At 54.0% G+C, this 57,671-nt stretch carries 47 protein-coding genes and 1 other RNA gene (2 of these 48 cut by a window edge); 35 read left to right on the top strand and 13 right to left on the bottom strand.

What is annotated here, in order from left to right:
* The 5 genes from pgk to BL249_RS09115 all read left to right on the top strand — a co-directional run.
* Positions 1 to 594: the 3' portion of a phosphoglycerate kinase gene (pgk, locus tag BL249_RS09135; protein ID WP_099707220.1), read on the top strand. 567 nt of this gene lie to the left of the window's left edge; the window shows 594 of its 1,161 coding nt (coding positions 568-1,161); its start codon lies off the left edge, out of view; its stop codon occupies positions 592 to 594.
* Between the two features lie 127 nt (positions 595 to 721).
* The gene (gene fbaA, locus BL249_RS09130) at positions 722 to 1,801 is read left to right on the top strand and encodes a class II fructose-bisphosphate aldolase (RefSeq protein WP_099707221.1); all 1,080 of its coding nucleotides are present in this window, start codon (positions 722 to 724) and stop codon (positions 1,799 to 1,801) included.
* 211 nt (positions 1,802 to 2,012) lie between these two features.
* Complete coding sequence (gene mscS, locus BL249_RS09125) at positions 2,013 to 2,894, top strand: small-conductance mechanosensitive channel MscS (RefSeq protein WP_099707222.1); 882 nt, start codon at positions 2,013 to 2,015, stop codon at positions 2,892 to 2,894.
* Positions 2,895 to 3,039: 145 nt separating this feature from the next.
* Entirely contained in the window at positions 3,040 to 3,660 is a 621-nt protein-coding gene (gene argO / locus BL249_RS09120; RefSeq protein WP_099707223.1) for an arginine exporter ArgO, read from the top strand.
* A gap of 132 nt (positions 3,661 to 3,792) precedes the next feature.
* Positions 3,793 to 4,515 carry an oxidative stress defense protein gene (locus BL249_RS09115; RefSeq protein WP_099707224.1) on the top strand — a complete coding sequence of 241 codons (723 nt, stop codon included), beginning with the start codon at positions 3,793 to 3,795 and terminating at the stop codon, positions 4,513 to 4,515.
* Between the two features lie 77 nt (positions 4,516 to 4,592).
* Here the strand turns inward: BL249_RS09115 and BL249_RS09110 are convergent, their stop codons facing one another.
* Positions 4,593 to 5,495 (bottom strand): LysR family transcriptional regulator ArgP, encoded by a 903-nt coding sequence (locus BL249_RS09110; protein ID WP_099707225.1) that lies wholly within the window; start codon positions 5,493 to 5,495, stop codon positions 4,593 to 4,595.
* Positions 5,496 to 5,697: 202 nt separating this feature from the next.
* Here BL249_RS09110 and rpiA point away from each other — a divergent pair, with 202 nt between their 5' ends.
* On the top strand, positions 5,698 to 6,357 hold the full coding sequence (rpiA, locus tag BL249_RS09105) for a ribose-5-phosphate isomerase RpiA (RefSeq protein WP_099707317.1): 660 nt from the start codon (positions 5,698 to 5,700) through the stop codon (positions 6,355 to 6,357).
* Positions 6,358 to 6,704: 347 nt separating this feature from the next.
* Positions 6,705 to 7,943 (top strand): phosphoglycerate dehydrogenase, encoded by a 1,239-nt coding sequence (gene serA / locus BL249_RS09100; protein ID WP_099707226.1) that lies wholly within the window; start codon positions 6,705 to 6,707, stop codon positions 7,941 to 7,943.
* Between the two features lie 19 nt (positions 7,944 to 7,962).
* Here the strand turns inward: serA and BL249_RS09095 are convergent, their stop codons facing one another.
* The 3 genes from BL249_RS09095 to zapA all read right to left on the bottom strand — a co-directional run bounded on the left by BL249_RS09095 (position 7,963) and on the right by zapA (position 9,238).
* Complete coding sequence (locus BL249_RS09095; RefSeq protein ID WP_099707227.1) at positions 7,963 to 8,589, bottom strand: 5-formyltetrahydrofolate cyclo-ligase; 627 nt, start codon at positions 8,587 to 8,589, stop codon at positions 7,963 to 7,965.
* Positions 8,590 to 8,684: 95 nt separating this feature from the next.
* A non-coding RNA gene (ssrS, locus tag BL249_RS09090) (6S RNA) lies at positions 8,685 to 8,868 on the bottom strand.
* Positions 8,869 to 8,908: 40 nt separating this feature from the next.
* A complete protein-coding gene (zapA, locus tag BL249_RS09085) occupies positions 8,909 to 9,238 on the bottom strand; it encodes a cell division protein ZapA (protein ID WP_099707228.1) in 330 nt (109 codons plus the stop codon).
* Between the two features lie 172 nt (positions 9,239 to 9,410).
* Between zapA and BL249_RS09080 the strand changes: the two genes are divergently transcribed.
* The 8 genes from BL249_RS09080 to trhA all read left to right on the top strand — a co-directional run bounded on the left by BL249_RS09080 (position 9,411) and on the right by trhA (position 19,449).
* Positions 9,411 to 9,989: a YecA/YgfB family protein gene (locus BL249_RS09080; RefSeq protein WP_099707229.1), complete on the top strand. Its 579-nt coding sequence runs from the start codon at positions 9,411 to 9,413 to the stop codon at positions 9,987 to 9,989.
* Between the two features lie 42 nt (positions 9,990 to 10,031).
* Positions 10,032 to 11,342, top strand: coding sequence for a Xaa-Pro aminopeptidase (gene pepP, locus BL249_RS09075; protein WP_099707318.1), 1,311 nt, complete (start codon positions 10,032 to 10,034; stop codon positions 11,340 to 11,342).
* 1 nt (position 11,343) lies between these two features.
* Positions 11,344 to 12,522: a 2-octaprenyl-6-methoxyphenyl hydroxylase gene (ubiH, locus tag BL249_RS09070; protein ID WP_099707230.1), complete on the top strand. Its 1,179-nt coding sequence runs from the start codon at positions 11,344 to 11,346 to the stop codon at positions 12,520 to 12,522.
* 9 nt (positions 12,523 to 12,531) lie between these two features.
* Positions 12,532 to 13,731 carry an FAD-dependent 2-octaprenylphenol hydroxylase gene (gene ubiI, locus BL249_RS09065; RefSeq protein WP_099707231.1) on the top strand — a complete coding sequence of 400 codons (1,200 nt, stop codon included), beginning with the start codon at positions 12,532 to 12,534 and terminating at the stop codon, positions 13,729 to 13,731.
* Positions 13,732 to 14,110: 379 nt separating this feature from the next.
* Positions 14,111 to 15,208, top strand: coding sequence for a glycine cleavage system aminomethyltransferase GcvT (gene gcvT, locus BL249_RS09060; protein WP_099707232.1), 1,098 nt, complete (start codon positions 14,111 to 14,113; stop codon positions 15,206 to 15,208).
* Positions 15,209 to 15,232: 24 nt separating this feature from the next.
* Complete coding sequence (gcvH, locus tag BL249_RS09055; protein ID WP_099707233.1) at positions 15,233 to 15,619, top strand: glycine cleavage system protein GcvH; 387 nt, start codon at positions 15,233 to 15,235, stop codon at positions 15,617 to 15,619.
* A 78-nt stretch (positions 15,620 to 15,697) separates the two neighbouring features.
* On the top strand, positions 15,698 to 18,568 hold the full coding sequence (gcvP, locus tag BL249_RS09050; RefSeq protein ID WP_099707234.1) for an aminomethyl-transferring glycine dehydrogenase: 2,871 nt from the start codon (positions 15,698 to 15,700) through the stop codon (positions 18,566 to 18,568).
* 206 nt (positions 18,569 to 18,774) lie between these two features.
* Complete coding sequence (trhA, locus tag BL249_RS09045) at positions 18,775 to 19,449, top strand: PAQR family membrane homeostasis protein TrhA (protein ID WP_446717732.1); 675 nt, start codon at positions 18,775 to 18,777, stop codon at positions 19,447 to 19,449.
* 24 nt (positions 19,450 to 19,473) lie between these two features.
* On the opposite strand, the gene ygfZ is transcribed toward trhA, so the two are convergent.
* Positions 19,474 to 20,463, bottom strand: a complete 990-nt coding sequence (gene ygfZ, locus BL249_RS09040; protein ID WP_099707320.1) for a tRNA-modifying protein YgfZ — start codon at positions 20,461 to 20,463, stop codon at positions 19,474 to 19,476.
* 223 nt (positions 20,464 to 20,686) lie between these two features.
* On the opposite strand from ygfZ, the gene sdhE reads away from it, so the two are divergent.
* Complete coding sequence (gene sdhE / locus BL249_RS09035; RefSeq protein ID WP_099707235.1) at positions 20,687 to 20,953, top strand: FAD assembly factor SdhE; 267 nt, start codon at positions 20,687 to 20,689, stop codon at positions 20,951 to 20,953.
* Positions 20,934 to 21,368 carry a protein YgfX gene (locus tag BL249_RS09030; protein WP_099707236.1) on the top strand — a complete coding sequence of 145 codons (435 nt, stop codon included), beginning with the start codon at positions 20,934 to 20,936 and terminating at the stop codon, positions 21,366 to 21,368. The genes sdhE and BL249_RS09030 overlap by 20 nt, the downstream gene beginning before the upstream one ends.
* Here the strand turns inward: BL249_RS09030 and fldB are convergent.
* A complete protein-coding gene (gene fldB / locus BL249_RS09025; RefSeq protein WP_099707321.1) occupies positions 21,343 to 21,861 on the bottom strand; it encodes a flavodoxin FldB in 519 nt (172 codons plus the stop codon). The genes BL249_RS09030 and fldB overlap by 26 nt on opposite strands.
* A 123-nt stretch (positions 21,862 to 21,984) precedes the next feature.
* Between fldB and xerD the strand changes: the two genes are divergently transcribed.
* The 5 genes from xerD to lysS all read left to right on the top strand — a co-directional run bounded on the left by xerD (position 21,985) and on the right by lysS (position 28,196).
* Complete coding sequence (gene xerD, locus BL249_RS09020; RefSeq protein ID WP_099707237.1) at positions 21,985 to 22,878, top strand: site-specific tyrosine recombinase XerD; 894 nt, start codon at positions 21,985 to 21,987, stop codon at positions 22,876 to 22,878.
* A 52-nt stretch (positions 22,879 to 22,930) separates the two neighbouring features.
* Positions 22,931 to 23,638 (top strand): bifunctional protein-disulfide isomerase/oxidoreductase DsbC, encoded by a 708-nt coding sequence (gene dsbC, locus BL249_RS09015; RefSeq protein ID WP_099707238.1) that lies wholly within the window; start codon positions 22,931 to 22,933, stop codon positions 23,636 to 23,638.
* Positions 23,635 to 25,359, top strand: coding sequence for a single-stranded-DNA-specific exonuclease RecJ (gene recJ, locus BL249_RS09010; protein ID WP_099707239.1), 1,725 nt, complete (start codon positions 23,635 to 23,637; stop codon positions 25,357 to 25,359). The genes dsbC and recJ overlap by 4 nt, the downstream gene beginning before the upstream one ends.
* A 208-nt stretch (positions 25,360 to 25,567) precedes the next feature.
* A protein-coding gene (gene prfB, locus BL249_RS09005; protein ID WP_099707240.1) for a peptide chain release factor 2 occupies positions 25,568 to 26,666 on the top strand; the annotation gives its coding sequence in 2 pieces (ribosomal slippage) (positions 25,568 to 25,642 and positions 25,644 to 26,666; 1,098 coding nt in all).
* Between the two features lie 9 nt (positions 26,667 to 26,675).
* Positions 26,676 to 28,196 carry a lysine--tRNA ligase gene (lysS, locus tag BL249_RS09000; RefSeq protein WP_099707241.1) on the top strand — a complete coding sequence of 507 codons (1,521 nt, stop codon included), beginning with the start codon at positions 26,676 to 26,678 and terminating at the stop codon, positions 28,194 to 28,196.
* 83 nt (positions 28,197 to 28,279) lie between these two features.
* Here lysS and BL249_RS08995 read toward each other — a convergent pair whose 3' ends face one another.
* Positions 28,280 to 29,140, bottom strand: coding sequence for an arylamine N-acetyltransferase (locus BL249_RS08995; protein WP_099707242.1), 861 nt, complete (start codon positions 29,138 to 29,140; stop codon positions 28,280 to 28,282).
* A gap of 427 nt (positions 29,141 to 29,567) precedes the next feature.
* Here BL249_RS08995 and BL249_RS08990 point away from each other — a divergent pair, with 427 nt between their 5' ends.
* Positions 29,568 to 30,737, top strand: coding sequence for an MFS transporter (locus BL249_RS08990; protein WP_099707243.1), 1,170 nt, complete (start codon positions 29,568 to 29,570; stop codon positions 30,735 to 30,737).
* Here the strand turns inward: BL249_RS08990 and BL249_RS08985 are convergent.
* Positions 30,718 to 31,650 (bottom strand): LysR family transcriptional regulator, encoded by a 933-nt coding sequence (locus BL249_RS08985; RefSeq protein WP_099707322.1) that lies wholly within the window; start codon positions 31,648 to 31,650, stop codon positions 30,718 to 30,720. The two genes, BL249_RS08990 and BL249_RS08985, sit on opposite strands and share 20 nt — an antisense overlap.
* Positions 31,651 to 31,759: 109 nt before the next feature.
* Here BL249_RS08985 and lysA point away from each other — a divergent pair, with 109 nt between their 5' ends.
* Together lysA and BL249_RS08975 are read left to right on the top strand one after the other, a co-directional pair.
* Positions 31,760 to 33,019, top strand: a complete 1,260-nt coding sequence (gene lysA, locus BL249_RS08980) for a diaminopimelate decarboxylase (RefSeq protein ID WP_099707244.1) — start codon at positions 31,760 to 31,762, stop codon at positions 33,017 to 33,019.
* A gap of 68 nt (positions 33,020 to 33,087) precedes the next feature.
* The gene (locus BL249_RS08975) at positions 33,088 to 33,552 is read left to right on the top strand and encodes a GNAT family N-acetyltransferase (protein WP_099707245.1); all 465 of its coding nucleotides are present in this window, start codon (positions 33,088 to 33,090) and stop codon (positions 33,550 to 33,552) included.
* Here BL249_RS08975 and galR read toward each other — a convergent pair whose 3' ends face one another.
* On the bottom strand, positions 33,553 to 34,554 hold the full coding sequence (galR, locus tag BL249_RS08970; protein WP_099707246.1) for an HTH-type transcriptional regulator GalR: 1,002 nt from the start codon (positions 34,552 to 34,554) through the stop codon (positions 33,553 to 33,555). It abuts the gene before it with no gap.
* Positions 34,555 to 34,750: 196 nt separating this feature from the next.
* Between galR and BL249_RS08965 the strand changes: the two genes are divergently transcribed.
* The 8 genes from BL249_RS08965 to lplT all read left to right on the top strand — a co-directional run bounded on the left by BL249_RS08965 (position 34,751) and on the right by lplT (position 51,566).
* Complete coding sequence (locus tag BL249_RS08965; RefSeq protein WP_099707247.1) at positions 34,751 to 37,027, top strand: molybdopterin guanine dinucleotide-containing S/N-oxide reductase; 2,277 nt, start codon at positions 34,751 to 34,753, stop codon at positions 37,025 to 37,027.
* 247 nt (positions 37,028 to 37,274) lie between these two features.
* A complete protein-coding gene (locus tag BL249_RS08960) occupies positions 37,275 to 38,978 on the top strand; it encodes a penicillin-binding transpeptidase domain-containing protein (RefSeq protein ID WP_099707248.1) in 1,704 nt (567 codons plus the stop codon).
* A gap of 227 nt (positions 38,979 to 39,205) precedes the next feature.
* Entirely contained in the window at positions 39,206 to 40,429 is a 1,224-nt protein-coding gene (locus tag BL249_RS08955) for an MdtA/MuxA family multidrug efflux RND transporter periplasmic adaptor subunit (RefSeq protein WP_099707249.1), read from the top strand.
* Positions 40,426 to 43,611, top strand: coding sequence for an efflux RND transporter permease subunit (locus BL249_RS08950; protein ID WP_099707250.1), 3,186 nt, complete (start codon positions 40,426 to 40,428; stop codon positions 43,609 to 43,611). Before BL249_RS08955 ends, BL249_RS08950 begins: the two co-directional genes overlap by 4 nt.
* Positions 43,608 to 46,706, top strand: a complete 3,099-nt coding sequence (locus BL249_RS08945) for a multidrug efflux RND transporter permease subunit (RefSeq protein WP_099707251.1) — start codon at positions 43,608 to 43,610, stop codon at positions 46,704 to 46,706. Before BL249_RS08950 ends, BL249_RS08945 begins: the two co-directional genes overlap by 4 nt.
* A 12-nt stretch (positions 46,707 to 46,718) precedes the next feature.
* Positions 46,719 to 48,131, top strand: coding sequence for an efflux transporter outer membrane subunit (locus BL249_RS08940; RefSeq protein ID WP_099707252.1), 1,413 nt, complete (start codon positions 46,719 to 46,721; stop codon positions 48,129 to 48,131).
* 68 nt (positions 48,132 to 48,199) lie between these two features.
* Positions 48,200 to 50,359 carry a bifunctional acyl-ACP--phospholipid O-acyltransferase/long-chain-fatty-acid--ACP ligase gene (aas, locus tag BL249_RS08935; protein WP_099707253.1) on the top strand — a complete coding sequence of 720 codons (2,160 nt, stop codon included), beginning with the start codon at positions 48,200 to 48,202 and terminating at the stop codon, positions 50,357 to 50,359.
* Positions 50,352 to 51,566 (top strand): lysophospholipid transporter LplT, encoded by a 1,215-nt coding sequence (gene lplT, locus BL249_RS08930; RefSeq protein ID WP_099707254.1) that lies wholly within the window; start codon positions 50,352 to 50,354, stop codon positions 51,564 to 51,566. Before aas ends, lplT begins: the two co-directional genes overlap by 8 nt.
* Before the next feature lie 85 nt (positions 51,567 to 51,651).
* On the opposite strand, the gene BL249_RS08925 is transcribed toward lplT, so the two are convergent.
* The 4 genes from BL249_RS08925 to mutH all read right to left on the bottom strand — a co-directional run bounded on the left by BL249_RS08925 (position 51,652) and on the right by mutH (position 54,643).
* Positions 51,652 to 52,692 carry an NADP(H)-dependent aldo-keto reductase gene (locus BL249_RS08925; protein WP_099707255.1) on the bottom strand — a complete coding sequence of 347 codons (1,041 nt, stop codon included), beginning with the start codon at positions 52,690 to 52,692 and terminating at the stop codon, positions 51,652 to 51,654.
* Positions 52,693 to 52,844: 152 nt separating this feature from the next.
* Positions 52,845 to 53,060, bottom strand: coding sequence for a YgdI/YgdR family lipoprotein (locus BL249_RS08920; protein WP_099707256.1), 216 nt, complete (start codon positions 53,058 to 53,060; stop codon positions 52,845 to 52,847).
* Between the two features lie 123 nt (positions 53,061 to 53,183).
* A complete protein-coding gene (locus BL249_RS08915; RefSeq protein WP_099707257.1) occupies positions 53,184 to 53,897 on the bottom strand; it encodes a TerC family protein in 714 nt (237 codons plus the stop codon).
* A gap of 62 nt (positions 53,898 to 53,959) precedes the next feature.
* Complete coding sequence (mutH, locus tag BL249_RS08910) at positions 53,960 to 54,643, bottom strand: DNA mismatch repair endonuclease MutH (RefSeq protein WP_168174303.1); 684 nt, start codon at positions 54,641 to 54,643, stop codon at positions 53,960 to 53,962.
* 686 nt (positions 54,644 to 55,329) lie between these two features.
* Here mutH and rppH point away from each other — a divergent pair.
* On the top strand, positions 55,330 to 55,854 hold the full coding sequence (gene rppH, locus BL249_RS08900; protein ID WP_099707260.1) for an RNA pyrophosphohydrolase: 525 nt from the start codon (positions 55,330 to 55,332) through the stop codon (positions 55,852 to 55,854).
* A gap of 12 nt (positions 55,855 to 55,866) precedes the next feature.
* Positions 55,867 to 57,671: the 5' portion of a phosphoenolpyruvate--protein phosphotransferase gene (gene ptsP / locus BL249_RS08895; RefSeq protein ID WP_099707261.1), read on the top strand. 442 nt of this gene lie beyond the right edge of the window; the window shows 1,805 of its 2,247 coding nt (coding positions 1-1,805); the start codon lies at positions 55,867 to 55,869; the stop codon falls past the right edge of the window.

Raw genomic sequence — 57,671 nt, 5'->3', positions numbered from 1 at the left:
GGTGGCTCAAAAGTGTCCACAAAATTCGATGTCCTTAATTCGCTGGTGAAGATTGCTGATACGGTGATCGTTGGCGGAGGGATTGCCAACACGTTCGTCGCCATTGACAACAATGTCGGCAAATCACTTTATGAGCCAGATTTCGTTGAGGCAGCGAAAAAACTGCGTGATGAGTTTGGTATTCCGGTACCAACGGATTCCCGTGTAGGCACGGAATTCTCTGAAACTGCCCCGGCGACGGTGAAAAAAGTCAGTGAGGTTGCGGATAACGAAGAGATCATGGACTTTGGCGATGAAACCGCCCTGGCGATGGCTAAGTTACTGAAAGAAGCTAAAACCATCCTGTGGAATGGCCCGGTCGGCGTATTTGAATTTCCTAATTTCCGTAAAGGGACAGAGATTGTGGCAAGAGCCATTGCCGACAGTGATGCTTTCTCAATTGCCGGAGGGGGTGATACCCTGGCTGCCATCGATCTATTTGGCATTGAAGATAAAATTTCTTATATCTCCACTGGTGGCGGTGCTTTCCTTGAGTTTGTTGAAGGGAAAAAACTGCCGGCGGTTGCCATGCTTGAAGAGCCTGCGAAGCAGTAACCGGTTTTAAGGAGGGGCTAGCGCCCGTCCTTGCCCGCCCCACGGGCGAAACTTTAAGACCCGGTAACTTTCAGGCATTGCTGAAAGCGGAAGGGGATTCACGGCCGACGAAACAGGACACAAGAACATGTCTAAAATTTTTGATTTCGTAAAACCAGGCGTTGTCACCGGTGATGACGTACAGAAAATTTTTCAGGTAGCAAAAGAAAATAAATTTGCTTTGCCCGCAGTTAACTGTGTCGGCACCGACTCCATTAATGCCGTGCTGGAAGCGGCGGCGAAAGTGAAAGCACCGGTGATTGTCCAGTTCTCCAACGGCGGCGCGGCGTTTATTGCCGGAAAGGGCTTTAAGTCAGACAAACCGCAGGCGGCAGCGATCCTCGGGGCGATTTCCGGGGCGAAACATGTTCACCTGATGGCAGAACAATACGGCGTGTCGGTTATTCTGCACACTGACCACTGTGCTAAAAAACTGTTGCCGTGGATCGATGGACTGCTGGACGCGGGTGAAGCGCACTTTAAAGCCACCGGTAAGCCGCTGTTCTCTTCTCATATGATTGACCTGTCAGAAGAGTCTCTGGAAGAGAATATCGAACTCTGTGGTAAATACCTGGCGCGCATGGCCAAACTCAATATGACCCTGGAAATTGAGCTGGGCGTCACCGGTGGCGAAGAGGATGGCGTGGATAATTCACACGTTGACAGTTCTGCGCTCTATTCACAGCCGGAAGACGTTGATTATGCTTACACCAGACTGAACGCTATCAGCCCGCGTTTCACTATTGCGGCCTCTTTTGGTAACGTTCATGGTGTGTATAAGCCCGGTAACGTTAAGCTGACGCCGACGATTCTGCGTGATTCGCAGGAATATGTGTGTAAGAAACATAATCTGCCGCACAATGCGCTGAACTTTGTTTTCCACGGCGGTTCCGGTTCTTCAGCGGCGGAAATCAAAGAATCCATTAGCTACGGTGTGATTAAAATGAATATCGATACCGATACCCAGTGGGCGACATGGGACGGTATTCTGCAGTATTACAAGCAGAAAGAAGGCTATCTGCAGGCACAGCTGGGTAACCCGGAAGGACCGGACAGCCCGAATAAAAAATATTACGACCCGCGCGTCTGGCTGCGTCACGCTCAGGCCTCAATGGTGACCCGTCTGGAGCAGGCTTTTAAAGAGCTGAATGCGGTGGACGTACTGTAATCTGTCTGATATCCACCTTAGAAAGCCCGCCTCTGGCGGGCTTTTTTGTCGGCTGAAGACGATGCTGGTTGAATAATCGTCAACTGTCAGGCCGCAGCGATACTAACGCTGGCAGAATGCTCATTTTGTGCTTAGTCTTAAACAGGCTTGACGCTAAGCATTTCATTAACTGGCACATTATTCCCGCGCGGATAACAACCTGGGTAGAAAAATGGATGATTTAAACGTTGTTAACAGTATTAATAATGCCGGAGGCTGGCTGCTGCGCAATCAGGCATTACTGCTGAGCTACGCTGTCAACATTCTTGCGGCATTTGCCATTCTTATTATCGGGATGATTGTCGCCCGTATTGTCTCGAACGGTATCAATAAATTGCTGATCAGTCGCAATATTGATAAAACCGTTGCCGATTTTCTCTCTGCGCTGGTGCGCTATGGCATTATTGCCTTTACGCTGATTGCGGCGCTGGGCCGGATTGGGGTGCAGACTGCTTCGGTGATTGCGGTACTGGGCGCCGCGGGTCTGGCGGTGGGTCTGGCATTACAAGGTTCGCTGTCTAACCTTGCGGCTGGCGTTCTGCTGGTGACCTTCCGTCCGTTTCGCACCGGCGAGTTTGTCGATCTGGGCGGGGTTAGCGGTACGGTTGTCAGCGTACAGATTTTTTCCACCACGCTGAAAACCGCCGATGGCAAAATTGTGGTGGTGCCTAACGGTAAAATTATCGCGGGTAATATTATTAACTACTCCCGCGAACCAGCCCGGCGTAACGAATTTATCATTGGTGTAGCCTATGATGCCGATGTCGATGAGGTCATTGCTCTGCTGCGTGGCGTGGTTGAAGCCGACGCGCGGGTACTGCAGGAGATGGGTATCCAGATAGGGCTTAACGAACTGGCTGCTTCATCACTGAATTTTGTGGTGCGTTGCTGGAGTAAAAGTAGCGATTTGCAGAGTGTCTACTGGGATCTGCTGAAGAACTTTAAGTACGCGCTGGATGCGAAAAATATTGGCATTCCGTACCCGCAAATGGACGTTCATCTGCATCACAACCCGGACAACAATCCGCAGAAAAGTCCGGCCGGTGGCGCATAACTGATCTTGCAGACGGACGCAGTGGCGTCCGTTTTTCAGTCTTATATTATTAGTGTTTCTTATCAGGCATTATATTTTTCAATTTTACCTTATATTGTTATCCGGCTAGACTGCCTCACCGAATAAATCAGGGTGGGGATGCAGGATGTTATCGGTTTATTTTCAGGGGATTGCGTTAGGTGCTGCCTTGATTCTGCCGCTTGGCCCGCAGAATGCGTTTGTGATGAATCAGGGCATTAATCGCCAGTATCATTTCATGACCGCAGGCCTGTGCACACTGAGTGATATCGTGCTGATTTGTGCCGGTGTGTTTGGTGGCAGCGCCTTACTCAACCGTTCACCGCTGTTGCTGGCTCTGATTAGCTGGGGTGGGGTAGCCTTTTTGTTGTGGTATGGCTGGGGGGCATTGCGCACTGGGTTTCACCCCCAGCACGTGGCCATGCCGCAACAGGCTGATCGCTCCGGTCGCTGGCGTATTGTGCTGACGGTGCTGGCTGTTACCTGGCTCAATCCCCACGTCTATCTTGATACTTTTGTGGTGCTGGGTAGTCTCGGTGGGCAGCTGCCTGCGTCAGAACGCATCTGGTTTGCCTGTGGCACCATCAGTGCTTCGTTGCTGTGGTTTTTTGGCGTGGCGCTGCTGGCGTCATGGCTGGCACCCCGTCTGGTTTCCCGGCGTGCCCAGCAACGAATAAACCTGCTGGTGGGTGCAATTATGTGGTTTGTGGCCCTGCGTCTGGCACAGCAAAGCATTGCAATGTTGTAAAATTGGATAAAGCGACAATAATATCAGAACCTTTTGTACTTTCATGACTCAGAGCAGCATCTGTGTTGCCTGACCGGCTGCCTTACCTGCAGCTGTCCTTGCCAATGACAACTCTCTTCAAGGAGGACTGAAGTGAAAATAAAAACCCTGGCGTGTGCCTCTCTGTTAGGGCTGAGCGTTCTGCCCATGATCGGTCAGACGGGCGAGCTGCCCAATGGACCCCACGTCATCACCTCCGGTCAGGCGAGCGTCGATGCTAAGCCGGATATTGCGATCCTGACCATTGAAGTGAATGTCACGGCGAAAGAGGCGGCGCAGGCGAAAAAGCAAGCCGATACCCGGGTACAGCAGTATTTTGATTTCCTTAAACAGCAAGGAATTGAAAAGAAAGATATTAATGCTGCCAATCTGCGCACGCAGCCAGAATATGATTACCTGAAAGATGGTAAATCGCAGCTTAAAGGCTATCGCGCAGTGCGTCAGGTACAGGTGACCTTGCGTAAGCTGGATAAGCTAAACGATTTGCTGGATGGTGCACTGAAATCCGGTCTTAATGAAATTCGCTCCGTAGAGCTGGGGGTAGCCGATCCGCAGCAGTATCGTGATAAGGCGCGTGAAGAGGCGATTAAAAACGCCACCCGGCAGGCCGATCAGCTGGCGAAAGGTTTCCATGCCAGCCTTGGGCCGGTTTACAGCATTCGCTATCATGTGGCTAACTATCAGCCGGTTCCGATGACGCGCATGTTCAAAATGGCGGATGCCGCACCGGCAACTTCTGCAGAGCAAACCTATGAGCAGCAGAGTATTCACTTTGATGATCAGGTTGACGTGGTCTTTGAGCTGAGTAATCAGTAGCAGGATGCTGATTACCGGTGTGCCAGCGCAGCCGGGACAAAACCGCATAAAGGCGCCATTAAGGCGCCTTTTTTCTGTCAGTTGGTGTCCTGGCGCAGGACGCGATGGCCATGCTCAATCAGCGCATCGGTGACCCGGCGCATCAGGCGGCTCTCCGGTGCAAAACGGTGCCAGTACAGCATCCGGCGCTGATAAAGTCCGGGTGTCAGGTCAATCAGCTCCCCCGACGCCAGTTCTTTTTCTATCTGCAAATGCGGGATCATACAGCAGGTTGTCCCCTGGCGGGCCAGCTGAACAAAGGCTTCCGAAGAATTGACGATATGGCAGGGCACGCTACCCGGCGATAAATCGAAATTTTGTTGCAAAAAGGCCTGGTGCATATCATCAAGATGATCGAAAGCCACCACGGGCGCCTTCAGCAGTGCCGGCCGGGTGACGCCGTTGGGAAAATAGCGGGCAGCAAATTCCGGAGAACCGACGAACAGATAATCCAGTGCGCCAAGCTGGCTGACCAGACAGCTTGGCAGCGGCTGTGGCTGAATACTGACTGCGCCGACAACTTCACCACGGCGCAGGCGCTCCTGGGTACGGCTCTCATCTTCAACCTGCAGATTGAGCCTGACCGGGGAGTCGCTCAGCACGTTTTTCAGCGCAGGTAGCAACCAGGTTGCCAGGCTGTCAGCATTGACCGCCAGCGACAGCAGCAGCGGGGTAGTACCACTGCCATTTTCGTCTCCCAGCCACTCTTCTTCCAGTAATTCAACCTGATGCAGCAATGCCAGTAACTTCTGCCCTTGTTCGGTTGGCCGCGGTGGCACGGTGCGTACCAGCAGGGGCTGGCCAAACATATTCTCCAGCTGCTTAATACGCTGCGACACCGCAGATTGCGTGATACACAGTTTTTGTGCCGCACGCTCAAATCCGCGTTCACGAATCACCGCATCCAGTGCCTGAAGCGTTCGATAATCCGGGCGTTTCATGAGGTAATAGGCTCTCCTTCGGCTGCAACGGGGCGTAACGATTTATCACTATGCCATAGTTTTTTCTTTATTCCTGAATAAAGGGCAGTTTATTTGTTATGGCGCAACAGCATATTGCGCTTTTGTCGTTACCGATCGGGTAATTTATCTCTGGCTTCTTTATACTGAAAGCCATTTTTCGGGTAGCACAGGCAAACTGATGATGACACAGGATGAACTAAAAAAAGCCGTAGGCTGGGCGGCGCTGGATTATGTTATTCCCGGTACCATTGTTGGCGTCGGCACGGGCAGTACGGCGGCATATTTTATTCAGGCGCTGGGGTCGATAAAAGACCAGATTACCGGTGCCGTTTCAAGCTCTGAAGCTTCAACTGTACAGCTGAAAAGCCTGGGGATCCCGGTGTTTGATCTCAATACCGTTGAACGTCTGGCGGTGTATGTTGATGGCGCCGACGAAATTAATCCGCAGATGCAGATGATTAAAGGCGGCGGTGCCGCTCTGACGCGTGAAAAAATTGTGGCCGCCGTTGCAGAGAAATATATCTGTATTGCAGACAGGTCAAAACAGGTAGCGGTACTGGGTAAATTTCCGCTGCCGGTTGAGGTGGTGCCAATGGCCCGTAATTACGTGGCGCGCCAGCTGGAAAAGCTCGGCGGAAGACCGGTTTATCGTCAGAATGTGGTGACGGATAATGGCAATATCATCCTCGATGTCCATGACCTGAGCATTACTGACCCCTGCGCGCTGGAGATTGCCATTAATGCCTTGCCAGGGGTGGTGACCGTTGGCTTGTTTGCTGCCCGCGGGGCTGATGTTGCGCTGATCGGTGGTCCTGATGGGGTGAAAACCATCAGCAAATGATCTGATAAGCGGCTGGTGAAAACGGTCTGCATGTGCAGCGCGCGCCTGTGCCGACTTTTTTTGGCAAAATAACGATTTTATACAGATAGCCTGATTTGGTGACTTATATCACAAAATGACATTTTCCAGCCGGATATTTCTGTTTGTGGCAATGAAACTGCCATTATCTGTCGTTAGCCGGCTTGTGCCGGGCTCAGTGTGCTGCTCCTCTGGTAGCGTCTTGTATTGCTGACAGCGAAAATTTTGTTATTTTGAAAGAAGGCGGGCTTATTACTTTGGTAACTTAAGGTCGTCATCAGGCGGGATCAGACCAGCATTTTTTTGTAGTCAGCGTATAGGGTTGGGAAATGGCGAAAGTATCACTGGAAAAAGACAAGATTAAATTTCTGCTGGTGGAAGGGGTGCATCAGAGTGCGCTGGAAAGCCTGCACGCAGCTGGATACCACAATATTGAGTATCATAAAGGGGCGCTTGATAGCGACGCGCTGAAAGTGGCCGCGCGTGATGCCCATTTTATTGGCATTCGTTCCCGTACTCAGCTGAGTGAAGAGATATTTGCTGCGGCGGAAAAGCTGGTGGCGGTTGGCTGCTTTTGCATCGGAACCAATCAGGTGGACCTGACTGCAGCGGCTAAGCGTGGTATTCCGGTGTTTAATGCACCGTTTTCCAATACCCGCTCAGTGGCAGAACTGGTGATCGGCGAGCTGCTGTTAATGCTGCGTGGCATTCCGGAAGCCAATGCTAAGGCACACCGTGGTATCTGGAACAAACAGGCGGTGGGTTCTTTTGAGGCACGCGGTAAAAAACTCGGTATCATTGGTTACGGCCACATTGGCATGCAGCTGGGGGTACTGGCGGAATCGCTGGGGATGCACGTTTTCTTTTACGATATTGAAAACAAACTGCCGTTAGGTAATGCCACCCAGGTCCAGCATCTGTCTGATTTATTGAACATGAGTGACGTCGTGAGCCTGCACGTGCCGGAAACGGTGTCAACGCAAAATATGATTAGCGCCAGAGAGCTGGCGATGATTAAACCGGGCGCACTGCTGATTAACGCTTCACGCGGCACGGTGGTGGATATTCCCGCTTTATGCAAATCCCTGGCAGACAAGCATCTTGCCGGTGCGGCAATCGATGTTTTTCCCGTGGAGCCGGCGACCAACAGCGAGCCGTTTAATTCCCCGCTGTGCGAATTCGATAACGTTCTGCTGACGCCGCATATCGGTGGTTCTACCCAGGAAGCGCAGGAAAACATTGGCCTGGAAGTGGCCGGCAAGTTGTCAAAATATTCTGATAACGGTTCAACGCTGTCGGCGGTGAACTTCCCGGAAGTGTCTTTGCCTACTCATGCGGCTTCCGCCAGTCGTCTGTTGCATATTCATGAAAACCGCCCCGGGGTGTTAACTGCCATCAACCAGATTTTTGCTGAGCAGGGCATCAACATCGCGGCGCAGTATCTGCAGACCAGTCCGCTGATGGGGTATGTGGTCATCGATATTGATGCCGAGGAAGAGGTGGCAGAGAAGGCGCTGCAGCTGATGAAAGCCATTCCTGGTACCATCAGAGCGCGTTTGCTTTACTGAACCTCACCGCCAGATGCCGTTACGGGCATTCTGGCGGTGTTTCCCCCTCTGCGTTCTGTTGCCATTGCCAGAGTTTCGCCGGCGTAATCACCGCCGGCAGGGGAATATCCCAGCTGGCGCTGGGCAAACGTTTGACATGCTGACAGTCATGGGCAAGCCCGACCGGGAAGAAACCATGCTGCTGCCAGTTTTGCAGCGTTCTGTCATAAAACCCGCCCCCCATACCCAGACGCTGGCCGCGGCTGTCAAAGGCGACCAGGGGTACAAACAAAACATCCAGCTTATCCAGCGGTAACAGATGGCGAACGTCCAGCGGTGGTTCCGGGATGCGCAGTCGGTTAAGCTGCAGCGGGGTGGCCAGTTCATAGTGGATAAACAGCAGCTGTCCCGGTGAAAAAGGATGGAGTACTGGCAGGTAGACCTGCTTTTTTTGATGCCACAGTCGGGCAATCAGCGGGCGGGTATTAAGTTCGCCATCTACCGGTAAAAAAACCGCAACGTGTCTGGCCTGCTGGACCTGCGGTAACGCCATCGCGTGTTCTGCTGTGCGCTCAGCGGCTTTCTGCTGTTGTTCATCACCTAATGCACGCCGCAGATGGCGGATATGGGTACGCATAGCCTGTCGGTCATGCAGGGAAACTGACATGCCCGTTCTCCTGTTCAGCGTGGACAGGATTCAGCATACGATCGGAAAAGGCGTCAGGACAACGTTAATGACCGGGGATAGGGAAAATAAACAGGAAGATCTCCGAGATGCCGCCGCAGGCTGTAACCCTTGAACCCTGGGTTCAAGGTGAATGCGTCGTCGTGGCTATCAGGCTTCCCGGACGAACCGGGCATGCGCACAAACCGCGTAGCGCCGCATTCTGTGCTATTGAAATATCGGCTCAGGGGACTGGCCCGCTTGCAAACATCTCAGAGAAAGTTGACAACACTGTCAGTGTAACACATCAGACAATGTCGTGTTATTCGAACTTCGCACCCTGGCGATTGGTAATGTGACCTTGCTCAACCAGCGCTTGTTCAATGGTCTGTTGCAACATACGGATACGTTGCTCCATGTTCGCGGCATAATCACGCGTTTTACCCTGCTCCTGCGCCAGCTCGTAGCACAGGTTCAGCGCGGCAATAAACACCAGTTGCTCAGTATTGGAGACTCTAGTGCGAACTTTTAAATCTTGCAACCGCTGATTAAGGTCTTCCGCCGCTGCGTTTAACGCATCCTGCTGTTCAGGCGGACAATTTACCCTTAAAGAACGGCCAAAAATTTGTATATCTACTGGTTGTGCGGACATGCCACCTTCCTGACTGATTACTGCGCCCGCTACGCCCTTTCCACTCAATGGGTTGCGAGGAGCGCCACTATATATATCCCTGAGGGAATAAACAACCCCCCCTTTCTGGAATCCGTAAGGCACCTGGTGGTAGCATAGCACGAACTCTAACCCTCAACGATGATGATTACCTATGTCCCATTCCACTATGGTCCCGGGTTATGCCACCCTCGCTTCTGCCTTAAATCAGCAGGGTGTGGGGATGACGCCGGCGGAGATGCATGGCCTGCTAAGCGGCATTGTCTGCGGGGGCAACCGTGATAACAGCTGGAAAACCTTGGTTTATGATTTGACCAACGAAGGCAATGCGTTTTCGCAAACGCTGAAACAGCCGGTTGAGCAGCTTCAGCACGCCATTTGTGCCACGCTGGAAGATGATCATTTTGAATTTCAGCTGTTGTTACCTGATGACGATGACGCCACGGTATTTGAACGAGCCGATGCGCTGGCCGGTTGGGTGAACCATTTTTTACTCGGCCTTGGCGTAACGCAACCCGGTCTGGATAAAGTTACCGGTGAGACCGGTGAAGCCGTCGATGATCTGCGCACTATCGCCCAGCTCGGCTATGATGAGGAAGAAGATCAGCAGGAACTGGCGGCGTCGCTGGAAGAGGTAATTGAATACGTCCGGGTTGCCGCTTTGCTCTGTCATGAAACCTTCTGCCGCCCGCAGCCAGCGGCGGTGGAAATGAAAAAGCCTACCCTGCACTGAAGATGCGTTTGCGCGTCAGGGAAATATTCAGGAGTTGCGATGATTCAACCACAAGAGTTTGTCCACCGCCGTCAGCAGCTGGTTGAGCAGATGGTGCCGGCCAGCGTAGCGCTGTTTTTTGCCGCCCCCGAGGCGACCCGGAGTGCTGACAGTGAATACCCGTTTCGACAGAACAGTGATTTCTGGTATTTCACCGGCTTCAATGAGCCACAGGCGCTACTGGTAATCATTAAAAGTGCTGAAAATCATAGTCATACCGTATTGTTTAACCGGGTGCGTGATGTCACCGCCGAAGTCTGGTTCGGCCGTCGGTTGGGCCAGGAAGCTGCCCCGGCGCGTCTTAACATTGACCGGGCGCTGCCATGGGATGAGCTGACAGAACAGCTGCCTTTGCTGCTGAATGGCCTCGATGTGGTTTATCACGCTCAGGGGCTGTATCAGTTTGCCGATCGGGCGCTGTTTGCGGCGCTTGAGCAATTGCGTCAGGGGGGACGGAAAAATCTTTCGGCACCGGCGACCCTGATTGACTGGCGGCCAATGGTGCATGAAATGCGTCTGTTCAAATCACCGGCTGAACTGGCGGTGTTACGTGAGGCCGGACGTATCAGCGCTCAGGCCCATACCCGGGCGATGCTGGCATGTCGTCCCGGTGACTTTGAGTATCAGCTTGAAGCTGAAATTTTGCATGAATTTGCCCGCCATGGCGCGCGCTTTGCCGCTTATAACACCATTGTTGGCGCGGGAGAAAACGGTTGTATTCTTCATTACACTGAAAATGAAAGCAAAATGCAGGCCGGGCAGCTGGTTCTGATTGATGCTGGCTGTGAATATCAGGGTTATGCCGGCGATATTACGCGCACTTTCCCGGCGAGCGGAAAATTCAGCCCTGCCCAGCGGGAAATTTATGACATCGTTCTGGCTTCCCTTGAGCATGCGCTAAGCCTGTTTGCACCAGGCACCAGTATCCAGTATGTGACTCAGCAAGTGGTGCACATAATGGTTAGTGGCCTGGTCAGACTGGGTATTCTGCAGGGCGACGTGGATAGCCTGATAGCGGAACAGGCCCATCGCCGCTTCTTTATGCATGGTTTGTCGCACTGGCTGGGACTGGATGTTCACGATGTTGGCGATTACGGCATTGACCGTGACCGTCCGCTGGAAGCAGGCATGGTGCTCACCGTTGAGCCTGGTCTGTATATTGCCCCGGATGCCGATGTGCCTGAGTGCTACCGTGGAATAGGCATTCGTATTGAAGATGATATTGTGATCACTGCCGCAGGAAACGAGAACCTGACGGATCGGGTGGTTAAAAAACCGGATGACATTGAGGCGCTGATGGCGGCGGCAAAATAATATGGCGGTCATCATTACCGGCGGCGGGATGACCGGCGCTACCCTGGCGCTGGCGCTTTCTCAGCTTTCCGCCGGCAGGTTACCGGTCACGCTGATTGAGGCTATCGCCCTCGATTCACAGCAGCATCCTGGCTATGACAGCCGGGCTATTGCGCTGGCGGAAGGCACCTGTCAGCAGCTGGAAGCACTGAATATCTGGCCATATCTGCAGAGTGCGGCCACGGCAATCGGTGAAGTACAGGTCAGCGATCGCGGCCACGCCGGTTTCGTAACCCTGAGTGCACAAGAATATGGCATCCGTGCGCTGGGACACGTGGTGGAACTGCATGAAGTTGGCCAGCGCTTATTTCGTCTGTTAGCCCGCGCCCCTGGGGTATCGCTTTGTTGCCCCGATCGGGTGGCCGGGGTTGAACGTGATGCCGGCCAGGTTACGGTAACGCTGAAAAGCGGTAAGGTTATCCGTGGCGCGTTACTGATTGCCGCCGACGGTAGCGGCTCTGGCGTCGCGGCGGCCTGTGGCGTGCAGTGGCAGCAGCAGCCATACCAGCAGGTGGCCGTGATTGCAAATGTGACCAGCGCCAGTCCGCATTGTGCAAGAGCATTTGAACGATTTACCGAACATGGCCCGCTGGCATTGTTACCGATGTCACAAGGGCGTTGTTCGCTGGTCTGGTGTCATCCACTGGCGCATCGCGAACGGGTTGATGGCTGGAGTGATGCACAGTTTCTGCATCAGTTACAACAGGCTTTTGGCTGGCGACTGGGTGCTTTTACCACCGTCGGCCAGCGTGCCAGCTATCCGCTGACGCTACAGCGCGCTTCACAGCGTATCTCACACCGGCTGGCACTGGTTGGTAACGCGGCGCAGACGTTGCATCCTATTGCCGGCCAGGGGTTTAATCTTGGGCTGCGTGATGTCATGTCGCTGGCCGAAACGATTGCGGCAGCCTGGCGTAATGCTGAGGACCCGGGCGATTACTTTGTACTGCAACGCTATCAGCAGCGGCGGCAAGCCGATGCGGATGCGACGGTCGGCCTGACGGATGGCCTGGTGCGTTTTTTTGCTAATCATCATCTGCCGCTGGTGGCTGGCCGTAATCTGGGCTTACTGGCGTTGGATCATGTTCCCCTGCTACGTCGTCGCCTTGCGGAACGGACGCTAGGTTGGGTTCTGCGTTAAGGAGAGAATATGCAATCTTATGATGTTGTCATTGCCGGCGGGGGAATGGTCGGTCTGGCTGTTGCCTGCGGCTTGCAGGGCTGTGGGCTGCGAATTGCGCTACTGGAGCGTGATGAAGCGCCGCACGCGCTGAGCGATGCCACTCCGCAGCTGCGTGTATCAGCAATTAATGCGGCAAGTGAGCGCTTGCTTCAGCATCTGGGTGTCTGGGAGACCATTTTACAGCGTGCGGCACCGTATCACGGTATGGCGGTCTGGGACAAAGACAGCTTTGGTCATATTATTTTTGATGATGATAATCAGGGCATCAGCCATCTTGGTCATATTATTGAAAATCAGGTGATTCATCATGCGCTGTGGCAGCGTGCCAGCCAGCTCAGTGATATTACGCTGTTTGCCGGTGCCCACATGGAGCAGGTTGCTTTTGGTGACAACGAAGCCTTTGTCACGCTGCAGGATGGCAGCATGATGAGCGCGCGTCTGACTATCGCCGCTGACGGTGCCCACTCCTGGCTGCGCGATAAGGCTGATATACCGCTGTCGTTTCGCGACTACGAACATCACGCGCTGGTGGCAACCATTCGCAGCGATGAGCCGCACCAGTCAGTTGCCCGTCAGGTTTTTCATGGTGACGGTATTCTGGCTTTTTTGCCCCTGAGCGATCCGCAGCTCTGCTCCATTGTCTGGTCGCTGCCACCACAGGAAGCCGCACGATTTCAGGCTATGTCTGCCGCGCTGTTTAATCAGCAGCTGACGGTGACCCTGGACAGCCGTCTTGGCTTGTGTAGCCTGCAAAGCGACCGTCAGGTGTTTCCTTTAGTCGGGCGTTTTGCCCGCAGTTTTGCCGCACACCGACTGGCGCTGGTGGGGGATGCTGCCCATACCATCCATCCCCTTGCGGGTCAGGGCGTTAACCTCGGATTGATGGATGCCGCCGCGCTGATTGGCGAGTTACGCCGTTTACAACATGCCGGTAAAGATATTGGACAGCATCTTTATTTGCGGCGTTATGAACGCAGTCGCAAGCACAGCGCAGTGCTGATGCTGGCGGCTATGCAGGGATTTCGCGAACTGTTTGCCGGTGAAAATCCGGCGAAGAAATTGCTGCGTGATCTTGGCCTGACGCTGGCAGACAAACTGCCCGGCGTGAAACCACAATTGGTGAAGCAGGCGAGGGGATTACACGACCTGCCTGACTGGTTGCGCTGATTCAGCGTATTGTTAAAAAGGCCTGCAAAGCAGGCCTTTTTTATCCCGGCTCTCATTTGAAATAATCTAATTTCACTCATTACTTTGCATTATTTTTTTTTATGCGAAGCGCAATTTTATAAAGTTAATTTTTTCTGTTAAAGCGCGTAATTTTAAATAATATCCTGCATTAATTATAATCAGGCAGGTTATATTTTAATTAATTAGCAGTAAACCAGTTAAAAAAACTGATGGCAGCGTCCGGCAGAATCGCCGGGGTCAGTCATTTCGCCTTCATATAGCTTATGGTTATCCGCCGGTAACGGTGGTAACGTCGGGAAAAGGTAACGTTTGCGTTGTGCAAACCGGCTGAAAAAATCTTGGCTAACGGATAATCAGAATGACTCAGCAGACCCCGTTGTTCGAACAACATCAGGCATGCGGTGCGCGCATGGTGGATTTTCATGGCTGGATGATGCCATTGCATTACGGCTCGCAGATGGATGAACACCATGCGGTGCGCAACGATGCCGGCATGTTTGATGTTTCACATATGACCATCGTTGACTTGCACGGCGCGCGTACCCGTGAATTTCTGCGTTATCTGCTGGCAAATGATGTCGCGAAGCTGACCCAGCCGGGCAAGGCGCTCTACACCGCGATGCTTAACGCCTCAGGGGGCGTCATTGACGATCTGATCGTTTACTTCCTGGCTGAAGACTATTTCCGTCTGGTGGTGAATTCTGCTACGCGGGAAAAAGATCTCGCCTGGATACGCAGCCAGGCCGTCGCCTATAGCGTGACGCTGACTGAACGTGACGATCTGGCGCTGATTGCGGTCCAGGGGCCGCATGCCTGCGAGAAAGTCCAGCAAATATTTGCCCCGGCCCGGCGGGCCATCCTCGCAGAAATGAAACCTTTTTTTGGCCTGCAGTCAGACGATATGTTTATTGCCACCACCGGTTATACCGGTGAGGCCGGTTATGAAATTGCTCTGCCGCAGGGGCAGGCGGCAGCGCTCTGGCAGCAGTTGCTCGCCGTCGGCGTGAAGCCAGCTGGCCTTGGCGCCCGCGATACGCTGCGGCTGGAAGCAGGAATGAATCTGTATGGTCAGGAAATGGATGAACGGGTGTCTCCGCTGGCAGCCAATATGGGCTGGACTATTGCCTGGCAGCCGGAATCCCGCGATTTTATTGGTCGCGCGGCGCTGGAGGCCCAGAGTGAACGGGGAACCGAGCAGCTGGTTGGGTTAATCATGACGGAGAAAGGCGTACTGCGTAATGCTTTACCGGTACGGTTTACCACCGGCGACGGTCATGCCGCTGAAGGGGTGATTACCAGCGGTTCCTTTTCCCCCACTCTGGGTTGCAGTATTGCTCTGGCTCGGGTACCGGCTGGCATCGGCGAACAGGCTATTGTCCAGATCCGTAACCGTGAAATGCCGGTGCGCGTCACCAGACCCGTTTTTGTTCGTGCCGGCAAGCCGGTCACCCAATGATTTAATTTTAGGAGAAGCGCGTCAATGAGCCATGTGCCAGATGAACTGAAATACCGCGAGAGTCACGAATGGGTGCGTAAAGAAGCCGATGGTTCTTTTACCGTCGGCATCACTGAACACGCACAGGCGCTGCTGGGGGATATGGTATTTATCGATTTGCCTGAACCTGGCAGCGTTTTCAGCGCCGGTGATGACTGCGCGGTAGCGGAATCGGTCAAAGCGGCTTCGGATATCTATGCGCCGATCGCTGGTGAAATTATTGCCGTCAATAGCGCGCTGGAAAGCGAGCCTGAGCTGGTTAACAGCGCCCCGTACGGTGCTGGCTGGTTGTTCAGAATGAAAGCCAGCGATGAAAGCGAACTGGCGCTGTTACTGGACGCGGATGACTATAAAGCGGCCATCGACGCTTAATATTATTGCTGTGCCGGGCGCCAGTATCCAGCTGTCAGGCGCCCTCCTGGCCCATAAACGTATCAGGATTGACCGCCCATGACTCAGACACTCAGCCAGCTTGAACATCACGGTGCTTTTATTGCGCGCCATATTGGTCCTTCTGTCGCAGAACAGCAGGCGATGTTGCAGATTGCTGGCGTGGATTCCCTGGATGAACTGACCGCCCGCGTTGTGCCGGCCGACATTCAGCTGCCGGCCCCCCCCGCTATCGGCGACGCGCTTCCCGAGCATCTGGCGCTGGCTGAACTGAAAGCTATTGCCAGCCAGAATCAGTGTTATAAATCCTTCATCGGTATGGGGTATTGCGCGGTGCTGACGCCGCCGGTGATCCTGCGCAATATGCTGGAAAATCCCGGCTGGTATACGGCTTATACTCCTTATCAGCCTGAAGTATCGCAGGGCCGGCTTGAAGCATTACTGAATTTTCAGCAGGTGACTATCGATCTGACCGGGCTGGAGGTAGCTTCGGCTTCGCTGCTGGATGAAGCCACTGCAGCGGCGGAAGCGATGGCGATGGCCAGACGCATCAGCAAGCTGAAAGGGGCCAGTAAATTTTTTGTCGCGGATGATGTACACCCGCAAACGCTGGATGTCATTCGCACCCGGGCAGAAACCTTTGGTTTTGAACTGCTGGTGGATCAGGCCGATAAAGCGCGCGATCATGCCGATCTGTTTGGCGTGCTGCTTCAGCAGACAGGCACCACCGGTAAGGTGCATGATTATCGTTCACTGATAGACGAGATGAAAGCGCGTAACGTGGTGGTCAGCGTAGCCGCCGATTTTATGGCTTTGGTCATGCTTGATGCCCCAGGTAAACAGGGTGCCGATATTGTGTTTGGTTCTGCTCAGCGCTTTGGTGTCCCCATGGGATACGGCGGGCCTCACGCCGCGTTCTTTGCCGTGCGGGATGAACACAAACGCGCAATGCCGGGACGTATTATCGGGGTTTCCCGTGATGCTGCTGGCAATACCGCACTGCGCATGGCAATGCAGACCCGTGAACAGCATATTCGCCGGGAAAAAGCCAATTCTAATATTTGCACATCGCAGGTCCTGCTGGCCAATATTGCCGGATTGTATGCGGTATATCATGGTCCGGACGGCTTGCGGCGTATTGCCACACGTATTCATCGGCTGACGGATATTCTGGCCGCGGGCCTGCGGCAAGCCGGGCTGACGCTGCGTCACAGTAGCTGGTTTGACACTCTGACCGTTGAGGTGGCAGACAAAGCCGCAGTATTAAATCGTGCGCTCAGTTTTGGGGTCAATTTACGCAGCGACGTGCTGAATGCGGTTGGCATTACCCTGGATGAAACCACCTGCCGTGAAGACGTGGCTACGTTGTTTGCGATTCTGCTCGGTGACCACCACGGTTTGAGTATTGATAAACTTGATGCCGCAGTGGCGCAAGGTCCGGCGTCGATCCCGGCGGCCTTGCTGCGCCAGGATACAATCCTGACTCATGCGGTTTTTAACCGCTATCATAGCGAAACTGAGATGATGCGCTATATGCACCGCCTTGAAAAAAAGGATCTGGCCCTTAATCAGGCGATGATCCCGCTTGGCTCCTGCACCATGAAGCTCAATGCGGCGGCAGAAATGATCCCGGTGACCTGGCCGGAATTCGCCGGGCTGCATCCCTTCTGTCCGGCCAGCCAGGCGGCGGGTTATCTGCAGATGATAGCGCAGCTGTCGCAATGGTTACTGCAATTAACCGGTTACGACGCGCTCTGTATGCAACCAAATTCCGGTGCCCAGGGCGAATATGCTGGCTTGCTGGCGATTCGTCGTTACCATGAAAGCCGCCAGCAGCAGCGCCATATCTGTCTGATTCCGGCCTCGGCTCATGGCACTAACCCTGCTTCAGCGCAAATGGCGGGGATGAGCGTGGTGGTGGTCGCCTGCGATAAACAAGGCAATATTGATCTGCACGACCTGCGGTTGCAAGCGGAAGCGGCGGGCGATGCGCTCTCCTGCATTATGGTGACCTATCCCTCGACCCACGGCGTGTATGAAGAGACAATCCGTGAAGTGTGCCAGATTGTCCACCAGTATGGCGGTCAGGTGTATCTTGACGGCGCAAATATGAACGCTCAGGTTGGGATTACCACGCCGGGTTATATCGGTGCCGATGTATCACATCTGAATCTGCATAAAACGTTCTGTATCCCTCATGGCGGTGGTGGCCCTGGTATGGGGCCGATTGGCGTAAAAGCGCACCTGGCGCCTTTTGTGCCTGGTCACAGCGTGGTACAAATTGACGGTATGCTGACGCAGCAGGGCGCCGTTTCTGCGGCGCCGTTTGGCAGTGCCTCAATCCTGCCAATCAGCTGGATGTATATTCGCATGATGGGGGCAGCGGGGCTGCGTCAGGCCAGCCAGGTTGCGATACTTAACGCAAACTACATTGCGGCACGTCTCAGTGACGCCTACCCGATACTTTACAGCGGACGCGATGGCTGTGTCGCCCATGAATGTATTCTTGATATCCGTCCGTTGAAGGAGCGCACCGGTATCAGCGAACTGGACATCGCCAAGCGGCTTATCGATTACGGTTTCCATGCGCCGACCATGTCATTCCCGGTAGCGGGGACGCTAATGGTGGAACCCACCGAGTCGGAAAGTAAAAGCGAACTGGACCGTTTCATTCACGCGATGCTGGCGATTCGTGCGGAAATCGATCGGGTGGCGGCAGGCGAGTGGCCGCTGCAGGATAATCCGCTGGTTAATGCCCCCCATACTCAGCGGGAAATTGCCGGTGAGTGGTCACATCCATACAGCCGCGAGCTGGCTGTTTTTCCGGCCGCTAGTGAGAATAAATACTGGCCGGCGGTCAAACGCCTTGATGATGTGTTTGGTGACCGCAATCTGTTTTGTGCCTGCGTGCCCGTTGCCGATTATCAGTAATGGCAGCCAGCGCCTGAAGCCCGGTTTATCCGGGCTTTGTTACGGCTGAGTTTTGTCTGTAATGATTATTGTTGCGACGCGCTGTTAACCGATGTTAACCACGCCGGAGGGACTGTTTTGGCATGTTGCCGGCTATTTCTTTCGCGCACACTTGTCGTCTGAAATCGTACTCAGGTAAGCTGAAAGCAATACGACACAGAAATGACATGAGCGTGGAGTACAGTCAGATGGCCGATGATTCACTACTGGGGAAGGGGTATTCGCTGGCTGAAGAGATTGCTAATAGTATCAGTCACGGTATCGGCTGCATTCTCGGTATTGTCGGACTGGTGTTGTTGATCGACCAGGCGGTGGAACTGAAAGCCGGTACCACGGCAATTGTCAGCTATTCGCTGTATGGCGGCAGTATTATTTTGCTGTTTCTTGCTTCAACCCTCTATCATGCCATTCCCCATGCAACAGCAAAACGCTGGCTGAAAAAATTCGATCACTGTGCGATTTATCTGCTGATAGCCGGCACTTATACGCCGTTTTTACTGGTTGGTTTGCGGTCGCGTCTGGCCCATATTCTGCTGGTGGTGGTCTGGTTACTGGCCCTGCTGGGGGTTATTTTTAAGCTGGTGTTTGCCCATCGCTTTAAAGCATTGTCGTTAATAACCTATCTGGTGATGGGCTGGCTGTCGCTGATTATGGTTTATCAGCTGGCGATGAAGCTGTCGCCGTGGAGCGTGGCGTTACTGGCTATTGGTGGCGTGGTGTATTCGTTAGGGGTGATTTTCTATGCCAATGAGCGCATCCCCTATAACCACGCGATCTGGCATGGATTTGTGCTGGCTGCCAGCGCCTGCCATTTTTTTGCCATTTACCTCTATGTTAAATAAGCCGGGGAGCTGGCCCCGGCAATCTCAGTCTTCTTCTGTCAGGCGGTATGGCAGTGGTTGAATATGCAGCAGGCCCTGTTCATCACCCTGGACACGTAACACGGTTTCCGGCTGCAAATCGTTGTTCAGAACGGCCTGAAGCCAGAGCTGTCCATCGTCGAGCTGCACTGCGCTGAGGATAGTGCCGGTGCGACGCCAGTTTTCTCCCAGCTGCATCTCCAGCGCATCACCACTTTGTGGTATCCGGCCCGCCTGGCCAGCCAGCCAGTACAGTGCGCGCTTATTGGCTCCGCGATATTTTGCCCGCGCCACCATTTCCTGTCCGGTGTAGCATCCCTTTCTGAAACTGATGGCATCAAGTGCCTGCAGGTTGACCGCCTGGGGAATAAACTGCTCGCTGTTGGCGATGTCGATAATCGGCAGCCCGGCTTCAATATCCAGCGCCAGCCACTGCTGGCTGTTATTCAGGCACACGTCCTGGCCAAGGGCTTGCTGCAGCGCGCCGGCTTTTTCTGCCGATAACACCAGCAGGAAGCGCGCTTCAGGCTGACTGAAGAACAACAGGGTGGTGTCATCTTCCGTGACCACCTGATTTTCCGCATCTGGCAGGGTGGTAAAGAGTTGACTTAAGGCCGCTTTGGCGCCGAAGCCTGCCACGCCAAGCAGGACAACATCTTCTGCCGGGCTGAGGGTTAATTTGGCAAAAATGGCATATTTTTTCAGCTCAGCCAGCTGTTTTTCTTCAACGCTACGCCGCACCAGATAGGCCAGCTGCTCACCCCGCCAGAACAGGCGCAGGTTGCTCCACATTTTTCCCTTTGCATCGCAGTGAGCAACCGGGCGATGCTGATGTTTTTGCAGCGCCGCAACGTCCAGCGTCAGTTGTCCTTGCAGATAACTGACAGCATCCGGTCCACTCACGTTCACCAGTGCCCACTCTTCCAGAGAAATAAGCGTAAGAGGCAAACGGGTGGAGGCTGCAGGCTGACGGGGTGGAAAAGCGAAACGGGTCATGGTGTTATCCTGAATCAGTCGGAAACGAATAAAATCTGTTTCAATGGTAAAAGAGCTGGCTGTCTTTGCAACCCGTTTCCCCGCTTTTGGCACAAATCGCCTGATGCCCGCCAGGTTTTTGTGGCTTTGCGGCCGGCGCCGCAAAGTGGGGATTTGTCCTTCATGAGGCGCTAAAAAAAGCGCTACACTAGGCCATCATTTTAGACAGCAGGAGCAACCCGGTTTGGATATTCATGATAAAGCACGTATTCACTGGGCATGTCGTCGCGGCATGCTGGAGCTTGATATATCCATCATGCCTTTCTTTCGTTATGAGTATGACACCCTCAATGACAGCGATAAACAGCTGTTTATTCGTCTGCTGGAGCAACCGGATCCGGACCTGTTTAACTGGCTGATGAACCATGGTGAACCCGACGATAGCGGGCTTAAACATATTGTTTCTCTGATTCAGCAGCGTAATCAGCAACGTGGTCCGCTGGCAATCTGAACTGCGGGTTTCCCGCTGGGCTCAGTGGCTGACTTTGCTGTGGCACGGCGTTGCGTCGCTGGCACTGCTACTGGCCCCCTGGCCTGCGCATTTGCGGCAGGTTTGCGTGGTGCTGCTGCTTGCAGTTGTCGCTGAAAGTGGCTTCAGCCTGTGGCGTATTCACCGGCGCTGCGGTGGTATTAGCCTGCTGGCGGGGGACCAGCTGTGCTGGCACAATCAGCGCTGGGATTGTGTCGGACGGCCCTGGATGGGTCAGCAGCTGATTTTGCTCAGGCTGCGCACGGCGTCTGGTAAACGGGAGAACCTCTGGCTGATGCGGGACAGCCTTTCCACTCGCCACTGGCGGCGCCTGCGGCTACAGTTGCTCAATCCGCCGGCGGGCGAGCGGGCTACAGCCGATCGGCCAGTTCAGTAAGAATCTGTTCACACCAGGATGCCAGTCTGCTATCGCTCAGGTCATACTGATTGACATCATCGAGAGCCAGGCCGACGAACTGCCTGCCGTCGGCGGTCAGAGGTTTGCTGCTGGTAAATTCATAACCTTCGTTAGGCCAGTAGCCAATAAACCGGACGCCCATCGGTAACAACAAGTCATGCAGCATGCCGAGGGCGTCAAGAAACCACTCGCCGTAACCCAACTGGTCACCCATGCCATACAGCGCCACCAGTTTGTCGCGCAGGTCGAGCTGAGGAATACGGTGCCAGATGGCTTCCCAGTCTTCCTGCAGTTCACCAAAATCCCAGGTTGGAATACCCAGAATCAGAAAATCATAGCGGGTCATCAGCGCCGGATCGTCATCTTTCAGGTTGTGCAGGGTAACCAGTTCTTCGCCAATAATATCGCGGATTTTTTCCGCCGCCATTTCGGTATAGCAGGTACTTGACCCGTAAAACAGACCGATTTTCATGGTAAAAAAACTCTGTAACGCATTCGCCTGTGCCGATTGTATCAGAATTGCTTGCTTCTGAGGCATAATGCGTAGCAGAGTCGCCATGATCATGACGGCGAGTTACCTGGCAAAGGAAACCAAATGGACGACCGCGCGTTAACCGAACAGTTTCTTGACGCGATGTGGATCGAGCGTAATCTGGCGCACAATACCCTGGCCGCTTATCGTCAGGATCTGCAAACGCTGACTGACTGGCTGGCGCACCACGATGCGACGCTGATCAGCGTTGACAGTCTGACGCTGCAACAGTTTCTTGCTGAACGTCTGGAGGGGGGCTACAAAGCGAGCAGCTCTGCCCGTCTGCTGAGCGCAATGCGGCGTTTATTTCAGTACCTCTGGCGGGAAAAAATGCGCGACGATGACCCCTGCGCGCTGTTGTCATCACCGAAACTTCCGCAGCGTTTACCCAAAGATCTTAGCGAGGCGCAGGTTGAACGTTTATTGCAGGCCCCCGGCCTTGATGACCCGGTTGAACAACGGGATAAGGCTATGCTCGAGTTACTGTATGCCACCGGGCTGCGGGTCAGCGAACTGGTGAGTCTTACCCTGAGCGATGTCAGCTTACGTCAGGGGGTCGTACGTATTATTGGTAAAGGTAACAAAGAGCGGCTGGTACCGCTGGGCGAAGAAGCCGTGTACTGGATCGAACAGTTTATGACATACGGGCGACCCTTGTTACTTAACGGTCAGACGATTGATGTGTTGTTTCCCAGTAAGCGGGCACAGCAAATGACACGACAAACTTTCTGGCATCGAATTAAATATTACGCCACACTGGCAGGCATTGACGGTGATAAGCTTTCACCGCACGTGCTGCGTCATGCTTTTGCGACACATTTGCTTAATCATGGCGCGGATTTGCGCGTGGTACAGATGTTATTAGGTCACAGTGACTTATCAACCACGCAAATTTATACGCATGTTGCCACCGAGCGGCTGCGTCAGTTACATCAACAGCATCATCCCCGGGCGTAGCGCGCCCGTATGTGCCGCAAGAGACGACACGGATGTGAATAAAGGAACCATCATGAAAAAAACCTATTTGCTGCTTTCTCTTCTGCTGGCGATGGCCGGCGGAATCGCCCATGCCGATGACGCAGCGATTCAGCAATCGTTGCGTAAACTGGGGTTGCAGCAAACAGAGATTCAGCCTTCACCGTTGCCGGGTATGAAAACGGTGTTATCGGAAAGTGGCGTACTCTATGTGTCTGAAGACGGTAAACACTTCATTCAGGGGCCACTGTATGATGTCAGCGGCAACCATCCGGTGAATGTCATCAATCAGCTCCTCGATAAAAAAGTGGAAGCGCTGAAGTCGGATATGATCGTGTATAAAGCGCCAAAAGAGCAGCATGTCATTACCGTGTTTACTGATATAACCTGTGGTTACTGTCGTAAACTGCATTCACAGATCGCCGACTATAACGCGTTGGGGATTACCGTGCGTTATCTGGCTTTCCCGCGCGAAGGGCTGACTGGTGAAGTGGAAAAACAGATGAAATCTATCTGGTGTGCGGCCGATCGTAATAAAGCTTTTGACGCCGCGATGAAAGGCAGCGCCCCGCAGCCGGTGGCCTGCGATCTTGACCTCAGCCGGCAATATAAGCTGGGTATCCTCTACGGTATTCAGGGGACGCCGGCTATCCTGCTGCAAAATGGTACCCTGATCCCAGGCTATCAGGGACCTCAGGAACTGAAAACCTTTCTTGATAGCCAGAAAAGTGGCAGTGAATGACAAACGGTTTTACTACCCGGCTCCGTCGCCGTCAGGCGGCGGCGGTTAGCTGGCAGAATGACTCTCTTTCCCCGCTACTTTATCGTTTGTATGCTCAGCGTGGTGTTGCCGATCTGCGCGAGCTGGAACGCGGCGTAAAATATCTTCATCCTTATCACAGCCTTCACGGTATTGATGCGGCCTGTGCCATGTTGCAGCAGGCGCTGGCGGATAATCAGCGCATTATGGTGGTGGGGGATTTTGATGCTGACGGCGCCACCAGTACCGCGTTAACCGTGCTGGCGCTACGCAGTATGGGGGGGCGCAATGTTGAATTTCTGGTTCCGAATCGCTTTGAGGATGGCTATGGCCTGAGTCCGGAAGTGGTGGGGCAGGCTGCGGCCCGCGGTGCACAACTGATTGTCACCGTTGACAATGGCATTTCATCGCATGCCGGCGTGGCCTGCGCGAATCAGAAAGGCATTCCGGTGCTGATAACCGACCACCATCTGCCAGGGGACACGCTGCCGGCAGCGGCGGCGATTGTTAATCCGAACCTGGCGGCATGTGAATTTCCTTCACCTGCGCTGGCGGGGGTGGGCGTGGCGTTTTACCTGATGCTGGCTCTGCGTGCACGTCTGCGTGACAGTGGCGTCACTACGCTGCCTAATCTTGCTGCACTGCTTGACTTGGTGGCACTGGGAACCGTGGCCGATGTGGTGCCACTGGATGCCAATAACCGTATTCTGGTCTGGCAGGGGCTGAGCCGTATACGCGCCGGGCAGTGCCGTCCGGGCATCCGGGCATTGCTTGAAATTGCCCGCCGCGATCTGCGATCGCTGGTGGCCAGCGATCTCGGTTTTGCCCTCGGACCACGCCTGAATGCGGCCGGACGGCTTGACGATATGTCGGTGGGTGTATCATTGCTGCTGACCGAAGATCTTGCCGAAGCGCGCATGCTGGCTGCAGAGCTGGATGCCTTAAACCAGACGCGCAAAGAGATAGAACAGGGAATGCAATCTGAAGCGCTGGCGCTGTGCGATAACATTGAAGACAGCAGCGAAGCGTTACCTTACGGCCTGGCTATTTATCATCCGCAGTGGCATCAGGGGGTGATAGGTATTCTCGCCTCACGTCTTAAAGATCGCTTTCATCGTCCGGTGATTGCGTTTGCACCCGCAGGTGAGGGCATTCTCAAAGGTTCGGGGCGCTCAATTCAGGGGCTGCATATGCGCGATGCGCTTGAGCGGCTTGACACGCTCAACCCCGGCCTGATCCTGAAATTTGGCGGTCATGCTATGGCTGCAGGATTGTCACTGGAGGCGGCAAAGTTTGATGATTTTCGTCAGCAGTTTTCGGCGTTAATGCACCAGCAGCTTGATGAAACAGCGCTGGAAGGCATTATCTGGTCAGATGGTGAACTGTCTGCCGGGGAGATGACGCTGGCGACGGCTGAAATGCTGTGTGAAGCGGGTCCCTGGGGGCAGGGGTTTGCCGAGCCGCTATTTGACGGTAAATTTACGCTGTTGCAACAGCGGCTGGTGGGGGAGCGTCATCTTAAAATGATGGTCGAGCCTGTTGGCGGTGGCCCGCTACTGGATGGCATTGCCTTTAACATAGACCCCTCCTGCTGGCCGGATTCCAGCGTAAAGCAGGTTGAACTTGCCTATCAGCTGGATATCAATGAATTTCGCGGTCAGCGTACTCTTCAGCTGATTGTTGAGCATATCTGGCCGTTGTGACGCTGCGTTTATTCTGCACACTGGCTGTTCCCGGATAGCCGCTGGCAGCGGTGTATGCTGCCAGCCAAAGTCGAATCGGACGCGATAATTTACCCAACCACATTTTGTCAGCCGGCTTGCAATGACAATGCTACAATCCTGCGCGACTTTCGGGTAAAATCACCGGTTACTTTATTGTCATATCGACCAGCAAAAAGATCCCAAAGTCATGTTTGAAATTAATCCGGTAAAATATCGCATTCAGGACCTCAGCGAACGCTCCGACGTTCTTAGGGGGTATCTTTGACTACGATGCCAGAAAAGAACGTCTGGAAGAAGTAAGCGCCGAACTGGAACAACCCGACGTCTGGAATGAACCCGAGCGCGCTCAGGCGCTGGGGAAAGAACGCTCCGCGCTGGAGGCTATCGTCCAAACTTTTGACCAGCTGCAGCAAGGTCTGGAAGATGTCGCTGGTCTGCTTGAACTGGCGGTGGAAGCCGAGGACGAAGAGACCTTTAATGAAGCGGTCGCTGAACTGGATGGTCTGGATAAGAAACTCGCAGAACTTGAGTTTCGCCGCATGTTCTCCGGCGAATATGACAGTGCAGATTGCTACCTCGATATTCAGGCGGGATCGGGCGGAACCGAAGCGCAGGACTGGGCCAGCATGCTGTTGCGTATGTATCTGCGCTGGGCTGAAGATAAAGGCTTCAAAACGGAAGTTATTGAAGAATCAGAGGGCGAAGTGGCCGGCATAAAATCGGCCACTATCCGTATTCAGGGTGATTATGCATTCGGCTGGCTGCGTACTGAAACCGGGGTGCATCGTCTGGTGCGTAAAAGTCCCTTTGATTCCGGCGGCCGGCGTCACACCTCTTTTAGCTCTGCTTTTATTTATCCGGAAGTGGATGACGATATTGATATCGACATTAACCCGGCAGACCTGCGTATTGATGTTTATCGCGCTTCCGGCGCCGGTGGCCAGCACGTCAACCGGACTGAATCTGCGGTGCGTATTACGCATATTCCTACCGGCACCGTCACCCAGTGTCAGAACGACCGTTCTCAGCATAAAAACAAAGATCAGGCCATGAAGCAGATGAAAGCGAAGCTTTACGAGCTTGAGATGCAGAAAAAAAATGCGGAAAAACAGGCGCTGGAAGAGACCAAATCTGATATCGGTTGGGGCAGCCAGATCCGTTCATACGTTCTTGATGATTCCCGCATTAAGGATCTGCGCACCGGCGTTGAGACCCGTAATACTCAGAGCGTACTCGATGGCGATCTGGATCGTTTTATTGAAGCAAGTTTAAAAGCAGGGTTATAAGGAACCGATATGTCTGAACAACAACCGCAGGGTGCTGATGCCGCACTCGATCTCAACAATGAGCTAAAAGCTCGCCGTGAAAAGCTGAGCACGCTGCGTGAAAATGGCATTGCATTTCCGAATGATTTTCGCCGTGATACCACGTCAGACAAACTGCATGCTGCCTGGGATGACAAACAGAACGAAGAACTGGAAGCGCAGGGGATAGAGGTCAGCGTTGCCGGCCGAATGATGACCCGCCGTATCATGGGAAAGGCCTCTTTTGTCACCTTGCAGGATGTCGGCGGCCAGATTCAGCTTTATGTCTCGCGAGATGACTTGCCGGAAGGCGACTATAACGAGCGTTTCAAGAAATGGGATCTCGGCGATATTCTCGGCGCCCGTGGTAAGTTGTTTAAAACAAAAACCGGTGAACTGTCTATTCATTGCAGCGAACTGCGCCTGCTGACTAAAGCGCTGCGTCCGTTACCGGATAAGTTCCACGGTCTGGCCGATCAGGAAACGCGCTATCGTCAGCGCTATCTCGACCTGATTGCCAATAATGAATCCCGTTCCACCTTCAAAATTCGTTCAAAAATAATGGCCGCAATCCGCCGCTTTATGGTTGACCGCGATTTTATGGAAGTGGAAACGCCAATGATGCAGGTCATTCCCGGCGGTGCCTCAGCGCGACCTTTTATCACTCACCATAATGCGCTGGATATTGATATGTATCTGCGTATTGCCCCGGAACTCTATCTGAAACGTCTGGTGGTTGGCGGGTTTGAACGGGTTTTCGAAATTAACCGCAACTTCCGTAACGAAGGTATTTCACCGCGCCATAATCCCGAATTTACCATGATGGAACTCTACATGGCCTATGCGGATTATAATGACCTGATCGCGCTGACCGAGAGCCTGTTCCGCACCCTGGCGCAGGAAGTACTGGGTAGTCCGCAGGTGGCTTACGGTGAATATACCTTTGACTTTGGTCAGCCATTTGCAAAGCTCACCATGCGTGAGGCCATCAAAAAATATCGCCCTGAAACCGTGCTTAGCGACCTGGATGATTTTGACAAAGCGGCTGCCATTGCCAGGGCAATCGGCATTAAGGTTGAAAAAAGCTGGGGACTGGGCCGCGTTGTGACCGAAATTTTTGAGGAAACGGCAGAAGCACATCTGATTCAGCCTACCTTTATTACCGAATACCCGGCGGAAGTCTCTCCGCTAGCGCGCCGGAATGATGTCAACCCGGAGATTACCGATCGTTTTGAGTTCTTTATTGGCGGGCGTGAAATCGGTAACGGCTTCTCCGAACTCAATGACGCGCAGGATCAGGCTGAGCGTTTCCAGCAGCAGGTCAATGCCAAGGATGCTGGTGATGATGAAGCCATGTTTTATGATGAAGATTATGTGGTTGCTCTTGAGCATGGTATGCCGCCGACAGCCGGTCTCGGCATCGGTATTGACCGTCTGATCATGTTGTTTACCAACAGCCATACTATCCGCGATGTGATACTGTTCCCAGCCTTGCGCCCGCAGGGCAGATAAGCCTTTGTTACAGGGCCGGCGTTTGCCGGCCCTGTGTGCCTGTACTGGCCAGACGCGTGATCCCGCCTGGTAAACTGCCTTTTTCACGACGATTCTGCTGACGGCCGTGCAGATTTTTCCGCCGTTATTTTCTCCATCACCGCGTAGAGCTGTGGTGCGCTAAAGCCATAGTTTTTGTCACTGACTGACAGCGCAAAACGCCGTTGTATCACGTCATACAGTGTTGCCGCATCCGGGATGACGTATTTTTCCGTTGCCCGGTGTTGTGATTTATGTGACAAAAGAAAGTTGTTCAGGGTCAGTCTGCTGCCGTCCGGCAAATGACGGCACATAATCAGGTTATGGCGAAAACGTGAATCGGGCCAGTGTGCAACATAGAAGTTTGCCATCACATAGTCGGCATCATACTGCTGGCTTAAATCGAACGCATACATGGTCTGCCAGCGTCCGTCTATCTCAATTTGCAGCGTCCACTGGTTATTATTGTTAACCAGCCGGTAGGTATTATGGCGGGTCTGTTGCACTGTTCCGGCTTGTAAGGGTATCGGTGCCGTCAGCGTATTACCGCCAAAGCCAGCATCGACGATCCAGGGATGGTTTCCCAGCTCGGTAAGCAGCAGACGATGGGTGCGTGCTGGCGGGGCCACCGGGTCAGATATCAGCACTCTTGCCATTAAGCTGCGCACCGGAAACCCGATTTCATGCAATACGCGCTGAAGAAGGCCACTGTGTTCATAACAGTAACCGCCGCGTCCGGCAGCGATCAGTTTCGCTTCAATTGAGCGGCAGTCCAGCTGAATTTCCCGACCGAGCAAAACATCCAGATTTTCAAACGGGATGGCGTCACAATGATGGATAACCAGTTCACGTAGCGTATTGACAGACACCTCAGGGGTTGCAGTCCACCCAATACGAGAGAAGTAACGGCTTAAAAAATCATTCATCTAATCAGTCCCTGTTTGATTACTGCTGTGAAAATTCACGCCTGTTCCTGTCGCGAGAACACTGTTTTCAGCTGGCACCTACTGTTACATCCTTGTCAGATAAGGTCCATACCCAAAAATGCGTCTGGCTGTGCCGGTCGGCTCTTTGTCATGCCGTGGCTGAACGTCGGTGAAAATGCCCAGGGCCGGGCCGCATGCTGGTAGCCGCAGGGAAAGGGATCGCTGCGGTTTTTTGTCAGCAGGTCAGGCCAGGGTGCTATTGTTGCATTTCAATCAATAGTTTATTGCTAGTGCCGGGCTGTCACCCGCTCTCCGGCTATGGTTAAATGACTTCTTCTGTGATAGAGATCAAAAAAATCTGCGTTAATTACCTTTGTTGCAACCCTTTAAGGGGGGCATAAGTCAAATCTAAACTGGAGCCTGTGAGATGCCTGTTTCATTGCTGGCACTGGCGCTGAGCGCCTTTGCCATCGGTACCACTGAGTTTGTCATTATGGTACTGTTACCGGAAGTGGCTGGCGATTTGGCAGTATCAATTCCTGCAGCGGGCTGGCTGATTAGTGGTTATGCGCTTGGCGTGGCTATCGGCGCGCCAATTATGGCATTGCTGACTGCCAACCTGCCGCGTAAACGCACGCTGCTGTTGCTGATGACGATTTTTATTATTGGTAATCTGCTGTGTGCCCTTGCATACAGTTACCATCTGCTGATGCTGGCCAGGGTGATTACCGCGCTGTGTCACGGGGCTTTTTTTGGCATTGGCGCGGTGGTGGCAGCCGGACTGGTCGCGGTGAACAAGCAGGCGCAGGCGGTAGCACTGATGTTTACCGGCCTGACGCTGGCAAATGTACTGGGCGTACCGCTGGGTACCTGGTTTGGTCAGCTGTTTGGCTGGCGGGCAACTTTCTGGGCGGTTTCGGTGATTGGCGTGCTGGCATTTATTGCCCTGATTGTCAGTCTGCCGGCCAACCGGGATGAAAAACCCTTGCATCTGGCCAGCGAAATCCGGGCACTGGCCAACGGCAGGCTGCTGCTGTCACTGTTGATGACCGTCTTTTTTGCTGCCGCCATGTTTGCCCTGTTCAGCTATATCGCGCCGTTGCTGTTGCAGGTTACCGGGGTCAGCGATCGGGGTGTGAGCTGGACGTTGTTCCTGATTGGGGCCGGGTTGACGGTCGGCAATGTGCTGGGGGGACGGCTGGCAGACTGGCGGCTCTCTTTTAGTCTGATTTTGTGCTTTGCGCTGATTGCCCTGTTTTCACTGGCCTTTAGCTGGACCAGCCATGCCCTGTGGCTGGCGGAAATCACATTGTTTTTCTGGGCAATGGCGACGTTTGCCACCGTGCCGGGACTGCAAATCAACGTTGTGCGCCATGGTGCGGATGCGCCTAATCTGGTTTCAACGCTGAATATTGCCGCGTTTAATGTCGGTAATGCCTTCGGCGCCTGGCTCGGTGGTGCGGTAATCGATGATGGTTTGGGGTTAACCGCCGTACCGGTGGCGGCAGCCGTTATGGCATTACTCGGCTTATGCCTGTGCCTGCTGACATTTCGTCAGCAGCGGGGTAATCGTTCTGCTATTGCCTGTGCGGATTAAGCAACTGCTGCAACCGCTGTTCCAGCGAGCCGATATGCGTTTGCAAATGCTCACTAAACGCGCTGACCAGCGCTGAAGCGGGACGATGGCTGGGATGAATCAGGCTGACGGTGAAAGGCACTTCAATGCTAAAACGCCGCACCGCCAGCCTGCTGTCGGCGTAATCAAGGGCTGTCAGTGGATTCACTACAGAAATACCGCTACCGGCTTTCACCATGGCGCATACCGAAGCGGCACTGTGGGTTTCCATCACCATTCTGCGTTGTACCTGATGCTGGCTGAATAACGCGTCCAGTAAGTGACGGTAGCTGTCATGGCGCGACAGACTGACGTAATTTTCGCCCTGAAAATCCTCCGGGCTAAGTACTGTTTTAGCGGCCAGCGGATGCCCTGCCGGCAGCACACAGACTTCATTGCTGGTAAAAAGCGGAGTGCGCCGGGTGCCAGCCGGCGTCTGGCTGGTTTCTGTCAGTCCCAGATCATAGCGTTGGGCTGATAGCCATTCTTCCAGCAATGGTGATTCCTGCGAAATAATATTCAGGCTGACTTCCGGGTATTGTGCCATAAATGGCTGGCATAGCTGCGGCAGTAACGACTGCGAAAACACCGGCAGACAGACCAGCGACAGTTCCCCCTGGCGAAACGCTTTTAATCCTTCCGCCGCGCTACGTATCCGATCCAGCCCATACCAGGAGCGTTGTACCTCTTCGAACAACAGCAGTCCTTGTGCGGTGGGCAACAGACGGCCTTTACTGCGACTAAACAGGGCGAAACCCAGCAGTTTTTCCAGACGTGCCAGTTCGCGACTGACGGTTGGCTGCGAACTGTTGAGCAGGCTGGCTGCCGCCGTTACGTTCCCGGCCGTCATGACCGCATGAAAGATTTCTATATGCCTTAAGGTTATGGCCGCCATGCTGCGCTTGTTCCATATCATAAATGAATAGTTTGGCATAAAAATGATATTTTTCGTCATTCTTTTTCTGTGGCGTAATGCACTGTGAAAAGCCTTATGGAGAACCGCTATGCCGCGCCCGCTAACTACCACCGACAGTCAGCTTAATTGCGTTAATCTGCTGAAGCTGGCCAAAGAGTACGATGGCCCGCTTTGGGTTTATGATGCGCAGATTATTCGTCAGCAAATTGACCAGTTACGTTGCTTTGATGTCATTCGCTTTGCTCAGAAAGCCTGTTCCAACCTGCATATCCTGCGGCTGATGCGCGCGGCCGGTGTAAAGGTTGACTCGGTATCTTTGGGGGAAATTGAACGGGCTCTGGCGGCAGGTTATCGCAGCGGTGAAGACAGTGATGAAATGGTGTTTACCGCTGATGTGCTGGACAACCCGACGCTGGCAAGAGTCGCCGGGCTGAAAATCCCGTTAAATGCCGGTTCGGTGGATATGCTTCACCAGCTGGGCGCGGTGTCCAGGGGGCACCGGGTCTGGCTGCGTATTAACCCCGGATTTGGCCATGGTCATAGCCAGAAAACCAATACCGGTGGTGAAAACAGCAAGCATGGTATCTGGCATGGCGACCTGCCACTGGCGCTGGCGGCAATCCGCCGTTACCCGCTTAAGCTGGTAGGACTGCATATGCATATTGGTTCCGGGGTGGATTATCAGCATCTGGCGCAGGTATGTGACGCAATGGTCAGCCAGGTGATGGCTAGCGGACACGATGTGCAGGCGATTTCTGCCGGTGGCGGCCTGTCGGTGCCCTATCTGCCGGGAGGGGAAACCATAGATACCCAGCACTATTTTGGTTTGTGGGATAACGCCCGCCAGCGTATTGCTGCCCATCTTGGCCATCCGGTGAAACTGGAAATTGAACCTGGACGTTTTCTGGTGGCGGAATCCGGCGTGCTGATAAGTCAGGTGCGGGCGGTCAAAGAGATGGGAAATCGTCATTTTGTGCTGGTCGATGCCGGTTTTAACGATTTAATGCGGCCCGCTATGTATGGCAGTTATCACCATATTTCCGTGTTGCCCGCCGACGGTCGTCAGCAAAATGCGGCGCTGCTGCCGGAGACGGTAGTTGCCGGTCCGCTATGCGAGTCTGGCGATGTCTTTACCCAGCAGGAAGGTGGCAAGGTTGAAACCCGTGCGCTGCCGGAAGTCCGGGTCGGCGATTACCTGGTTTTTCACGATACCGGCGCTTACGGTGCCTCGATGTCGTCAAATTACAACAGTCGTCCTTTATTGCCGGAAGTGTTATTCGATCAGGGCGTAGCGCGCCAGATTCGCCGGCGTCAGACTATTGATGAATTACTGGCGCTGGAGCGCTGATCGCTTATCCGCCGCCGCTTCTGATACACTGTTATTATCCCTCAGACAGACAAAGTGGATGGCTGGTTATGGCAGACAAGCGCTGGCGTATTTTGCCGTTGAATACGGAACCGCATTATCGTGATGCCGTGGTGGAATGGCAGTCACAGGCCTTTGGTAATGAAACCTCGCGGGAATTTTTTGCCAGCGTGGTGGACAGCAGTCTGCGAGGTGCGGATCTCCCGGTGACCTGGATTGCCGTCGACGGTGAACGGGTTATTGGTACCATTGGTCTGTGGCGCTGTGATTTAATCAGCCGCCAGGATCTCTGGCCGTGGCTGGCGGCACTGTATGTTGATCCTGCGTATCGTGGACAAGGGGTGAGTGAGCGCTTACAGCAGCGGGTGATAAATGAAGCCAGTGCGCGCGGGTTTAGCAACCTTTATCTGTGGGCCTCGTTTGCGGATTATTATGAACGATTCGGCTGGCAATATCTCGGGGAAGCGCTGGATTATCCGAATAAAAAAGTGCGGGTTTATCGCCGCGCGCTATGATCACGCCGGGTTGCTAACCGAATGGCGCCTGACCAGCGTCGGGCAGAACATATGTGTCACTTCCGGTAGTGGCTGATTATTCGCCAGCGCCAGCGCCAGTTCTGTCGCCTGTTGCACCATATTGACCACCGGATAACGAATGGTGGTCAGGCGCGGGCGCACATAGCGTGATACCAGTACATCATCAAAGCCTGTCAGTGACATTTCTTCCGGCACCCTGATGCCATTATCACTGAGCACCGCCAGTGCACCGGCCGCCATGGAGTCGTTATAGCAGGCCACCGCGCTGAACGTTTTCCCGCGTCCGAGTAGCTCGGTCATCGCCTGTTCTCCGCCGGTTTCGTCCGGCTCACCAAAGGCCACCAGCCGTTCGTTAGTGGTTATCTGGTGCGCTTGCAGCGCGTCATAATATCCCTGCAGGCGCTCTTCAGCGTCGGAGATACCATGATTTGAACAGATAAAGGCAATATGCTGATGGCCCATCTGGATCAGATGGCGGGTGGCCAGCCAGGCGCCGTGGCGATCGTCCAGCGCAATGCAGCGCTGTTCAAAACCAGGCAGGGCACGGTTAATCAGTACCATGCCGGGGATATACTCCATCAGCGGGATCAGTTCCTCATCTGGGATTTTTTTGGCATGAACAATCAGCGCGCCACAGCGATGGCGAATCAGCTGCTCAATCGCCTGATGCTCTTTTTGCAGGTTGTGATAACCATTACCGATGAGCAGAAAGTGGCCGGTCTGATAGGCAACCTGTTCCACGGCTTTTACCATGGCGCCGAAAAAGGGATCGGAGACATCACTGACAACCAGCCCGATACAGTCGGTGGATTGCTGGGCCAGCGCTCTGGCATTGGCATTCGGATGATACTGCAATTCAGACATCGCGCTGAGCACCGCCTGACGCGAACTTTCGCTGGCCTTCGGCGAGTGGTTTATAACGCGGGAAACCGTTGCTACCGAGACGCCAGCCAGTCTGGCAACATCCTTAATTGTGGCCATGCGTGAATCCGCTCCAGGGTAAACGTTTACATTGCGTCAGTGTTGCGGAAATTTCCTTGCATTTCAAGCAGGCAGAATGTAAGCGGTGTCGCAAAGCTGAAAGAATCTGCGTTAATTTGCGGCGGCCGGGCTGGCGCGAATTCAGCGCCGAAAACTGATATTCTCACCACATCTAACCAGCCCTGTGGAAATCTTCATGAAAAAAGTACCTCATCTTGCCCACTGGGGGGCGTTCAATGCGGTGGTGGAACGGGGACGACTGGTACGCTGTGAACCTTTTTTTGCCGATCGCGATCCGTCACCGATGCTGCAAACGCTGCCGGAGCTGGTTTATTCTGCCCAGCGTATCCGTCAGCTGGCAGTGCGGCGTTCCTGGTTACGAGCCAGAGAAGGCAGCGACCGGACGTTACGCGGTCGGGAGGATTTTGTCAGCGTAGACTGGGAGACGGCCCTTGATCTGGTGGCTGGCGAAGTGGCACGGGTACGTGAGCGTTATGGTGCCAGCGCCATATTTAACGGCTCTTATGGCTGGTCTTCTGCCGGACGGGTACATCATGCCCGCACGCTGGTGCGCCGTTTTTATTTTGCCGGCGGTGGCGGTATCGATCAGCTGGGTAATTACAGCTGGGGCGCGGCACAGTTTTTTCTGCCCTATGTTATTGGCAGCTACAAACCATTGACCGGGCGCGTCACCGACTGGCCGCAGGTGATTGCGCACTGTGAGTTGTTCGTTGCTTTCGGCGGGCTGGCGCTGAAAAATGGTCAGGTTGCGTCTGGCGGAGCTGGGGAGCATAGCCTGAAGCCAGCGCTGGAAGCGCTGGCCCGTAAAGGCACCCCGGTGATTAATATCAGTCCGTTGCGTGACGACTGTCCCGCTTTTGTTAACGCGGAATGGATAGCTATCCGGCCGAATACCGATGTGGCATTGATGCTGGCTCTGGGCTATGAACTGGAAACCACACAGCGCATAGACCGCGATTTTCTTGCCACACACTGTTCAGGCTATCCGCAGTTGCGTGCCTACCTGCTGGGTGAGCGTGATGGCATCAGAAAAACCCCGGCGTGGGCGGCGGCGATTACCGGTATTCCTGCTGCCCGCATCGTCAGCCTGGCGCAACAGCTCTGGGGGAAACGGAGTTTTCTTACCTGTGCTTATGCCGTTCAACGGGCGCACCGGGGTGAACAACCTTACTGGATGATGATTGCCTTGTCCTCCATGCTTGGTCAGCCAGGCTTAGCAGGTGGCGGATTCTCGTTTGGTCATGGTTCGATGAACGGAGTGGGAAATCCGCGACTGGAAGCGGCCGGTCCGGCCATGCCTGTCGGGGTTAATCCGCTGGCGGATCAGGCTATTCCGGTTGCCCGCATCAGTGATATGTTGCTTAATCCCGGTCAGTCTTATCGTTTTAATGGCCAGACACGGCATTATCCTGATATTCGTCTTATCCACTGGGCGGGAGGGAATCCGTTTCATCACCATCAGCAATTGCATCGCCTGGTTGCCGGTTGGCAGCGGCCGGAGACGGTGGTGGTGCAGGATATTGTCTGGACGCCGGCGGCGCGTATGGCTGATATTGTCCTGCCGGCTACCAGTAGCCTGGAACGTAACGATATTGGTGGTTCTTCCAGCGATCGTTACCTGCTGGCAATGCATCAGGCGATTGCCCCCCGTCATCAGGCGCGTAATGATTTTGATATTTTTGCCGATCTTGCCGACCGTCTTGGTTACCGCAGCCAGTTTACCGAAGATCGTGACGAAATGGCCTGGATTCGCCGTTTATATCAGCAGAGTGCAGCCGCACATCGTGACAAAGGCGTAGACTGGCCGGCGTTTGAGGCTTTCTGGCAGCAGGGCTACGTTGAGGCGCCAGCATCGGCAAAGCCTTATGTGTATATGGCGGATTTTCGTGCCGATCCCGCCCGCTTCCCGTTGCATACGGCCAGCGGGAAAATTGAACTGTATAGCACGGTACTGGACAGCTTTAAGCTGGATGATTTTGCCCCCCATCCGGAATGGCACCCGCCAGAAGAGTGGCTCGGTAATGCTGCCGGCTGCGGCTATCCCTTGCATATGATTTCGATGCAGCCTGGCGATCGTCTGCACAGCCAGATGGATGCAACGCCTGGCGTGCAGGCCGCGAAAACCGCCGGTCATGAAACAGTGTGGATGCACCCTGAAGATGCCAGCCAGCGTCATATTGCGGAGGGGGATGTAGTGGAAGTGTTCAACCAGCGTGGTCGCATGCTGGCCGGCGTCAGGCTCAGCGATGGCCTCACCCGGCGGGTAATTGCCATCGCGACAGGTGCCTGGTTCGATCCGGGATTTGGCGCTGTCTGGCGGCCCTATGATCGTGCCGGCAACCCGAACGTGCTGACGCTGGATATTGCAACATCATCCCTGACGCAGGGGCCGAATGCCATGAGTTGTCTGGTGGAGGTCAGGCGCCAGCAAAGCGATAGCCAAATCTCATAGCTGGTTACACTTTGCGCACATTGGTTGCGAATCATCAGTAGCTGCGGCCTCTTGCCTGTTGTTACAGTCAGGGTCCCAGAGGTATTGATAGGTGAACATCTACATGTGTTACACCAACCTGCGCAGATGCGCAGGTTTTTTTTCTCTGCCGCTCCCATAACGAACTGATACACAGTTTCGCTGTTATCAGTGCGTTCTTTTTTGTATAACTCTCGGTTGCTTATTCGTTAAACCCAGCAGAAGATCGATGCCCAGATTAAAAAAAATCCTTGCTAAGGAACTGGCAAAAGCCCCCTTTCATCCGATGCGCTTTCGCCTGATATGCTTCGGCGTGCTGCTGTGCATGAGCCTGCTGCTGCTACGGGTGGCGGATTTACAGCTGATTAACCATCCGATGCTGGAAAAACAGGCGGACGAGCGGTCGCTGCGAACCGTGGTGTTGCCGACTAACCGTGGCACCTTGCTCGATCGCAACGGTGACACGCTGGCGCTTAGCGTGCCGTCGCGCGATATCATCGCCGACCCCCAGCGGGTTCTGGCGTCTCATCCGGACTTTAGCCGTCCGGAATGGGCCTATCTTGCCAGTGCGCTGGGCGAACGCCCGGAACAGGTCGCCAGTGAAATCAGCGCCAATCCGGCCCGGCGTTTTCTCTATCTCGGTCATAAAATTGAACTGGGTATTGCCAAAGATATTGCCAGGCTGCATTTACCCGGTATCAGCGCCATCTATGATGACAGCCGTTTTTATCCGATGAGCGAAGCTTCGGCACCGCTTATTGGTATTGTTGGCGCCGACAATAACGGGCTGACCGGTCTGGAGCGCAGTTACGACAAAATATTGCGCGGTACGCCGGGTATGGAGCAATACCGGCAGGATGGCAATGGCAACATTATTGCCATGATCCATTATGAACCACCGCAGCAGCCACCCACCGTACAGCTCAGTATTGATAAGTTTGATCAGTACACGCTTTACAGTAAGTTGCGCGATGGTGTGCTGTTAAACAAAGCTGATTCCGGGGCGGCGGTGCTGATAAAAATTGACACCGGTGAAATTCTCGGCATGGCGTCTTATCCTTCGTTTAACCCGAACAATTTTGCTAACGTTCCCGCGGCACAGATGAAAAATGTGGCGATTAATGACAGCTTCGAACCCGGATCAACAGTGAAACCGCTGGTGGTGATGGAAGGTCTGGAACGCAAACTGGTGCGTCCGGACTCGGTGCTGGATACCACCCCTTATCAGGTTAATGGTCATCTGATCCGCGATGTTGGCCACTGGCCGCGCCTGACGATGACCGGCATTCTGCAAAAGTCGAGTGATATCGGTGTATCCCATATTGCACTGGCAATGCCGGCCGAAGCGTTGGTACAAACTTATCAGCATTTTGGTCTGGGCAAGCCAACCGGTCTTGGGCTGACCGGCGAAAGCGTGGGGTATTTTCCGGCGCACCGTAAACGCTGGGCCGATATCGAACGGGCGACTTTCTCTTTTGGCTATGGTTTGCGGGTAACACCGCTGCAAATCGCCCGCGAGTATGCCACTCTCGGCTCATATGGTATTTATCGTCCGCTGTCGATCACTAAAGTGACGCCGCCGGTACTCGGCACCAGGGTCGCCAATGCCGACACGGTGCGTGCGGTGGTGCATATGATGGAAAGCGATGCGCTGCCCGGTGGCAGCGGAGTGCGGGCGGCGGTGCCCGGCTACCGGTTGGCAATTAAAACCGGCACTGCGGAAAAAATGGGCCCCAATGGCAAATATGATGGCGGCTATATTAACTATACCGCTGGCGTGGCGCCGGCCAGTAATCCGCAGGTTGCGCTGGTAGTGATGATTAACCATCCTACTGCCGGAGACCACTTTGGTGGTTCGGTTGCGGCACCGGTATTTGGCAATATTATCGGTGCGGTGCTAAAGCATATGAACGTAGTGCCGGACGCCTTATAGGGGCCGGCTGCGCTGATTTTGTGCATCTGATTTCATTCCGGGCAAACAACAGGCAGGGAACGTGTTGTTTGCTTGCCGTTGTTTTATATGGCACTTCTTAACACTATTCTTACGGTTTGCCCATAGAATCAGGCGTAAAGCCCTGGCAATAATGTTGTCGTATACTCTTTCAGCGAACGTTAATGTCGCTAATGTAGTTAATCCTTAAACTGATGTGAAAAAATGGCATGAGAAAATCCGGTTTATTCCCACGTAGCCGTTTGTGGCAGCGGGGACTGTTGTTATTGCTGCTGGTTATTATTTTGATCATGGTCTGGCACTTCGGCTTCCGGGGGGGCGGTGAAACCGGGCAATCAGCGGGGCCGGGAGGCATGCCTCATCCTGGCGGCGCAGCGGGTGCCACTACTCCTGTCCAGGTGGCTACGGTGACTCAGGCTGACGTGCCGGTATATCTCAGTGCGCTGGGTACGGTTATCCCAAACGCAACGGTGACTGTCACCAGCCGGGTAGACGGTCAGCTGATGAAGGTGTACTTCACCGAAGGGCAGAAAGTGAAGGCTGGTCAGCTGCTGGCGCAAATTGATGCCCGTAGTTATCAGGCGACCCTGGCGCAGTATCAGGCGGCAAAAGCGCAGAATGAGGCGCAGTTAAAAAGTGCGGCACTGACCTTAGCGCGTTACCGCAAACTTTTTGCTATGGATTCCTTGTCACGTCAGGATCTGGATGCACAAATTGCTACTACCGCACAGTATGATGGCGCGGTGAAAGCTGATGACGCACAGATTGCGGCGGCGCGGCTCAATATTGAATATGCCCGCATCACCTCACCTATTGACGGCCGCGTCGGATTGCGACTGGTTGATCCCGGTAATATGGTGCACAGCAGTGACACCACCGGAATAGTCACCATTACACAAACGCAGCCAGCGGCGGTGACGTTTAGCGTGCCGCAGAGTAACCTGCCTCAGCTGGTGAAGACCTTGCATCACGATCAGCGTTTGCCGGTAACGGCATTTGATGAAGATGGGAAAGTAGCACTGGAGCAAGGCAGCGTGGCCTGGCTCAGCAACCAGATCGATACCGCTACCGGCACGGTTGAATTAAAGGCGCTGTTTGATAATCCAGCGGAAACGCTGTATCCCAACCAGTTTGTTAATGTACGGGTTCAAACCTCAACGCTAAACCAGGTGGCGGTGATTCCTGCGCGCGCCCTTCAGCTCAGCAGCGAAGGCAGCTTTGTATTCGTGGTGAACAAAGATAACAGGGTTTCCCGTCGTCAGGTTCAGAGCGGCCCGGCCTGGGGAGAAAGCCAGCAGGCGGTGCTCAGCGGCGTTAAAGCCGGTGAGCAGGTGGTTATTCAGGGAATTGATCGGCTGACTGATGGCAGCAAAGTACAGGTTGTCAACGCCGACAACAGCCAGAACAGCGCAGCTAACACGGCGACCCGATGAATCCTTCAAAGCTCTTTATTTCCCGCCCGGTGGCAACCATTTTGTTGATGGCGGCGGTACTGGTATCAGGTTTATTTGCCTACCGTTTTCTGGCTACTTCCGCGTTGCCACAGGTGGATTATCCTACCATTCAGGTGACCACCCTTTATCCAGGGGCCAGTCCGGATGTGATGGCATCCTCGGTGACGTCGCCGCTGGAACGTCAGCTGGGGCAGATGGCTGGCCTCAGTCAGATGACGTCGAGCAGTGCCGGTGGCACCTCGATTATTACGCTGAAATTTTCTCTTGACCTGTCGCTGGACGTTGCCGAGCAGGAAGTGCAGGCGGCGATTAATACTGCCAATAACCTGTTGCCGGATGATCTGCCTAATCCACCCACCTACAAAAAGGTCAATCCGGCAGACAGCGCGGTGATTACGCTGGCTGCCAGCTCAACAACCTTGCCCCTGACGCGGGTGCAGGATCTGGTGAATACCCGTATTGCCTTGAAATTGTCACAAATATCCGGGGTCGGCATGGTGACGCTGGCGGGCGGCCATCAGCCTGCCATCCGGGTGCGGCTTAATCCGGGGGCGCTGGCGGCGCACGGGCTGACGCTGGAAGATGTGAATACCCTGATTAGCAACAATAACGTCAATGGTTCGAAAGGGGGATTTGATGGCCAGTATCATTCGGTCACCATCGATGCTAACGATCAGTTACGGGATGCCAAACAGTACGGCAATCTGATTATCACCTATCAGAACGGTGCGGCGCTGCGGTTAAAAGACATCGCCAGTATTGAAGAGGCGGCAGAAAACACCCAGCAGTCTGCCTGGGCCAATGGTCAGCCAGCCATTGTGATAAGCGTTCAGCGCCAGCCGGGGGCGAACGTTATCGCGGTAGTGGATGCCATTAAAGCACAGCTACCCACGCTGCAGGCAGCATTGCCCGATGGGGTTAAAATGCAGGTGTTATCCGATCGTACCCAGACCATCCGTGCTTCCATCAGCGATGTGCAGTTTGAACTGATGTTATCACTGGCGCTGGTGGTGATGGTGACGTTTTTATTCCTGCGTAATATCGTGACCACCCTGATCCCAGGGGTTGCGGTTCCGCTGTCGCTGGTAGGCACTTTTGGCGTGATGTATCTGGCCGGTTTCAGCCTGAATAATCTGTCGCTGATGGCGCTTACCATTGCCACCGGATTTGTGATTGATGATGCTATCGTCGTTGTGGAAAATATTGCGCGCCGGCTGGAAAATGGCGAAACCCCGATGCAGGCGGCGCTCAAGGGGTCTCAGCAGATTGGTTTTACCGTCATTTCGTTAACTTTTTCGCTGATTGCGGTTCTGATCCCGCTGCTGTTTATGGGGGATGTGGTCGGGCGATTATTCCGCGAGTTTGCAATTACTCTGGCAGTATCGATCCTGGTGTCAATGGTGGTATCACTGACTCTGACGCCGATGCTGTGTGCCTATTTGCTGCGTCATATTCCCGAGGAAAAGCAGAGCCGCTTTGCCCGTAAAGGCGGGGCGATTTTTGATGGGCTGGTGCGTGGTTATGATCGGTTGCTGACCCGGGTGCTGAATCATCAGCGTCTGATGCTGCTGGTGGCCCTGGCCACCTTTATCTTTACCGCATTGCTCTATTTTGCGATTCCCAAAGGTTTTTTCCCAACCCAGGATACCGGACTGATTCAGGGCGTTACCCTGGCATCGCAGAACGTTTCTTTTGCTGAAATGTCGCGGCGGCAGCAGGCGCTGAGCGCAATAATCATGCGCAATCCGGCGGTTGAAAGCGTAACGTCAACCGTCGGTATTGACGGCAATAATACCAGTCTGAACAGCGGTCGCTTACAGATTAACCTTAAGCCCTTTGGCGAGCGTGATGCGGCCTCAACCATTATTGCACAGCTTCAGCAGGCCGCGCAGAAAGTAAGCGGGATTCAGCTTTATCTGCAATCGTCACAGGACTTAACGGTCAACGATCAGGTCACCCCCAGTCAGTATCAGCTGACGCTGGATGATGCCGATAGCGCCAATCTGGTTACCTGGACACCAAAACTGGTTGCCGCGCTTTCCCGTCAGCCGGAATTTAATCAGGTTGTCAGTAATCTGCAGGATCAAGGACAGGTGGCCTGGGTTGAACTCGACCGGGATAAAGCGGCACGTTATGGCATAACCGCCTCGGACGTTGACACCGCGCTCTACAACGCTTTCGGTCAGCGGCTGGTATCGACTATTTTTACCCAGGCCAATCAGTACCGTGTCGTGCTGGAAGTTGCCCCACAATATCAGCAATCACCGGCTTCACTCGATGATGTCTGGCTGGCACCGGCTGGCAGTTCAACCAGTAGCAGTTCCACCACGAGCAGCACAACCTCAACCAGCAGCTCGACCGGTAGTACTACCAGTCAGAGCAGTAGCGGTTTAGTCCGACTGACATCGATAGCCAGCGTTCACCAGCGAACCGGTTCACTGATGCATATGCGTCTGAACCAGTTCCCGGCGGTGATGATCTCCTTTAACCTCAACAATGGTTATGCGCTGGAAGATGCGCAGCAAACGATTGATCGGGTAACCCGGCAACTGAAACTGCCTGGCAGTATCACGTTGCGTTATCAGGGGGAAACCGCGGCATTTCAGCAGTCCACCAGCAACACCCTGTGGTTGATTGTGGCGGCGTTGTTAACCATGTATGTGGTTCTGGGCGTCCTTTATGAAAGCTTTATTCATCCGTTGACTATCCTGTCAACCTTGCCGCCGGCGGCAATCGGTGCCTTGCTTGCCCTGTTACTGGCCGGCAGTGAATTCAGCCTGATTGCGCTTATCGGCGTTATTTTGCTGATAGGTATTGTGAAAAAGAACGCCATTATGATGATCGACTTTGCGCTGGAAGCGCAGCATCATCAGCACTTATCAGCGCGGGAAGCTATTCATCAGGCCTGTCTGCTGCGTTTCCGTCCGATTTTAATGACCACCATGGCTGCCTTACTGGGGGCGTTACCGCTGATGCTGGCACAGGGTTCCGGTGCTGAACTGCGCCAGCCTCTTGGTCTGGTGATTGTTGGTGGTTTAATCTTCAGTCAGCTGTTGACGTTGTTTTCCACCCCGGTGATTTATCTGATGTTTGATCGCATAGCACAACGCGCTAAGCGCTGGTTGCGTCAGCGTCAGCAGCGTGCGGCGGAGTCTGAATGAATATCGTCAGGCTGTTTGTTTTCCGTCCGGTAGCAACGCTGTTACTTACCCTGGCGATACTGTTGCTTGGGGCGCTAGGGTACCGTTTGTTGCCGGTGGCTCCGTTACCACAGGTTGATTTTCCGACCATCATTGTCAGTGCCAAACTGGCCGGGGCCAGTCCGGAAACCATGGCGGCGACGGTTGCTACCCCGCTGGAACGTGCGCTGGGGCAAATTGCCGGCGTCAGTGAGATGACCTCCAGCAGTTCGCAGGGGTCAACCAGCGTGATTTTACAGTTTGACCTTGACCGCGATATTAACGGCGCTGCGCGGGACGTGCAGGCGGCGATTAACGCCGCGCGCAGTCTGCTGCCAGACAGCATGGCTTCTTTGCCAACCTACCGCAAAGCGAACCCTTCAGAAGCGCCAATTCTGCTGCTGGCATTGACCTCTAAAAACCGCAGCAGCGGGGAACTGTACGACCTGGCCGACAGTAAAATTGACCAGAGTATTGCCCAGGTACAGGGGGTAGGGGAGGTTTTACTACTGGGTAGCGCGCTGCCGGCAGTGCGTATTGATCTTAAACCGCAGCAGCTGACCCATTATGGTATTTCGCTGGATAGCGTACGCAAGACGGTGGCTAACAGTACCACTAACCTGCCAAAGGGAGTCCTTAACGGCAGCAGCATGTCCTGGCTGGTGGATGCGAATAGCCAGTTGGATAAAGCGGCGCAATATGCCGGCCTGATCATCCGCTATCAGCAAGGTAAAGCGATTCGCTTACGCGACGTGGCGACAGTGTATGACGCCGTTGAAGATAAATATAATGTCGGTTACTACAACGGGGTGCCGGCGGTGATGATTGGGGTAACCCGTCAGGCAGGGGCCAATATGCTGGCAACCATCGATGCCATCAAGGCGCGGCTGCCGGAGTTACAAAAGTCACTGCCTTCTGATGTGGCCCTGCAGCTGGTTGTTGACCGTTCGCCGTCGATTCGCGCTTCGCTGTATGATACGGAGGAAACGCTGCTGATCGCCGTGCTGCTGGTGATTGCCGTGGTGTTTGTTTTTTTACGTAACCTGCAGGCGATGATTATTCCGGCACTGGTGCTGCCGGTCTCCCTGATTGGCACCTGCGCACTGATGTATCTGCTGGGCTACAGCCTGGATAACCTTTCGTTAATGGCGTTGATTATTTCCACTGGGTTTGTGGTGGATGATGCCATCGTGGTGTTAGAAAACATCACCCGTCATATTGAAAGTGGATTAAGCCCGGTCAGGGCGGCGCTAAAAGGCGCCCGGGAAGTCAGTTTTACCGTGTTGTCCATGACGTTATCGCTGGTGGCGGTCTTTATTCCTATTTTGCTGATGGGCAGTATTGTTGGTCGCCTGTTTCGCGAATTTGCCGTGACGCTGTCGCTGTCACTGGCGATATCAATGGTGATTTCACTGAGTCTGACGCCAATGCTGTGCGCGCGTTTGCTGCGTAAAAAGAGCCAGGTCAGCCGCCGGCCCCACCCGCTATGGCTGTGGATAGAAAAAAGTCTTGCCGCTCTGCTTGCCGCTTATGAACGTGGGTTGCGTTGGGTACTGCGTCATCGCCGGCTGACGCTGTTCAGTCTGTTTCTTACCGTGCTGCTAAACCTGTTTTTATTCAGCATTGTGCAGAAGGGGTTTTTTCCCGATCAGGATACCGGCCTGCTGATTGGCATGGTACGCGCCGATCAAAATATCTCTTTTCAGGCAATGAAACCGCAGGTACAGGCGATTGCCAGTAAAGTGCAACAGGACCCGGCGGTGGATGGCGTGATTGCCTCCATGGGTGGCGGTATGTTTGGTTCACGTAACAGCGCTAACTTTTTTATTCATCTGAAAGATATTGGCCAGCGTAAGGCCACCGCCAGCCAGGTGGCTAACCGGCTGACCATGGCGTTCAGCAAAACCCCGGGTATGCAGCTATTTGTTATGGCGGCGCAGGATATTCATATTGGCGGGCGCAGCGCTAACGCGTCCTGGCAATACAGTCTGCAGGCGGATGACCTGGATACGCTGCGCCGCTGGACTCCAAAGGTGAAGGCCGCGCTGGAGGCGATCCCGCAGCTTAACGGCGTTGACTCTGATGCGCAAAATGGCGGGCAGGAGGTGATGGTGACGATTGATCGCGATCGCGCTTTACGCCTCGGCATCAATGTCGAAACCATCGACACTATGTTAAACAATGCTTTTGCTCAGCGCCAGGTGGCAACCCTGTATCACAGTCTGAATCAGTACCATGTGGTGATGGCGCTGAACGACGACTGGACTGACGAACCGCAAAAGTTGCAACAGATGTACGTGGTCAACGACCAGGGTAAGGCTATCCCGCTGAGTGCCTTTGCCACTTTCTCCGGAGCAAACGCACCGCTTTCTGTTGCCCATCAGGGACAGATGGCGACCAGCACGCTGGCGTTTAACCTGGCTGACGGCGTTTCGTTGCAGCAGGCACAGCAGCTGATTGCTGACGCCATGATAAAAATTGGCTTGCCTGATGATATTCAGGCCGGTTTTCAGGGAACGGCAAAAGCCTTCAGCGAGTTGAGCGCTTCTATGCCGTGGCTGATTGCTGCCGCGCTGCTGGCGGTCTATATCGTGCTGGGCATATTGTATGAAAGTTATATCCATCCGTTGACCATTCTTTCTACGCTACCCTCCGCTGGCGTTGGTGCGCTGTTGTTACTGTTATTTACCCATACTCAGCTGACGGTAATTGCGCTGATCGGTATTTTGCTGCTGATTGGTATTGTGAAAAAGAATGCGATTATGATGATCGATTTTGCGCTGGCGGCCGAACGAGAGCGCGGGCTGAGTGCTGAACAGGCGATTGTGGAGGCCTGTCTGATGCGTTTCCGCCCAATCATGATGACCACGCTGGCGGCGTTCTTTGGTGCCTTACCGCTGGCGCTGGGCAGCGGCGGTGATGCCGACTTGCGTAGCCCGCTTGGCATTGCCATTGCCGGTGGCCTGGCGGTCAGCCAGCTACTCACGCTGTTTACCACTCCGGTTATTTATCTTTATCTGGACAAGCTAAGCCACGCGGTACACCGCCGCTGGCAACGTCTGCGTCCGGCGAATTAATGGAAATTACTCATGAAAAAGTTGTCTCTGCTGGCTTGTCTTGTTGTGCTGTCTGGCTGCACCCTGGGGCCGGATTATCAGCGGCCTACGGTGGCGGTACCGCTGCATTATAAAGAGGCACAAGGCTGGCGCCAGGCACAGCCGCAGGACAATCAGGCGAAAGGTGAATGGTGGGCGGTTTATGATGATGCCGTTCTCTCCGGGCTGTTGCGTCAGGTTCAGTTGTCTAACCAGAACGTCGCGCAATATGCCGCCCGTTACCGTGAAGCGCAGGCGCTGGCGGCGCAATCACGGGCGAATTTACTGCCGTCCATCAGTGAAAGCGGCAGCGTCACGCGCAGTGGCAGCGCGGCATCCAGCACGGCGGGGCGCAGTATCAGCAATAGCAACAGTGCACAACTGAGCGCCAGCTGGGAAGTGGATTTATGGGGCAAGCTGCGCCGTACGCTGGAAGAGAACCGCGCCAGTGCTGAAGCCAGCGCCGCTGAACTGGCAAATACCACGCTGAGTGCCCAGTCAGAACTGGCGCAGGACTATTTTCAGCTGCGTTTAATGGACGAGCAAATTAGCCTGTATCAGCAGAGCGTTGCCGCCTATGAAGGCTATTTACGGGTGATAACCAACAAATATCAGGTAGGCAGTGAGTCACGGGCAACGCTGGCGCAGGCACAAACACAGCTGCAAAGCGCCCGCAGCACCATGCTGGATTATCGCTGGCAGCGCGCACAACTTGAACATGCAATTGCCCTGCTGGTGGGCAAAGCCCCGACCGACTTTAGTTTACCCACGGCGCCGCTGACGGCAAAGATGCCGGCCATTCCGTCGCTACTGCCCGGCGAATTATTGCAACGCCGTCCGGATATCGCCGAAGCGGAGCGCAACGTAGCGGCGGCCAATGCGGCCGTGGGCGTGGCCATTGCCGGCTACTATCCTGATTTGACCCTCAGTGCCAGCGGGGGGTTTTCCAGCTCAGCGTTACACAATCTTTTCTCGCTGCCTAATCGCGTCTGGTCGCTGGGACCGGCGCTCAGCGGTACGCTGCTCGACTTTGGCGCTACCTCTGCGAAGGTTGAGCAGGCGCGTGCTGCTTATGACGCCAGCGTTGCCAGTTACCGCCAGGCGGTGCTAAACGGCTTCACCGAAGTGGAAAACTATCTGGTTGAACTGCGTACCCTGGATGATGAAATCGCCGCTCAGCAGGCAGCGACGCAAGGTGCCATTGAGTCGGCCAGGGTGACGCGCAATCAGTATGACGCCGGGATGATTGATTATCTGGATGTTGCCACAACGGAAAATACCCGTCTTACCCAACAGCGCAGCCTGCTCTCTTTGCAGAGTACCCGTTGGGTAGCCAGCGTGCAGTTAATTGCCGCCTTAGGTGGCGGCTGGCAGGCAGAGGGAGGGAAAAAAGCCGCAGAAAAGTAATCGCAGATTGCCAATCATTGCGCCAGCATGCATCCTGTAGCAATTTATGACTTGCTAAAGGACACAGCATGATTTTTAACCTGCTGCGCGTACTGTTGCGGATTTTGTTTCGCGTCCGGCTACGCGGCGATCTCTCTGTACTTAAACGAGAGCGATTGCTGATAACCCCCAATCATGTCTCTTTTCTTGACGGGATTTTGCTGGCGCTGTTTTTACCGATAAGGCCGGTGTTCGCTATTTATGCCAGTATCAGCGAAAAGTGGTTTATTCGCTGGCTGAAGCCACTGATTGATTTTGTACCGCTCGATCCAACCCGGCCGATGTCAATTAAACAGCTGGTTCGCCTGGTTGGCGAGGGGCGGCCGGTGGTGATTTTTCCGGAAGGCCGTATAACGGTGACAGGATCGCTGATGAAAATTTATGAGGGGGCGGGTTTCCTTGCGGCGAAATCGCAGGCCACGGTGGTACCTTTGCGCATTGAAGGGGCTGAGTTTACCTATTTTGGCCGGCTGTCCGGCACTTTTAAACGTCGCTTTTTTCCGGCCATTACCCTGACGCTGTTGCCGCCGACCTCGGTGCCGATGCCGGATGCGCCGCGTGCGCGCGAACGCCGGCGGCTGGCCGGCGAACATCTGCATCACATTATGATGGAAGCCCGTATGGCGGTGCGACCCCGGCAGACAATATTTGAAGCCTTTCTTGCCGCCAGTTGCCGCTATGGCCGTTTTAAACCCTGCCTGGAAGACATTAATTTTAAAGCAGACAGTTATCATAGCCTGCTAAAAAAATCCCTTGGAGTAGGACGGATTCTTGAACGCTATACCCGGCCGGGTGAATATATTGGTCTGCTATTACCCAATGCAAATGTGACTGCAGCGGCTATTCTCGGCGCCACTATGCGTGGTCGTATTCCGGCAATGCTCAATTACAGCGCCGGCGTCAGCGGGCTGGACGCAGCACTGACCGCCTCTCAGGTGCAGGTGATCTTTACCTCCCGTCAGTTTCTTGACAAAGGCAATCTCTGGCATTTACCCCAGTCTGCTGACCAGGTGCGCTGGGTGTATCTGGAAGACTTACGCGATACCGTTACCACCGGTGATAAGCTGTGGATTTTAAGCCGGCTGCTGTTTCCCCGCCTGGCACAGTTGCCGCAACAGGCAGAGGATGCCGCTATGGTGCTGTTTACTTCCGGTTCCGAAGGCAAACCTAAAGGTGTGGTCCATTCGCATAAAAGCCTGCTGGCTAACGTGGAGCAAATTCGCACGATTGCTGATTTTACCCCGCGCGATCGCTTTATGTCGGCATTGCCTTTGTTTCACGCCTTTGGCCTGACGGTGGGGTTGTTCACCCCGCTGATGACCGGTGCTCAGGCGTTTCTTTACCCCAGTCCGCTACATTACCGGATTGTGCCGGAACTGGTTTATGACCGTAACTGCACGGTGCTGTTTGGCACCTCAACGTTTCTCGCGCACTACGCCCGTTTCGCCCAGCCCTATGATTTTGCCCGTTTACGTTATGTGGTCGCCGGGGCGGAGAAATTACAGGATGCAACCCGCGATATCTGGTTTGAAAAGTTTGGTATCCGGATACTGGAAGGTTATGGCGTGACGGAATGTGCACCGGTGGTTGCCATTAATGTGCCGATGGCGGCACGCAACGGCACCGTCGGACGCCTTTTACCGGCGATGGATTCACGTCTGATTGCGGTGCCCGGCATTGACGAAGGCGGACGATTACAGCTGCGCGGTCCCAATATCATGAAAGGTTACCTGCGTTATGAACGTCCGGGCTGGCTGGAAGCGCCGGAAGCGGACAACGGTGAAGGGCAGCGCGACGCTGGCTGGTATGATACCGGCGATATCGTGCGTTTTGATGACCAGGGTTTTTGCCAGATCCAGGAGCGGGTGAAACGCTTCGCTAAAGTGGCCGGGGAGATGGTTTCACTGGAGCTGGTTGAACAGCTGGCGTTGAAAGCTTCTGCGGACAAACAGCATGCGGCAACCGTCAGGCCTGACGCCAGCCGCGGTGAGGCTCTGGTGTTGTTTACCACCGATGCCAGCCTGCAACGCGAAGCGTTGCAGCGTGTAGCCAGAGAGAGCGGTGCGCCGGAGCTGGCGGTTCCACGTGATATCCGCTATCTGAAACAGCTGCCGTTACTCGGCAGCGGTAAACCTGATTTTGTTGCGCTCAAGGCGCTGGCAGAATCCGCAGAGAAAAGCCATGACTGAGCAGACGCCTGACCATCTGCGGTTAACCTCCCGCCCTATGCTGGCGGTGATGACGGCGCAGTTTTTGTCGGCATTTGGCGATAATGCCCTGCTGTTTGCCACGCTGGCATTGTTAAAACAGCAGTTCTGGCCACAATGGAGTCAGCCTGTTTTACAGATGGTTTTCGTCGCCACTTATATTCTGCTGGCCCCTTTTGTGGGGCAGATTGCCGATAGTTTCAGTAAAGGTCGGGTGATGATGCTGGCAAACGGCTTAAAACTGGCCGGAGCGCTGCTGATCTGTTTTGGCATTAATCCGTTTGTGGGGTATAGTCTGGTCGGCGTCGGCGCGGCGGCCTATTCACCGGCTAAATATGGCATTCTTACCGAACTGACAGAGGACAAACTGCTGGTGAAAGCCAACGGCGTGATGGAAGCTTCCACCATTGCGGCGATTCTGGCGGGGTCGATAGCCGGTGGCCTGCTGGCAGATGTTAATTTGCTAAGCGCCCTGGCTGTTTGCGTGCTGGCCTACGCGCTGGCGGTGCTGGCTAATCTCCTGATTCCGCGGCTGCATGCTGCGCGTCCGGCTCTTTGCTGGCGGCCCCGGGCAATGTCGGCGCAGTTTTCTGCCGCCTGCCGGACGCTCTGGCTGGATGGTCAGACCCGTTTTTCACTGGTTGGTACCAGTATGTTCTGGGGGGCCGGTGTTACGCTGCGTTTTCTGCTGGTTATCTGGGTGCCGGTGGCGCTGGGCGTCAGCGATAATAAAACGCCAACCTTGCTTAACGCTCTGGTTGCCATTGGCATTGTACTCGGTGCCGGGTTGGCGGCGCGGCTGGTAACCCTGAAAACCGTCGCCCGTTGTATGCCTGCGGGCATACTGATCGGCGTTGCGGTGATCGTTTTTGCCCTGCAAACTCAGGCCATCAGTGCCTGGCTGCTGCTGGTTATTATTGGCATGCTGGGCGGTTTTTTTGTCGTGCCGCTCAATGCGCTGCTGCAGGAGGTCGGTAAGGCCAAAGTCGGGGCAGGTAATGCGATAGCAGTACAGAATCTGGGTGAAAATACCGCAATGCTGCTGATGCTGGGGCTTTATTCACTGGCGATCAGGCTTGGCGCGTCGCCGGTGGTGACCGGCGTTGGCTTTGGTGCGCTGTTTGCGCTGGCTGTGGGTGGGTTGTGGCTATGGCCGCGCCGCCAGCGGGCAAGACCGTCGAATCCCTGACCGGGACATTCAGACAACAGAACCCGTGCAGACTACCTCCGGCACGTCGCCCTGAGCCGCCGGGCGCGAGCCGAAGGTTTACTGGTCAGGGCGCGGGGAAGGTGTAGCGATGATGAATAGCTTCCAGCTGTTCCAGCAGTGGTGGGTCAAGCGTCAGATCAAGACTGTCGATATTGGTTTTCAGCTGCGCCAGACTGGTTGCCCCCAGTAGCGTACTGCAGACGAACGGTTGCTGACGCACGAATGCCAGCGCCATCTGTGACGGATCGAGGCGATGTTTCTCTGCCAGTGCCACATATTCGGCGGTTGCCAGTCCTGCCTGCTCGCCGCTGTAGCGCTGGAAGCGCGTGAACAGGGTGTTGCGCGCGTTAGCGGGCTGCGCGCCGTTAAGGTATTTACCGCTCAGGACGCCAAAGGCCAGGCTTGAATAAGCCAGTAATTCCACACCTTCATGCTGACTGATTTCCGCCAGACCGACTTCAAAACTGCGGTTCAGCAGGCTATAGGGGTTCTGAATGGTCACAATACGCGGCAGCTGATGTTTTTCCGCCAGTTGCAGATAGCGCATTACTCCCCAGGGCGTTTCATTGGAAACGCCGATGTAGCGTATTTTTCCGGCGCGCACCTGCTCATTCAATGCTTCCAGACTTTCAAGCAGCGTAACCGGGACGCCCGCGTCGGCGTACTGATAATTCAGCTTACCGAAGAAATTGGTCTGACGCTGCGGCCAGTGCAGCTGATAGAGATCGATATAATCGGTATTAAGCCGTTTGAGGCTGGCATCCAGTGCTTCGCGGATGTTTTTACGATCCAGCGCCTGTTGCGGCCGGATTGCCGCATCGCTGCCACGTACCGGGCCGGCCACTTTTGAGGCGATGATCAGTTTTTCACGATGACCACGTTTTTTCAGCCAGCTACCAATATATTGCTCGGTCAGCCCCTGGGTTTGCGGACGTGGAGGTACCGGATACATCTCAGCAGTGTCAATCAGATTGATACCACGTGCGACGGCGTAATCTAATTGTGCATGGGCGTCGGCTTCACTGTTTTGCTCACCAAACGTCATAGTGCCCAGCCCCAGCGTACTGATTTCAAGGGTGCTGTGGGGGATACGGTGAAGTTGCATTGCCGGCTTCCTTTTTTTCTTCTCAGACGATGAGGACAAACGCTGTCCGGCCTTTGACTATAGCTTCAGGCAGCCGCCGGGCGAAAGGGGAAATTTACGGAAATAAGCGGGCCAGGACATCACCGACCCGCGGTAGGAGAGTGTGCCGTCGCTTAACGCTCTACCATAGAGGAAATTTCATCACCATTAATTTGTTTTTCGTGACCACTTTCGTCAACGTAGCTGATCAGACCGGTTTCTTTATCAATCACAGGTTTACCCCTGGTCATGATCATTTGTCCGTCTTTGCTTGTCATAACATAATGGCTGCTGCAGGCACTGAGTAATAGCGCACTGGTTGCCAGCAGGCAGGTGATGATCCACTTCATAGTTGTTCTCCGCGTTTGGCACACAATATCAAATTTAGTCTAGTATCTCCGATCCATTTTTGTGGATTAATGGTAACAGTCTGAAAATAGCACGAGTGCACGAGCGGCTATTGACATTCTTTATTATGTCGATTTCTTTTTTTTACGCAACAGGTTAAGCCCTTCAACCGTCATAGAGAAAAACATGGCAAAATAGATGTAGCCTTTCGGTACATGAATTGAAAAACTTTCAAGAATCAGGGTAAAACCAACCAGAATAAGAAAAGCCAGCGCCAGCATTTTTACCGTTGGATGTGCATTAACAAATTCACCAATGGTGCGGGCGGCGAACATCATCATTAATACCGCAATGACCACTGCCGCCATCATGATGATCAGATGATCTGATAAGCCCACCGCCGTGATCACCGAATCAAGGCTGAAAATAATATCCAGCATCATTATTTGTACGATAGCGCCTGTAAAAGAGTGCACATGGCGGTTATGTTGCTCTTCGCCGCTGCCATCAATAGTGTCATGAATTTCTGCGCTGGATTTCCACAACAGAAAAAGGCCGCCAGATAATAAAATCAGATCGCGGGCAGAAAACGTATGTTGCAGCAGGCTAAATAGCGGGTTGGTGAGCTGAACCACCCAGGCGATAGACGCAAGCAGCGCCAGACGCATCAGCATCGCGGCCAGTAAGCCAAGCCGGCGGGCGCCGTTTTGCTGTCTTTCTGGCAGTTTTGCCACCACCAGCGAGAGAAAGATAATATTATCGATGCCGAGAACAACCTCAAGAATGGTCAGGGTGCCTAATGCCAGCCAGGCGTTGGGATCTGCAATCCAGTCAAACATGTGCGCAAGGTTTTCCTAAATAGAACTTAAACGAAGATTATACGCAGCATTGCCGGGGATGTTTACAAGAAAAAATGTCGGGCAAGCAGCGGCGCAGTGAAGGTTTTTTTGAGATAGAAGCCCCGCGGCAGCGTCATTACCGGCTGACCATGCTCGCCAATGGCTTCGGTCAACACTTTACTGTTGGCTGCTTTGGGACGCAGTTGCAGAACTTCGCCATGGCGTGCGCTAATCCGTTCAACCTGGCCCAGTACGATCAGGTCCATCAGTTCTTCCCAGTCTCTTTGTAACAACGCTTCTTCTTGCGGACTTGGGCTCCACAGTAACGGGGCGCCGACCCGTCTTTGCGCCAGCGGAATAGTGCGTTCACCTTCTACCGGGATCCACAATACCCGTGCCAGCTTATGGCGGACATGACTGGTTTGCCAGACTACGCCGCTATTCCCGGTAAGCGGTGCGACGCAAACAAACGTGGTTTCCAGAGGACGTCCCTGGCTGTCGACCGGAATGGTTTTTAGTTCAACGCCGATGCTGGCAAAATCGCGCTCAGCCTTGCTGCCGGCACTGGCTCCCAGCCAGCGCTCCAGCAGGGTACCGACCCAGCCTTTATCCCGGCGCAGATCGCGTGGTATCGGAATAGCTGCGCGGGCGGCCAGTTCTCCCAGGCTGCAACCGGCGATGGCCCGGGCGCGGCTCAGCAAATGGTGCTCATTTTCCGGTGGGGGAAACAGCGGCGTGTCTGCCATTATCGGTGATCTCTGACCAGGTTAAAAAACAGGCAGTTGACGCGTCATCAGTTAGCGTCAGGCCAGTGAAAAAACAGAAATAAATAATAGCATGAAAAATAGCACTTTTTTATCTGCTGCCTGCCACAGATATTCGCAGCATGTCCGGGTTGTTGTGGATAGTCACCGACAATGAACAGGATCTTACCCTGGGTTATCCACAGAAAAGCGGGATAACCCACATTCAGCCGCAACACTGGTTCCATTTACAGGGTTGACGGCGGCTGTTTTTACTGAAATTCCCACAGATTTTCGGATTTATTTAAGGATACCTGTGGATAAAAAACGCAGCGTTCGATCTTTGTGCAGGGTGGAAAACGCCGCTTTATGGTGAGAGTGTTATCAGATTATTTTTCGGTGAATAATTCATAAAAACATATTAAATACAGACTATTAAATTAAATTTTTTTTGTGGCCATTTTTAACCAGCGCTGAGTTTTCCCCATGTGTTGTCGAAGTTCTTCACATGGATATACACAGAAAAAGTGAATAAATGGCCGCGCTATTGTGTTTTCTTGTTTATAACTTACAGTTAACTGATGAGTTATCCCACCGTTAGCGCGGTCACAGCGCTGTAAGCAGTGGTTTACCGCCCGTAAGGAGTATGAAACAATCAGTCTATCCAGATTTTAGTTTGAGGTAGTCCTGTGATCGATGATGATGGCTACCGCCCAAATGTTGGTATTGTTATCTGTAATCGACAGGGACAAGTGTTATGGGCCAGACGCTTTGGTCAAAACTCCTGGCAGTTTCCTCAGGGAGGCATCAATCCCGGTGAAAGCGCTGAGCAGGCAATGTACCGGGAGCTCTTTGAGGAAGTGGGGTTGCACCGAAAGGATGTGCGGGTGCTGGCGTCTACCCGTAACTGGTTACGATATAAGTTGCCAAAACGTTTGGTGCGTTGGGACACAAAGCCGGTGTGTATCGGCCAAAAGCAGAAGTGGTTTCTTCTCCAGCTGATGTGTAATGACGCGGATATCAATATGCAGACCAGCAGTACGCCGGAGTTTGACGGCTGGCGCTGGGTCAGTTTCTGGTATCCGGTGCGCCAGGTGGTTTCATTCAAGCGCGATGTTTATCGTCGGGTAATGAAAGAGTTTGCCGGTGCGGTTATGCCCTTACAGGAGAGTGCGCCACCGCGACCGTCGGTTAATCGACGCAAGAGAGGATAAGCCAGACAAATCATGCTCACCCAGTTGCGTGAAATTGTTGAAAAAGTGGCAGCTGCGCCGCGCCTGAATGAAGCGCTGGAGATTTTAGTTAATGAAATCTGCATTGCGATGAAGACAGAAGTGTGTTCCGTTTATCTGGCGGATCATGAACGTCGCTGTTACTACCTGATGGCAACCCGGGGGCTTAAAAAACCCCGGGGACGCACGGTTGCTCTGGCGTTTGATGAAGGTATTGTTGGTCTGGTCGGCCGTCTTGCCGAACCGATAAACCTTGCGGACGCGCAAAAACATCCCAGCTTTAAATTTATTCCCTCCGTCAAAGAAGAGCAGTTCCGATCGTTTCTTGGTGTGCCTATTATCAGCCGGCGTCAGCTGATGGGCGTGCTGGTGGTTCAGCAGCGCGAGCATCGCCAGTTTGATGAAAGTGAAGAGTCATTTCTGGTCACGCTGGCGACGCAACTGGCGGCAATCCTTTCTCAGTCGCAGCTGGCGGCGTTGTTTGGTCAGTACCGGCAAACGCGTGTTAAAGCGCTGGCAGCTGCGCCGGGGGTGGCGGTTGCCGAAGCCTGGGTTGACAGTATTCAGCCATCACTGGAGAGCATTTCAGCCGCTTCAACGCTGGATGTTCAGCGTGAACGTGAGCGCCTTTCGCTGGCGATTGCCGAAGCAGCCAGTGAATTCCGGCGCTTTAGTAAAAGGTTCAGTGCCAGCGTCCAGCAGGAAAGTGCTGCTATTTTCGACCTGTATTCACATCTGCTGAGCGATGCGCGCCTAAAGAAAGACTTGTTCAGTGAGGTCGAAAAGGGGGCGGTGGCTGAATGGGCCGTAAAAACGGTTATTGAAAAGTTCGCCGCCCAGTTTGCCAGCCTGCAGGACAATTATTTACGTGAACGCGCCGGCGATCTGCGGGTGCTGGGGCAGCGTCTGCTGTTTCACCTTGATGACTCTATGCAGGACGCCCATGCCTGGCCGGAAAAATTTATTCTGGTTGCCGATGAGCTGACGGCGACCACGCTGGCCGAGCTGCCGCACGAACGTCTGGCCGGTGTGGTTGTGCGCGACGGCGCATCAAACTCTCATGCGGCTATCCTGGTGCGGGCAATGGGCATTCCTTCGGTGATGGGAGCCGATATTCAGCCAGCGCAGTTAAAAGGGCGTTTGCTGATAGTCGATGGCTATCGTGGTGAGCTGCTTATCGATCCTGAACCGGTGGTGATTCAGGAATATCAGCGTTTAATCAACCAGGAAAATGAGCTCAGCAAAATGGCTGAAGGGGTGGTTGAACTGCCCGGTATGCTAAAGAGCGGTGAAGCGGTGAAGGTGATGCTTAACGCCGGCCTCAGCGCTGAACATGAGCGTTCCATTGGTAACTGGGTTGATGGTATTGGTCTGTATCGCACCGAAATTCCTTTTATGTTGCAAAGTGGCTTTCCTTCGGAAGAAGAGCAGGTGGCGCAGTATCAGGGAATGCTGCAACTGTTCCCTGATAAACCGGTTACCCTGCGAACCCTCGATGTCGGCGCCGACAAACAGCTGCCTTATTTACCCATCAGCGAAGAAAATCCTTGTCTTGGCTGGCGCGGTATCCGCCTGACCCTCGATCAGCCGGAAATATTCCTTATTCAGCTGCGGGCGATGCTGCGGGCAAACGTCGCCAGCAATAACCTCAGTATTCTGCTGCCGATGATCACCAGCCTTGAGGAAATTGATGAAGCGCGCCGGCTGATAGACAGGGCCGGGCGAGAAGTTGAGGAGATGCTGGGTTACCCCATTTCCTGGCCGCGCATTGGCGTCATGATTGAAGTGCCTTCGATGCT

The sequence above is a fragment of the Erwinia sp. OLFS4 genome (genome assembly GCF_002752165.1).
Lineage (GTDB): Bacteria > Pseudomonadota > Gammaproteobacteria > Enterobacterales > Enterobacteriaceae > Izhakiella.
This window is presented reverse-complemented; position numbering and strand designations above follow the sequence as displayed.

What these genes read in the sequence shown, in the direction of transcription:
- fbaA (WP_099707221.1), top strand. Translation starts at nt 722, where the DNA reads ATGTCTAAAATTTTTGATTTCGTAAAACCAGGCGTTGTCACCGGTGAT.
- mscS (WP_099707222.1), top strand. Translation starts at nt 2,013, where the DNA reads ATGGATGATTTAAACGTTGTTAACAGTATTAATAATGCCGGAGGCTGG.
- argO (WP_099707223.1), top strand. Translation starts at nt 3,040, where the DNA reads ATGTTATCGGTTTATTTTCAGGGGATTGCGTTAGGTGCTGCCTTGATT.
- BL249_RS09110 (WP_099707225.1), bottom strand. Translation starts at nt 5,495, where the DNA reads ATGAAACGCCCGGATTATCGAACGCTTCAGGCACTGGATGCGGTGATT.
- rpiA (WP_099707317.1), top strand. Translation starts at nt 5,698, where the DNA reads ATGACACAGGATGAACTAAAAAAAGCCGTAGGCTGGGCGGCGCTGGAT.
- serA (WP_099707226.1), top strand. Translation starts at nt 6,705, where the DNA reads ATGGCGAAAGTATCACTGGAAAAAGACAAGATTAAATTTCTGCTGGTG.
- BL249_RS09095 (WP_099707227.1), bottom strand. Translation starts at nt 8,589, where the DNA reads ATGTCAGTTTCCCTGCATGACCGACAGGCTATGCGTACCCATATCCGC.
- zapA (WP_099707228.1), bottom strand. Translation starts at nt 9,238, where the DNA reads ATGTCCGCACAACCAGTAGATATACAAATTTTTGGCCGTTCTTTAAGG.
- BL249_RS09080 (WP_099707229.1), top strand. Translation starts at nt 9,411, where the DNA reads ATGTCCCATTCCACTATGGTCCCGGGTTATGCCACCCTCGCTTCTGCC.
- ubiH (WP_099707230.1), top strand. Translation starts at nt 11,344, where the DNA reads ATGGCGGTCATCATTACCGGCGGCGGGATGACCGGCGCTACCCTGGCG.
- ubiI (WP_099707231.1), top strand. Translation starts at nt 12,532, where the DNA reads ATGCAATCTTATGATGTTGTCATTGCCGGCGGGGGAATGGTCGGTCTG.
- gcvT (WP_099707232.1), top strand. Translation starts at nt 14,111, where the DNA reads ATGACTCAGCAGACCCCGTTGTTCGAACAACATCAGGCATGCGGTGCG.
- gcvH (WP_099707233.1), top strand. Translation starts at nt 15,233, where the DNA reads ATGAGCCATGTGCCAGATGAACTGAAATACCGCGAGAGTCACGAATGG.
- gcvP (WP_099707234.1), top strand. Translation starts at nt 15,698, where the DNA reads ATGACTCAGACACTCAGCCAGCTTGAACATCACGGTGCTTTTATTGCG.
- trhA (WP_446717732.1), top strand. Translation starts at nt 18,775, where the DNA reads ATGAGCGTGGAGTACAGTCAGATGGCCGATGATTCACTACTGGGGAAG.
- ygfZ (WP_099707320.1), bottom strand. Translation starts at nt 20,463, where the DNA reads ATGACCCGTTTCGCTTTTCCACCCCGTCAGCCTGCAGCCTCCACCCGT.
- fldB (WP_099707321.1), bottom strand. Translation starts at nt 21,861, where the DNA reads ATGAAAATCGGTCTGTTTTACGGGTCAAGTACCTGCTATACCGAAATG.
- xerD (WP_099707237.1), top strand. Translation starts at nt 21,985, where the DNA reads ATGGACGACCGCGCGTTAACCGAACAGTTTCTTGACGCGATGTGGATC.
- dsbC (WP_099707238.1), top strand. Translation starts at nt 22,931, where the DNA reads ATGAAAAAAACCTATTTGCTGCTTTCTCTTCTGCTGGCGATGGCCGGC.
- recJ (WP_099707239.1), top strand. Translation starts at nt 23,635, where the DNA reads ATGACAAACGGTTTTACTACCCGGCTCCGTCGCCGTCAGGCGGCGGCG.
- lysS (WP_099707241.1), top strand. Translation starts at nt 26,676, where the DNA reads ATGTCTGAACAACAACCGCAGGGTGCTGATGCCGCACTCGATCTCAAC.
- BL249_RS08995 (WP_099707242.1), bottom strand. Translation starts at nt 29,140, where the DNA reads ATGAATGATTTTTTAAGCCGTTACTTCTCTCGTATTGGGTGGACTGCA.
- BL249_RS08990 (WP_099707243.1), top strand. Translation starts at nt 29,568, where the DNA reads ATGCCTGTTTCATTGCTGGCACTGGCGCTGAGCGCCTTTGCCATCGGT.
- BL249_RS08985 (WP_099707322.1), bottom strand. Translation starts at nt 31,650, where the DNA reads ATGGCGGCCATAACCTTAAGGCATATAGAAATCTTTCATGCGGTCATG.
- lysA (WP_099707244.1), top strand. Translation starts at nt 31,760, where the DNA reads ATGCCGCGCCCGCTAACTACCACCGACAGTCAGCTTAATTGCGTTAAT.
- BL249_RS08975 (WP_099707245.1), top strand. Translation starts at nt 33,088, where the DNA reads ATGGCAGACAAGCGCTGGCGTATTTTGCCGTTGAATACGGAACCGCAT.
- galR (WP_099707246.1), bottom strand. Translation starts at nt 34,554, where the DNA reads ATGGCCACAATTAAGGATGTTGCCAGACTGGCTGGCGTCTCGGTAGCA.
- BL249_RS08965 (WP_099707247.1), top strand. Translation starts at nt 34,751, where the DNA reads ATGAAAAAAGTACCTCATCTTGCCCACTGGGGGGCGTTCAATGCGGTG.
- BL249_RS08960 (WP_099707248.1), top strand. Translation starts at nt 37,275, where the DNA reads ATGCCCAGATTAAAAAAAATCCTTGCTAAGGAACTGGCAAAAGCCCCC.
- BL249_RS08955 (WP_099707249.1), top strand. Translation starts at nt 39,206, where the DNA reads ATGAGAAAATCCGGTTTATTCCCACGTAGCCGTTTGTGGCAGCGGGGA.
- BL249_RS08950 (WP_099707250.1), top strand. Translation starts at nt 40,426, where the DNA reads ATGAATCCTTCAAAGCTCTTTATTTCCCGCCCGGTGGCAACCATTTTG.
- BL249_RS08945 (WP_099707251.1), top strand. Translation starts at nt 43,608, where the DNA reads ATGAATATCGTCAGGCTGTTTGTTTTCCGTCCGGTAGCAACGCTGTTA.
- BL249_RS08940 (WP_099707252.1), top strand. Translation starts at nt 46,719, where the DNA reads ATGAAAAAGTTGTCTCTGCTGGCTTGTCTTGTTGTGCTGTCTGGCTGC.
- aas (WP_099707253.1), top strand. Translation starts at nt 48,200, where the DNA reads ATGATTTTTAACCTGCTGCGCGTACTGTTGCGGATTTTGTTTCGCGTC.
- lplT (WP_099707254.1), top strand. Translation starts at nt 50,352, where the DNA reads ATGACTGAGCAGACGCCTGACCATCTGCGGTTAACCTCCCGCCCTATG.
- BL249_RS08925 (WP_099707255.1), bottom strand. Translation starts at nt 52,692, where the DNA reads ATGCAACTTCACCGTATCCCCCACAGCACCCTTGAAATCAGTACGCTG.
- BL249_RS08920 (WP_099707256.1), bottom strand. Translation starts at nt 53,060, where the DNA reads ATGAAGTGGATCATCACCTGCCTGCTGGCAACCAGTGCGCTATTACTC.
- BL249_RS08915 (WP_099707257.1), bottom strand. Translation starts at nt 53,897, where the DNA reads ATGTTTGACTGGATTGCAGATCCCAACGCCTGGCTGGCATTAGGCACC.
- mutH (WP_168174303.1), bottom strand. Translation starts at nt 54,643, where the DNA reads ATGGCAGACACGCCGCTGTTTCCCCCACCGGAAAATGAGCACCATTTG.